The organism is Paracoccus chinensis (genome assembly GCF_900102885.1).
Taxonomy (GTDB): Bacteria; Pseudomonadota; Alphaproteobacteria; order Rhodobacterales; family Rhodobacteraceae; genus Paracoccus; species Paracoccus chinensis.
Genome location: NZ_FNGE01000013.1, coordinates 1 through 54,588, shown reverse-complemented (window position 1 = coordinate 54,588; position 54,588 = coordinate 1). Strand labels below are relative to the sequence as shown.

The following is a 54,588-nucleotide window of genomic DNA, read 5'->3' as shown; positions in this document are numbered from 1 at the left end:
CCGCAATGGTGCGTCAACGATCTTGAGGTAACTCACCCGCCGGGTTGCTGGCGTTCAAGAATAAATAGTTGATGATGAGTGATAATTTTGTCTGATTCGAACAACTTGACATTCCGCTGCTGCGCGTAAAGTATGAACCAATCACAGGATTGGTTCAAAGATGCAGCCGCTTCATGCTTCCCCTCTGGATAAACTGCGGGCCTATCTCGAGACCGCCGATCTCGGCGACGACGGCCGCCTTCCGTCCGAACGGGAACTTGCCGAAACGCTCGACATGGGCCGCACGGTGCTGCGCAAGGCGCTTGCCGCCCTGCAGGGCGAGGGGGTCGTGTGGCGCCATGTCGGCAAGGGCACCTTCATGGGCGAGCGGCCCATCAACAGCATGAGCGAGATCAACGCGCTGGTCCTGCGGACGAACCCGACCGAGGTCATGGCGGCCCGCCTTGCCTTTGAACCCGAGATCGCGCGCCTCGCGGCCGCGAATGCCACGGGGGCGCAGATCAACGACCTGCGCGCCTGCGCCCAGAAATGCCGCGGGGCGCCCACCTGGCGCCAGTACGAGCATCACGACAACCGCCTGCACCGCGCCCTGGGCGAGGCGACCCAGAACTCGCTGCTGCTGGGCCTGCTCGACACGATGACGACGGTCCGCCGCGCCGTGACCTGGGGCCGCCGCCGCGACAACCCCGGCCGCCCTCCGCGCGACCACCACAGCTTCGAGCAGCACGACCGCATCGTGGAAGCCGTCGCCGCGCGCGACGGCCAGGCGGCGGCGGACGCGATGCGCACGCATCTGCGGACGGTCGAGCAGAACCTGCGGGACAGCCTGGGGTATTGAAGGCCTCGCCCTGCAGGGCAGGGCCGGATCGCGCGCCGGCATGATCGGGCTTCCCCATAGGGCCTTGCAAGAACAGCCCGAACGACAGTGGACGCTCGCGGGCCCGCGGTTTATCTATAAAAGATGGAAAACCAGCCCAGACATACCCTGGCCATGCAGATTGCTGCAACCCTGGCCGACCGCATCATCACCGGCGCCCTGCGGCCGGGCGCGCGCCTGCGGCAGGATCATGTCGCGCAGGAGTTCGGCGCCAGCCATGTCCCGGTCCGCGAAGCCTTCCGGCAGCTCGAGGCGCAGGGCCTCGCCGTCAGCGAGCCGCGCCGGGGTGTCCGCGTCACCTCCTTCGATGTCGAGGAGCTGCACGAGGTCGCGGCCATGCGTGCCTCGCTCGAGGCGCTGGCTCTTCGCCACGCGGCGCCGAACATGGGCGCGGACGTGCTGTCGGCGGCCGAAGAGGCGGCGGAAGCTGCTGATTCCGCGCAGGATGTCCGCGAATGGGAAGCCGCCAACCGGCGTTTCCACCGCCTGATCCTGACCCCCTGTGCCATGCCCCGACTGCTGTCCACGATCGACGGCTTGTACATGGCCAGCGCGCGCTTCCTGTTCGCGGCCTGGCGCAGCGACTGGGAAGCCTCGACCGATCACGAGCACCGCGCCATTCTGGCCGCCTTGCGCCGGCGGCAGACGGATGTCGCCTGCATGATCCTGTCCAAGCATGTCGGCCGCATCGGCGGACGCAGCGCGCGCCGCGGGATCGTGAGGCCCGCAATTGTCGGCTGATTATCTATAATCCTACTTGGACGGCAGGAGGCGTTGTTCCTAGTCATAGATAAACCAATCGGGAGATCCATGATGACGACTGACGCACTGTCTGCCAGCCACGGCCGGCGCAGCATTTTCCTGCAGGGCGCGACGATGCTGGGCCTTGCCGCACTCATCACCCTCGCGGCCAAGGTGCAGGTGCCCTTCTGGCCGGTGCCGATGACCCTGCATACGCTTGCGGTGATGATGATCGCCCTTATCGGCGGCCCCCGCGTCGCCATGGGCGCAATGGCCACCTACCTGGCCGCCGGTGCGGCCGGGCTGCCCGTGTTCTCGGGCTCGCCCGAGCGCGGGATCGGGCTGGCCTACATGGCCGGACCCACCGGCGGCTATCTGCTGGGCTTCCTGGTTGCGGCGGGGGTGACCGGGTGGCTCGCGGCGGGCGGCGGAACCCTGCGGCGCCTGCTGGCCATGCTGGCGGGGCTTGCGGTCACCTATGCCGCCGGGGCCGCATGGCTGGCCGCCTTCCTGCCGGCGGACAAGGTGCTGGCCGCAGGTGTCCTGCCCTTCGTCACGGGGGATCTTCTGAAGCTCGGCGTGGCGGCGCTGCTTGCCGGTGGCTGGGACCGCCTGCGCAAGGGCCGTTCCGCATGATCCGCACCGACTGGACGCTCGAGGAAGCGCGCGCCATCCATGCCCTGCCCTTCGCCGACCTCATGCACCGGGCGCAGACCGTCCACCGGGCGCATTTCGATCCGACCGTGGTGGAACAGGCCAGCCTGCTGAGCATCAAGACCGGCGGCTGCCCCGAGGACTGCGGCTATTGCTCGCAAAGCGCCCATCACGACACGGGCGTCAAGGCGACCAGGCTGATGGATGTCGAGGCCGTCCTTGCCGCGGCCCGCAAGGCCCGGCTGGCCGGTGCGCAGCGCTTCTGCATGGGGGCGGCATGGCGCAGCCCGAAGAATCGCGACCTCGACGCCCTTTGCGCCATGGTCCGGGGCGTCCGCGCCCTGGGGATGGAGACCTGCATGACTCTGGGCATGCTGTCGCCCCCGCAGGTGGCGCGGCTGAAGGAAGCGGGGCTCGACTTCTACAACCACAACATCGACACCTCGCCCGGCCACTACGCCCGCATCGCCACCACCCGGACGATGGAGGACCGGCTGGAAACGCTGGACCACGTGCGCGAAGGCGGCATCCGGGTCTGCTGCGGCGGCATCCTCGGCATGGGCGAGGACGAGGAGGACCGCATCGCCATGCTGGTCACCCTGGCCACCCTGCCGCGCCATCCCGAAAGCGTGCCGATCAACCTGTGGCAGCCCATCGAGGGCACGCCGGTCGAGGCGGTGGCGCGGCCGGTGGACCCCTTTTCCCTGGTCCGCGCCGTGGCGCTGGCGCGCATCCTGATGCCGGAAAGCGTGGTGCGGCTGTCGGCGGGGCGTACGGGGATGAGCGACGAGCTTCAGGCCCTGTGCTTCCTTGCCGGCGCCAACTCGATCTTCGTGGGGGACGTGCTGCTGACCACGGACAACCCGGCCTCGTGGCAGGACGCGGACCTGTTCGCACGCCTGGGAATGCGCAACGCCCCTGTCCAGGTGGCCGGGGCCAGGGCCTGAGCGGGACCTGAACCTTGGACCGCTCGTGGCGCTTTCGCCGCGAGGGTCCTGTTCCGGCTTCAAGCCTGATGAGTTTGGAGCCGGATTCTTTCGGCAGGCACGTGTCCTGCCTGTCAGGCAAGGGCATAAGCAAGCGGTGAAGAGTTACTGGCAGAAAACCCGATGTCGGTAATTTCCATTGGAAACATTCCGCATGCGGAACCCTGCCACGGGATCAACGCCATCAGCCGACGACCGAGGCCGAACTGCCTGAATGCGCTGCAATAATTTGCCTGCCAGCGGGTGGCAGGCCGCCCGGACCGGAATGCATTTGGGGGTATAAACGAGGGATGGTTCGGTCCCTCGTTGGTACTTTGAAAACTGCCCGAACCGGCGAACTCTTTAACTGAAGACAACATAGCCCGAGGCGAGCGGGCGAAACAGTTGCCAAAATAGTCAGGTCCAATTCGCGCCATTGCACCCCTGCCGGATAGGGGAATCGCTCGGCACGAATCCCGGTGATCCGGTCAGGGTCGCGCGCCGGACGTCGGCGTTCCTGCCGCCCCGAGGCGTCACCCTGCGGGCCGCCCCAGGGCGCGGCGCGGGCGTTCAGCCGTTGTCCTGGTCCTCGGGCTGGCCGCTGCGCTTGTTGTGCTGGCTTTCCTGGTTCTCGCCGCGCAGCATCGGGTTGCCGTCGTCGCTGGCCAGCGGCGTCGGGTTCCGAGGCAGGTCGGTTTCCACGATCCGGTCGCGCACCTCTTTCGAGGCGTTCAGGTAGGGCCGCGGGTCGAAGTCCTTGTCCGCGTTGCTGGTGTCCACGCGCCCTTCGATGATCTGGCGCTGCTGCTGGTGGGTCTTGTCGCCGCTCATGCGGGTCTCCTTTCCCAAGGGGCCGCCGCGCCCGGAAAGGGGCGCGGGACCGGGTGTCACTTGTTCTCGCGGCCGCGCTGGTTCGGGTCGATGCCGCCTTCGGGGGTGGTGTCGTTCATCACGTCCCCTTCAAAGGTGTTCTCGCCCTCCAGCTCGGGGTCCGAGCCGGTCGCGCCCTTCGAGCTGCCGATGCCGGGATCGCGCCGCAGGTCGGCGTCCGAGGGGCTGTCGGTCTTCGGGTGCTTGCTGCTGGTCATTGCCCCTGCTCCGTGCGGCTTTCGGGACGCTCGTCGGCCAGCTTCTCGCGGTCCACGTCGCCCGCTTCGCCCTGCCCCGGCGCGTGGCTGGCCACGCTGTCGTGGCCCTGCTCGCTCTGGACGTGACGGGAATCGAGCCCGCGCTGGTCCGAATGGCGCGAGGTGTCGCGGTTCGACAGGACCTCGGTCGGCAGCGGGGCATCGGGCTCAAGCGGGGCCATGCCCCCCGAACCGTCGCCCTTGCCCTGGTCCTGCTGCCCGGCGCCGAACTTCTTGCTGCTTGCATTTGCCATGAGCTTTCCCCTGCGTGGTGCCGCGCGACGGCGGCGGTTCAGGGTATCAACGGCCGGGCGCGCGCCATGTTCCCCCGAAAGGACCGGCGGGGGCAGAAAGCGTCCCCCCGCTCAGCCCGCGCCCGGTCCCTGCAGGCCGGGGGGCGGGATGTCCTCGGCATCGGGATCGCGGCCGTGGCGGCGGTCGAGCAGGCGCATGATCGGCGTGACCGTCAGCCCGTGCAGAAGGATCGAGACCAGGATCACCAGCCCCGCGATCGCCCAAAGCCGCTCGGCGCCCTCGGCCTCCATGTGGTTCAGCCCGTAGGCCAGGTAGTAGATCGAGCCCACGCCGCGGATGCCGAAGAAGGCGATGGTCAGCTTCTCGCTGGCCGATGCCCGCAGCCCCAGAAGGCCCAGCAGGCCCGTCGCGGGGCGGATCACCAGCAGGATGACCAGCGCCGCCGCCACGTCCCCCGGCGCGAGCCCCGACAGCAGCCCCTTGGCCAGCGCGCCGCCGAACAGCAGCAGCAGCACCATCATCGCCAGCCGCTCGACCTGCTCGGTCACGTCATGCATCTCGCGGTGGAAGTCGTGGCTGCGGTGGGCGGCGCGGAAGGTCAGCGCGGTCACGAAGACCGACAGGAAGCCGTAGGAATGGATGATCTCGGTCAGGCCGTAGGACACGAAGGTCGCCGACAGCGCGATCAGCCCGTCGCCGGTCTGCGCCAGCTTGGTCTCGGCCGGGATGCGGAAGGTGACCCAGCCGAAGGCGCGGCCGATCAGCCAGCCGCCCGCGACGCCCGCGCCGATTTCCCACAGGACGTTGTAGGTCAGCCATTTCGCGGCCCAGGGCTCTCCGGTCGAGGCGGCCAGCGACAGGGCGATGGCCAGGTGGACAAAGGGAAAGGCCGCGCCGTCATTCATCCCCGCTTCCGAGGTCAGGCCGAAGCGGACCTCGTCCTCCTCGCCGGTCCGGGGCGGGCCGACCTGCACGTCGGCGGCCAGCACCGGGTCGGTCGGGGCCAGCGAGGCGGCCAGAAGCAGCGCGACCGGCCAGGCCAGCCCCATCCATGTCCCGGCCAGCAGGGTAATGGCCGCGATACTGAGGGGGAGGGTCACCAGGATCAGCCGCCAGCTGACCTCCCACCGGCGCCAGCCGAAGGGGCGGTCGAGCTTCAGCCCCGCCCCCATCAGCGCGATGATGACGACGAACTCGGCGAAGCGTTCGGTGAACTCGGGGTGGTCCAGCGGCGAGGGCACCAGCCGCGCACCGGGCAGCGAGAAGACCGCCGCCCCCAGGGCGATGCAGACGATGGGCAGCGACAGCGGCAGCCGCCGCAGCGCCAGCGGCAGCCAGGCCACCAGCGCGATCAGGAAGCCCACGCCGGTCAGGACAAGGATGTAGGGATCGGGGTCGAGCAGCGGGACCATGGCACCCAGGGGGTCAGGGGTTCAGTCAGGCCGACAGCAGGTCTGTCCGGATGCGCGCGCGCGCCCCGTGCCTGTGTCCCTCGGATGCCGGTCCCCGGGGGATCGGCCATGGCCGCCGCCCCTTGCGCGGGGCGGCGGCCGGTGGCGGGGCTTACTCCCGCAGGGGGCCGCTTCCGCCGATGCGGCCGGCGTCGGGGTGGCGCTCGGTGACGCGCAGGTTGTTCTGGACGTGCCGCACGCCCGAGCAGCCTTCGGCCAGATCCTCGGCATGACGCTTGGCGAAGCGGCTGTCCACCGTGCCGCTCAGCGTGATCTCGCCGCCGCTGACCGAAACCTCGATGTCGGTGGCATCCAGCTGGGGGTCGTCGGTCAGCCGCTCGCTCACGTCCTCGCGGATGCGGTCGTCCGAGCGGCTGTAGTTGCGCGGGCCGCGGCCGCGATGGCCCGCGTCCATCTCGCGCCGGCGGCTGGCCTCCTCGTCGCCGAACCAGGACGCGATCTCGTCGCCCGCGCGCTCGAAGAACCCGCGCTCGTCCGAGCCGCCGCGCCAGCCGTCCCCGCCCTGGCTGCGCCGCTCGTGCTCCATCCCGAAGGACGGGGGATAGCTGGACATACCCATGCCCAGCCCCGTCATGCCGGGATCGGGGGCGCCGTAGTTGCGCCCGTAGCCCGGATCATAGCCCGGCCCGTCGGGGAAACGGCCGCCATAGGGGCCGCGGTCATCGCCGCGAGAGCGGGCGTCGCGCTGTTCAAAGCCCATCATGCCGTAGCCGCGCGCCTCGTCCATGTGGCGGCGGCGTTCCGCGTCCCGGTCGCCGGACCAGGACCGGACCTCGTCCCCTGCCCTGTCCATCCAGTCGCGGGACCGGTCCCGGCCGCCCCGGCCCCAGTCGTCGCGGTCATAGCGGTCCTGTGCCATCTGCGTCCTCCTCCAGAAGCGGGATGCGAAGGGGCATCCCCCTGTTCTTCAACCCCCGCCCCCCGCCTGCCGTTCCCGGGGCAGCGGCTCAGCGCAGGGTGCCGTCGGGGTTCACCTCGACCCATTCGCCCCGCTCGGCCGAGACATAGATCGCTTCCAGCAGGTGCATGTCGCGCAAGCCCATCTCGGCCGGGGTCAGGATGGGGACCCCGTCGCGGACCGCCTGGCTGAAATGGTCGATCTCGCCCGTGAACTGCTGCTCGCTGGGTTTCGAGGGGGTGGGCATCTCGTCCCCCTCGGCGGTGCTCAGCGTCAGGCGGTTGCCGAAATATTCGGTCGCGGGGTCCAGAACGGCCACGGCCTCTGACCCCCAGAGGTCGATCCGCTTCTTGTTGGCGACATAGCCCGACGAGATGCTGGCCCGCCGCCCCGAGGGAAAGACCAGCTGCACCTGCCCGATGGCCTCGATCTCGCCGAAGCGGCCGTCGGGGGTTTCAGGCGAGAAGGTGGTGGCGACCAGCCGCTCGGGGACCTCGTCCAGCAGCCAGATCAGGCCGTTCAGCGAATAGATCCCGATGTCCATCAGCGAGCCGCCGCCCGCGAGGTCGCGCACCATCCGCCACTGGTCGCGCTCGACCGCAGGGTCCAGCGGGCGGTGGTGGTCCGAGGTCGCATACCAGATGTCGCCCAGCTCGCCCTTCTGCACCATCTCCTTCAGGGCGGTGTTGTTCGGCTCGAAATGGGCGCGATAGGCGATCATGATCCTGCGGTCGGCGGCCCGGGCCGCGTCCATCATCCGCTGCGCCGAGGCCGAGTTATGGGCGAAGGGCTTTTCGCAGAAGACGTGCTTGCCCGCTTCCAGCGCGGCGATCACGTTCTCCTCGTGGATGGCGTTGGGGGTGATGACATAGACCACGTCCACCGCGTCGTTGTCGGCCAGCCCCTGCATCCCGTAGTCGTAAACGGATGTCTCGGGCACGCCCCAGGCCCCGGCCACCGCCAGCGCCTTGTCGCGGCTGCCCGAGATCAGCCCCGTCAGCTTGGCCTCGGCCGAGCGCCCGATCGCGGGAATGGCGTAGTTCTGAGCGAAATGGCCCAGGCCGCAGACGGCCCAGCCCACGCGCCGTTCCGGGGGCGAGGGGCGCGGGGTCGCGTCCAGTTCGGGCTCGGGGCGCCCGGCGGCCTGCCGCTCCAGCGGATCGGCGGGCGGGGTCTGGCCGCTGCCGATGGCGCGGCCGGCGGTCTGGGCCATGGCCTCGAGCCCGCCGAGGCCCAGCCCCATCCCGGCCCCGAGGCCGAGGGCGGATGTCCGCATGAAGCCGCGGCGCGAGAAATCAGGCAGGTCGTTCATGGGGAGATCCACTTCCGCTGAGGGACCGAGAGGCAACTCGCCCTGCCCCGGAATGTTCCCCGCGCGGTTCAGCCCGCCGACAGGTCCTGCGGCCGGTCCACGTCCACCAGCTCGGCCAGGGCGGCGGGGATCGTCACGGCATTCCCCAGAAGGACGCCCGCGCCCTGATCGCCGCGCAGCTTCGACAGCGCGGCAAAGGCGGACGCCGGGACGCAGGCGGGGGCGCCGGGGCGGCCGTCCGGATGCAGGACGGCCGAGGGGCGGTCAGCGGTGCAGCCCTCGACCAGCGCGGCAACCGTGGCGTCGGACAGGGCGGGCATGTCGCCCAGTAGGACCAGCAGCCGCGCGGCGCCCTGCCCCTGCGCCCAGGCCACCGCCGCGCGCAGGCTGGCCGACTGGTCCTCGTCCTCCGGCGCCAGCGGCTCCAGTCCCGGCAGCAGCGCCGCGATCCGCTTGTCGCGCAGGACAACCGCGCGTAGGTCCACCGGTGCGCGGGCCAGCAGCGCCCCGGCGCGGACCACCAGCGCCTGCCCGTTCCAGGGGGCCAGCAGCTTGTTGTCCGGCCCCCAGCGGCGGGAATGGCCCGCGGCCAGCAGCACGCCGACAGTCGGTCCCCCGGTCATTGCGCGCGCTCGGCCAGGATCTCGGCCAGCACGGACACCGCCAGCACGCGGGGGTCGCGGGCCGAGGGGATCAGCCCGATGGGCCCACGCAGGCGGGCGATGGCGTCCTCGGGGACGCCCATGCCGCGCAGCGCCTCGACGCGGGCGCGGTGGCTGCGCAGGCTGCCCTGCGCGCCCACGTAGAAGGCGGGGGTGGCCAGCGCCTCGGCCAGAACGGGCGGTTCGCGGTCGTGATCGTGGTAGAACAGCGTCACGGCCGTCCAGGGGTCGGCGTCCCCCGGCCCGCCCGCGCGCAGCACCACGCCCTGCGCGGCGGCGGTCGCGGCGGTCGCCTCGTCATGGGTCGCGAGTTCCGCGGGATAGCCCGCCGCATGGGCCAGCGCCGCAAAGGTCACCGCCTCGATCCCTGCCCCCCAGGTCAGGAAGCGCGTGGACGGCAGGATGCGCAGCACGAAGCCGGGTCCGTCCAGCGCCACCGTTCCCCGGTCGAGGTCGATCCCCAGAAGGCTGTCGCGCCGTGCCGTCCGCGCGGCCAGCGCCTGCCGCACCGGCGCGGGATCCTCGACCGGCACCAGCGCCACGTCCAGCCCGCCCCCGCAGGGCAGCACGAGGTCGCGGAAGGGCGAGCCCTTGCCATAGCGCAGCCGCCGCACGCGGCCTTGCGCCGCCACCTCGCGGGCGTGCAGCGCAAGGTCGGCCTCGATGCAGCCGGAACTGAGCTGGCCGACGCTGCCGCCGGTCGCCGGGAAGGCCATGATCGTGCCGGGGTTGCGGTAATGCGGGCCTTCCACCCCGGTGATGACGGCCAGCACGCCGCCGCCGGCCAGCGCGGACAGCGGATCGCCCATCGGGTCGGCCCCGGCAGGCGTGGCGATCGGCAGGGCCTCGGCCATGCGGGGGGCAATCTTGTTCATGGGCACGGAACACGCGGCGCGCCACGGTTGTTCCCTGTCGCGCCCGCAGCCGAAGGAGAGCCACGGATGGATGTCACCCTGACCGTCAACGGGACCCCCCATGTCCTGGAAATCGACGACCCGAGGGTCTCGCTTCTGGATGCGCTGCGGCAGCGGCTGGACCTGACGGGAACCAAGAAGGGCTGCGACCACGGCCAGTGCGGGGCCTGCACGGTGATCGTGAACGGGCGGCGGATCAATTCCTGCCTGACGCTGGCGGTCATGCACGAGGGCGACGAAATCACCACCATCGAGGGGATCGGCACGCCCGGGGACCTCGCGCCGCTGCAGCAGGCCTTCATCCGGCATGACGGCTTCCAGTGCGGCTATTGCACGCCCGGCCAGATCATGTCCGCCACCGCCATGCTGGAGGAGCTGCGCCAGGGCTGGCCCAGCCAGGTGACGGGCGACCTCGGGTCCCCGGCCCTCAGCGACGACGAGATCCGCGAGCGCATGTCGGGCAACCTTTGCCGCTGCTCGTGTTATCCCAACATCGTGGACGCGATCCGCGAAGTGGCGGGCAAGGCGGCGGAGGGCGCGGCATGAAGGCCTTCGACTATGCCCGCGCGGCAACGCCCGCCGACGCGATCGGGACCGACGCGCGCATTATCGCGGGCGGCACGAACCTGCTGGACCTGATGAAGCTGCAGGTCGAGACGCCTGCGCGGCTGATCGACATCAACCACGTCGGGCTGGACGGGGTCGAGCGCGACGGCGAGGGGCTGCGGATCGGGGCGCTGGTGCGGAACTCGGACCTCGCCGCCCATCCGGCGGTTCGGCAGGACTGGCCGCTTCTGTCCCGCGCGATCCTCGCGGGCGCCAGTCCCCAGCTTCGCAACCGCGCCACCACTGGCGGCAACCTGATGCAGCGGACGCGGTGCTATTACTTCTATGACGTGGACGCGCCCTGCAACAAGCGCGTGCCGGGCTCGGGCTGCGGGGCCATCGGCGGGGTGAACCGCATCCACGCGATCCTTGGCGCGTCGGACCACTGCATCGCCACCTATCCCGGCGACATGGCCGTCGCGCTGAGCGCGCTGGACGCGGTGGTCGAGGTCGAGGGCCCCGGCGGCCGGCGCGAGATCGCGGCCACCGACTTTCACCGCCTGCCGGGCGACCGCCCCGACCTCGACACCGAACTGCAACCGGGCGAGATGATCCTGTCCGTGCGCCTGCCCGCGCCACTGGGCGGGCGGCAGATCTATCGCAAGGTGCGCGACCGGCGGTCCTATGCCTTCGCGCTGGTATCCGTCGCCGCCGTCGTGACCATGCGCGCCGGCCGGATGGACAGGGTGCGGCTGGCCTTCGGCAATGTCGCCCACAAGCCCTGGCGCGCGCCCGCGGCCGAGCGGATGCTGACGGGCCAGGCCCCTTCGCCCGAGCTGTTCGCCCGCGCGGCCGAGGCCGTGCTGGAAGGCGCGCGCGGCCAGGGCCACAACGATTTCAAGATCCCGCTGCTGCGCCGCACGCTGGCGGCGGTGCTGGCCGAGGCCGTGCAGGAGACCGAGTGATGCCCGAACCGATCGAACTGAAGCTCGACCACCGGATGGATCTTCCCGACCAGGAGGACCTGCTGGACCGCATGGCGCAGGGCGTCATCAGCACGCCCATGGACCGACCCGAAGGGCCGCTGAAGGTCAGCGGCACCGCAAGCTATGCCGACGAGGACCATCCCCCCGGCACCGCCTATGGCTGGTTCGTGCGCGCCAACATCGCCAAGGGCTGGGTCACGGGGCTGAACACGAAGGAACTGCAGACCATGCCGGGCGTGCTGGCCGTGATCCGCGACGACCGCATGATCCGCAACCCGGCCCAGGGCGGGGACGCCAAGTCGCCCCATCAGGGCCCGGCCGAGATCTTCTACAAGGGCCAGCCCATCGCGCTGGTCGTGGCCGAGACCTTTGAACAGGCCCGCGACGCGGGTCTGGCCGCCCGCGCCGAATACAAGGACAGCAGCCACAAGGCCGTGATCCTTCCCGCGCAGGCGAAATACGAGGAGCCCCGCTCCAAGCAGTCCTCGCAGGGGAACCTGGACCGCGCCATGAAGAAGGCCGCCTTCTCGGTGGACGTGGAATACGACACGCCCTCGATGAGCCACGCCGCGATGGAGCCCCATGCCGCCGTCGCCTGGTGGGAGGACGGCCGCCTGACCCTGCGCGGCAGCTACCAGATGCTGAACAGCAACGCGCAGGAGCTGGCCGACGCGCTGGGGGTCAGTGTCAAGAAGGTCCGCATCCTGTCGCGCTACGTGGGCGGAGGCTTCGGCTCCAAGCTGGGGATCGGGCACGAGGGCGTGGGCGCCGCCATCGCCGCGCAGAAGCTGGGCCGCCCCGTCGCCATCGCGCTCCACCGCCGGCAGGTCTTCGAGGCCACCCACCGCCGCAGCGAGACGCGCCAGCGCGTGCGCCTGTGCTGCGACGCGGACGGCCATCTGACCGGCATCGGCCACGAGGCCTGGGTGTCGAACCTGCCCGGCGAGGACTTCAGCGAACCGGTGACGCAGGCGACCTCGTTCACCTGGGCGGGCGAGAACCGCGAGATCGGCCATTACATCGGGCGGCTGAACCTGACCGGCGCGGGGTCCATGCGCGCGCCGGGCGAGGCCGTGGGCGTGCCCGTCACCGACGCGGCCATGGACGAACTGTCCGAAGCCGCGGGCATCGACCCGGTCGAGTTCCGGCTGCGCAACATCCCCGAAACGGACCCCTCGACGGGCAAGCCTTTCAGCAGCAACCGGCTGGCCGACTGCATCCGGATCGGCGCGGAACGCTTCGGCTGGTCCGAACGGCCCAAGGTGCCCGGCAGCCGCCGCGAGGGCGAATGGCTGATCGGCTTCGGGATGAGCGCGATCATCCGCGTCAACATGCTGGGCGACTCGACCGCGCGGGTGACGCTGCGCCCGGACGGCACGGCGCTGGTGGAAACCGACATGACCGACATCGGCACCGGCAGCTATTCGGTGCTGACCCAGATCGCGGCCGAGATGCTGGGCCTGCCGCCCGAGCGGGTGACGACCGTCCTGGGCGACAGCGACCTGCCGCCCTCCATCGGCTCGGGCGGCTCGCGCGGGGCGGCGTCCTCGGGCAGCTCGGTCATGCTGGCCGCGCGCGCGCTGCGGGGCAAGCTGGCCGAGCGGATGGGCTGCGACGAGGAGGAGCTGACCCTGAAGGACGGCACCGTCATCGCCGGCAACCGCCAGCGCGACCTGGCCGACGTTCTGGCGGGCGACAGCCTGCAGGGCACCGGCACGATCCGCAAGGGCAAGGCCGAGGACGGGCACCGCCAGTCCTCCTGGGGGGCCGAGTTCTGCGAGGTCGCCGTCAGCAGCGTCACGGGCGAGGTCCATGTCCGCCGCCTGTCGGGCGTCTTCGCCGCCGGGCGTATCCTGAACGCCAAGACCGCGCGCTCGCAATGCATGGGCGGCATGATCTTCGGCATCGGCCAGGCCCTGCACGAAGAGGTCTTCCACGATGCCCGCGACGGCAGCTTCATGAACCGGGACCTGGCGGAATACCACGTGCCCGTGAACCTCGACGTGCCGCACATGGACATCGAGCTGCTGATGGACGACCGCGACCCCTTCGCCAATCCCATGCAGGCCAAGGGCATCGGCGAGCTTGCCCTGTGCGGCACGGCGGGCGCGATCGTGAACGCCATCGCCAACGCGACCGGGCACCGCTTCCGGTCCTTCCCGGTCACGCTGGACAAGGTGCTGGAAAAGCTCGGCTGACCCCCGTCAGCGGCGCAGGAAGCCCGCCACCGCGTTCAGTTCGGGCGCCGTGATCTCGTGCCCGCCGTCGCTCAGCACAAGCTCGAGCGCGGCGCCCTGCGCCCGCAGCCAGCCTGCCAGCGCCTTGGTCTGCGGCAGGGGGCAGATCGGGTCGCGGCGGCCGGCGGTCACCAGCACCTGCCGGCCCGCCAGCCCCGGCTGCTCCCTTGGTGTCCAGGGGATCAGCGGGTGCATCAGCACCACGCGGTCGAACAGGTCCGACGCCTCGAACATCACCGAGGCGAGGATGTTCGCCCCGTTCGAATAGCCCATGGCAAAGACGGGACGGCCAGGGTTCGCCTGCACATGGGCGCGCAGGAAGGCGGTCATCCGCCCGGTTCGGGCGCGCAGGTCCTCCATGTCATAGACGCCTTCCGCCCGGCGGCGGAAGAAGCGGCTCGCGCCACGTTCGGACACGTCCCCGCGCGGGGCGACGATCCCGGCGCCGGGCAGGATCTGCCCGATCAGGCCGGTGAACTGGTGTTCGTCCCCGCCGGTGCCGTGGAAGGCGAAGACCAGCGGCGCATCCGGCGCACCGGGCCGGGCAAGGTGATGGTAAAGATCAAGCGACATGGGTGTCAGTCCCTGATCTCGGGCAGCATCTGTTCCAGCCGGGGCCGCAGGTGGGCGTGCTGGCGGGGCAGCTTCAGCGCCTGGCCCAGGTGCGCGGTATCCTCGTCGCGGTCGAAGCCGGGCTCGTTGGTCGCGACCTCGAACAACACGCCGCCCGGGGTGCGGAAGTAGATCGCCCAGAAATAGTCGCGGTCGATCACCGGGGTCACGTTGTAGCCCGTGTCCATCAGGGCCTTGCGGACGCGCAGCTGCGCCTCGCGGTTCTCGACGGCGAAGGCGACATGGTGGACGGACCCCGCGCCCTGACGGGCAGGCTCGGCCTCGGCCAGCGTTTCCACGTCGATGACATCGGCACCGTTGCCGTTGATGGCGAAGCGGGTGATCCCGCCGTGCCGTTCCGCCTCCTGATAGCCCATGAAGCGCAGCAGCTCGGCCGTGGCGCCGGCGTCGCGCAGCCGCAGGCTGACGCCGCGGAAGCCGTGCACGCCCTCGGCGGCGGGCACCGGGCCGCCCGTCCAGGGGGCGCGGGGGTCGTCCGCGACCTCGACCAGCGCGAAGCCGTCACCGTCCGGACCCTGGAAGCGCAGGCGCCTTTCGCCGAAATGCTCCTCTTCCCCGAGAACACCCACGCCTTGCGCGGCGAAGCGGTCCTTCCAGTAGCCGAGCGAACCGCGCGGGACCGAGAACAGGGTTTCCGACACCTCGCCCGTGCCGGGGCGGCCACGGCGGATATGCGGAAAGGGGAAATAGGTCATGACCGTGCCGGCCGAGCCCGTCTCGTCCCCGTAATACAGGTGATACACGTGCGGCGCGTCGAAGTTCACGGTCTTCTTGACCCGGCGCAGGCCGAGCGTGTGCGTGAAGAAGTCGTTGTTCTGTTGCGCCTCCGCCGCCATCGAGGTGACGTGGTGCAGGCCCTTGATGTCGTTCAGCATGGCTGCCTCCGCAAGTGCATCGTTTCCTTGGTCCCAAGATAAGGGCGCGGCGGGACGGGCAGAACGGCCGGCAGCCGGCATTGATCATTGCGTTCTGCGCAATGATCCTGCGGTCAGAGGGGACAAGCCTCGCGGATATGGGCCTCGAAGACATCCGAGAAGGCGGCGACCTTCAGCGGCAGCCGTTCGTAGGGCGGGTAATAGAGCGTCAGCCAGATCTCGGGCGCGGACCAACCGGGCAGGACCTCGGCCAGACGGCCCGCAGCCAGGTCCTCCTCGACGATGAAGCGGGGCAGAAGGGCGATGCCCTCGCCGTTCAGGGCCAGCCGCGCCAGCACGTCGCCGTTGTTGGCGCCGAAGCGCCCGGCCGCGCGGTGGCTGCGGCGGGTGCTGCCCTTCGACAGCTCCCAGACCTCGTCGCGGGCATCGGCGCGATAGCCCAGGCAGGCGTGCCCGGCCAGGTCGGCGGGGTCCTGCGGAGTGCCCTGGACGCGCAGATAGCCGGGCGCTGCGACCAGCGCGCGCGGCACGGGACAGATCTTGCGCCAGATGGTGGACTTGTCGCCGGGCGGGCCCGAGATGCGGATGGCGAGGTCGTAATCCTCCTCGACGATGTCGACGAAGCTGTCCGACAGGTTCAGCGCCACATGCGTCTGCGGGTAAAGCCCGGCAAAGCGCGACAGCACGGCAGGCAGCACCCGCAGCCCCAGCGACATGGGCGCGCTGACGCGGACCAGTCCCGAGGCGATGCCCTGCGCCTCGCGCGTTTCCTGCGCGGCTCGGGTCAGCGCCTCGGCCAGCGGCGCCACGCGGGCGGCATAGACCGCCCCCGCCGAGGTCAGCGAGACCTGCCGCGTGGTCCGCACCAGAAGCTGCACGCCCAGCCGGTTCTCGAGCCCCGCGATGGTGCGCGTGACCGAGGCCGGCGTCAGGCCAAGCTGCCGCGCGGCGCCTGCGAAGCTCTGCTGCTCGACAACGGCCAGGAAGACGCGGATGGATTCCAGTTCACCCATGCGGGCAGCGTTGCATCAGCCGGAACGATGGGCAACAGCGCCCCCTTCCGGCGTCATGCGCCGAGCCCCTGCCCTGTCCCTCAACGAGGCACCGAACGCGGCGAAGGCCTTTCATGCAAGGCCCCCCGCCGAACGGCCCCTGCAAGGCAGCCGCACTGCGAGAAAGGCGCGCCGTCTTTCAGGCGGCCATCTCCTCCAGCGTCCGGCCCGCCTCCAGGGCGTCATGGACCCAGCGGGGTCGGCGTCCCCGGCCGCTCCAGGTCTGTTCGGGATTGTCGGGATTCACATAGGCCGGCGGCCCGCTTGATTCGGCCTCGCCCGCCTTGCTCTTCGACCTGCCCGACGGGCGATCGGATATCAGTTCCGACAGCTTGAACCCGTGGTCCCGGGCCGCCTGCTCCAGCGCCGAAAGCGCCTGCTGCCGCTTTCGCGTCTCGTAATTCGAGATGGCACGGTCCAGCTTCTTTCGCAGTTCCTTCAGCTCGCCGAGGCTCATTCTTTCCAGAACTTCAGACGAATTAGTCTTATCTTCCTTCCCATTCATCAGGTCAGTCTCCCCAGGTTTCTCCCGTCTCCTTTACGGGAGGATAATTCCGTGTCGTGGCCTCTATATTTGGCGATATCTTGCAAAATCAATATGAATGGCAATGCGGCTCTTGATAAAAATTAACGTGATTTGTTTCCGCTTCATGCCGGTGGTTCGCCGCTTGCCCCTGTCGCCGCGCACGGGCTTTCCCAAGCGCCGATCCGGCACCGGGGCAAAGGTCCTGCAGCGCGATCCCGTCGGGGCTCCGGCCTGCCTTTTCTCCTGAAAGACTGTTCACCCTCTTGCGGATACAGGCGTGATTGCCGACCGCTCGTGACTGCTGCTTAGCATGACTCGGGCGGGCTGAGGGTAGCCGGAATGTGACCCGGAACTTCACTCGGCAGGTTTCAGCGCAATTGTTGCTCTGGCGCCTCTATTAAGGAAGCTCCGGCGGGGTTCGATAATCATGCCCATGAAAAACGAACGCCCGTGAAATTCGACTTTTCCAGAGAATGACGGGTATCCTCTTCCACCGATGTCCCTGAAAAACCCGGAAAACCGCCCGCGCGTCCAGGGCATCCCGGAATTCGACCGTATCTCGCGGGCGACCTTCCCGCCCGGCGTCAGGAAACGGACGCGGCAGGGGCAATATGGCCGGCCGTCACTGCCCGGCGGCCAGCGTCACCGTGACCTCGGCCTCGCGGCCCTCGCGCAGAAGGCCGAGCGCGACCGTCTCGCCCGCCCGCCGCTGGTCGAGGGCCGAGCGCAGGTCCTCGGAATCCTCGATCGCCGCGCCGTCAAGGGACCGGATCACGTCCCCCAGCGCCAGCCGCCCGTCGGGGGTGATCCGCGCAGGCCGCAGCCCGGCCGCGGCGGCGGGGCTGTCGGGCGTGACCTCCAGCACCATCACCCCCTCGATCCCGGCGCGCCTGAGCAGGGCGTCGCCGCGCGGGTCATGCGCGACGCCCAGGGTGGGCGGCGCATAGCGGCCCGTCGCGATCAGCTGCGGCACCACGCGGTTCACCGTGTCCACGGGCACCGCGAAGCCGATCCCCGCGCTTGACCCCGAGGGGCTGTAGATCGCCGTGTTGACCCCGATCAGCCGCCCCCCGCTGTCCAGCAGAGGACCGCCCGAGTTTCCAGGGTTGATCGCCGCATCCGTCTGGATGAGCCCCCGGATCGCCCGGCCCCGCGCGCCCGGAAGTTCCCGGTCCAGGGCCGAGACGATGCCGGTCGTCAGCGTCCAGTCCAGCCCGAAGGGGTTGCCGATGGCAAAGACGCTCTGGCCCACGCGCAGGTCCTCGCTGACGCCCACGGACACGGGCAGCGGCGTCTCGGCGCCCGCGTCGATGCGCAGGACGGCCAGGTCGTGTTCAGGGGCCGCGCCCACCAGCCGGGCGGGATAGGCGCGGCCGTCGGCCAGCCGCACCAGCGCGCCGGTCGCGCCCTCGATGACGTGGTTGTTCGTCACCACATGGCCCTGCGCGTCCCAGATGAAGCCCGAGCCGCTGCCGCGCGGGACGTCATAGGCGTTCCGCGTCCAGAAATCGACGACGCGGCTTTCGGTGGTGATCGAGACGACGCTGTCGCGGGCATTCTCGAAGATGGCGATGGTGGTCTGCTCGACCCCCGCCAGATCCCCGCGGGGCGCGACGGCGCGGGGCTCGTCCACCGGTCCCTGAAGGGCCCGCTCCAGCAGGGGAAACCCGCGCCAGACCAGGATCACCAGGATCGCCGCAAGCGTCACCAGCGCGAGTCTCGGCAGAAAGCCGTCCTTGGTCATGCGTCGCATCCTTCGCCGGGGTCCGGGGCCGCCACGCGGATCAGACCCCGAAGCGCGGCCGGGATCAACGGGGACCGGGGTCCCTGGGCGGCGCTTCGGGCGCGTGCTCGGGCGCGCCGACCAGCAGGGCGGTCTCGGGCAGGCGGACAAGCTGCAGGTAGCGCTCGAACTGCACCAGCACGTCCGAGATGATCTGGTCGCGGGTCATGCCCATCAGGTCATAGCCCTGGCTGCCATCGCTGAAGAAGGTGCGCGCCTCGTGGCGCATCTCGGGGTCGGTGGCCTCGGGCAGGGTGAAGGCGGCGACCGCGCGGCTGGCCGGCTGCACGCCATAGACGAAGTCGCGGCTGTTGGGCGAGGGCACCTTCAGCACCGCCGTCTCCTCGCCATCCCCGAAGGCGACGCCCGCGTCGAGGCCCCGCCGCTTCAGCTCGGCCGCGACCTCGCGCAGGGCGGGCAGGATGGTGCGGTCGATATGCGTCCGGACCGCGGCCTGCGTGGGCGCGTCCAGCATCATGGCCAGCCGCCTTTCCCAGGACGGTCCCGCGGCAGGCTCGGCCCGCCGGGCAGTGAGGTCGCGGCCCATCTGGTATTGCGCCACGTCCGCCCGCATTCCCTTGGCCAAGGCCCAGATCAGCGCCAGCATGATCAGCGTGAAGGGCAGCGCCGTGGCGATCGTCGCCGATTGCAGCGCGCCAAGCCCGCCCGCCACCAGCAGGACGCCCGCGACCACGCCTTCCAGCGCGCACCAGAAGACCCTCTGCAGGGCCGAGGTGTCGGTGCGCCCGCCCGCCGCGATGGTGTCCACCACCAGCGAGCCCGAGTCGCAGGAGGTCACGAAGAACACCGAGATCAGCGCCACGGCGAGGGCCGAGGTGACGGCGGGCAGCGGCAGGTATTCGAAGAACTGGAACAGCGCGACCGACATGTCGGCGGCGACGGCGGCGGACAGCGCCCCATCCGCGACGGTCGTGTCCAGAAACAGCGCCGTGTTCCCGAAGACCGTCATCCAGATGAAGGTGAAGCCCACCGGGACGCAGAGCACGGCCACCACGAATTCCCGCACCGTCCGCCCGCGCGAGATGCGGGCGATGAACATCCCCACGAAGGGCGACCAGGAAATCCACCAGGACCAGTAGAACAGCGTCCAGGCGTCGATCCAGGGCCGCGGCTCATAGGCATAGATGTTGAAGGTCCGCAGCAGGAAGCTGTCGAGGTAGAAGCCGATGTTCTGCACGAAATCGCGCATCAGCAGCCCCGTCGGCCCCACCGCCAGCACGAAGAGCATCAGCAGGACCGCCATCACGAGGTTCAGCTCGCTGAGGATGCGGACGCCCTTGTCCACCCCCGTCACGACCGAGACCGTGGCCGCCGCGGTGACGATCGCGATCAGGGTCAGCTGCACCAGGACGTTGTTGGGAAGGCCGAAAAGATGCTCGAGCCCCGCGTTGATCTGCAGCACGCCGAAGCCCATCGAGGTCGCGACCCCGAACAGCGTCCCGCAGATGGCGAAGATGTCCACGGCATGCCCGATGGGGCCGTTGATGCGTTCCTTCAGCAGCGGATAAAGGCCGGACCGGATCGTCAGCGGCAGGTTGTAGCGGTGGCCGAAGTAGGCCAGCGACAGCCCGACCACGGCATAGATCGCCCAGGCGTGCAGCCCGTAGTGGAAGAAGGTCACGGTCATCGCCTGGCGCTGCGCGGCGACGGTCATGGGCTCGGCGTCGGGCGGGGCCGCGTAATGTGTCATCGGCTCGCCCACGCCAAAATACATCAGCCCGATGCCCATGCCGGCGGCGAACAGCATCGCGCACCAGGACAGATAGCGGAAATCCGGCGTGGATTCGTCCGGCCCCAGCTTGATGTTGCCGTACCGGCTGGCCGCGAAGAAGACGACCGCCCCCAGGAACACCGCCACGGCCAGCAGGTAGAGCCAGCCGAAGGAGGCCAGTGTCCAGCCCTGCACGGCGGCGAAGATGACCTCGGCCTGTCCCGGCAGGAAGGCGCCGACGGCCACGAACAGCCCCGTGAGCGCCACGGCGCCGATGAAGACGGGCGGGTTGATGATGAAGCGTTGCAAGAGTCCCTGGGCCTTCCCTGGCAGTCTGTCTTGCCCGTTACAACGGCAGGGAGAGGATATGGTTCACGCTCCCGCGGCATGGCCGGTGCCGGGGAAGCCGCGCCGCGACCGGACCCGGGCGGGTGCTGGCGGTGTGCGACCTGGGGGCTGCCCTCTCTGGTGAACACGTCCTGCGCCACGGCTTCCGCCCGGACGACCTGCGGAAGACGGGCGCCGATGTGCGGAGCCTTCGAGACGGTGGGCGCGAGCGTGCGGAACCCCTGACCGGGCATGGCGCGGGCCATTCTTTATCCGGCCACGCCCCGGCTTGCCGCCGTCAACGAAGGCGGCAGCATCAGCTCTTGCGGGCCGCGCCGCAGGGATGGGGTCAGCGGGGCGTCTCGATCCCCAGTTCGGCCGCCCTGGCCGCGTCGATCTGGCAGACGGCGGCCTTGGACAGGGCCGTGCCCTCGGCGGGGGCGGCGTCCCCTTCCAGCGCCTTCTGCGGGTTCTCGGCGGCGCTGGCGTCGGGCGCGGCGGCCTCGACCACCGGGGACAGGTCGCCGCTGGCGCCCGCCACCGCCGCGCTGGTCTGGTCGCCCGCCGAAGGCCCGGCCTGCGTTTCGGCCAGCGCCTGCGTTCCCGAGGGGTCCGCGCTCGGGACCGGCTGCTCGGTGGGACCCACGCCCGAGGCGCGCTGCGTGTCCTCGGGCGAGGCCACGGGCGCAAGGTCGGTGGCATCCGCCGCGACCGAGGTCGCCGCCATGGTCGCCATCTGCGTGTCGAGTTCCTCCCATTGCTGAAGCAGCGTCTCGGCGCTGACGCCGCAGGCGCGGGCGGCCAGATCGACGGGCACCTCGACCACGGTGCCCTCGACCCCGACCCCGACGGTCTGGGGCGCGCCCTGGGCCCAGGCGGTTCCGGCCAGCAGCGGCAGGGCAAGACAGGCGGCGACGGTCAGGCGATGTGACATGGCTGGAACTCCTCCCGGATGGATCTGCGCGAGACTGCGGACAGGGGCGCGACGAGGCGGACCCTGCCCGGCGACGGCGGTGCGAGGGCGTCCCCGCCTCCGGCCCCGGTCCCGGTTCCCGCCCCGTTCAGGCGCGTACCGGGACGGGCGGCTGTCACAGGCTGTTCCCGAAGGCCGCCCGCAGCGCGTTCAGCGCCAGGGCATCCGGGCCGCCCTCGCAGGAGGTCCGCATGGCGAGCAGCCGGCGGTCGCCGCCCTCGTCGGTGACGGATACCTCGGTCCCGTCGGGGGTGACCTTGCCGCTTTCGTTCTCGCCCGCGACGACCTCGGGGGCGCCGGTGCCGCCTTTGGTCCCGGTCTCGGGCGCCGCCTCGGCCGCCGCGGTTTCGGGCACGCCGGTCCGGTCCTCGACGACCTGGCGCCCGGCGCCCGGCGCGGGCAGGGGCGTGTCCGGTACGGAATCGCCCGAGGCATAGGCCAGCATCGCCGCCTTGACCGTGGCCTGGCCGTCCGCGTCAAGGGCCAGGAACTCGCGGCAGGTCATGGCCTCGAGCCGGGCCGCGACATCGGGCGCGGCCTCCTGCGCAAGGGCCGGGGCCGCGATGCTGGCCGCCGCGACGACCGGGAACAGAAACCTCATCCTGAAACCCCTTCGAAGGCTGGTGGAAAGGACGGGGGAACAGGCCCCCCGCCGCGCGTCACAGGTTGCCCGCGCCCATCTCGCGGGCGATGTGGTCGGCCTGGCGGATCGCCAGCGCCACGATGGTCAGGGTCGGGTTCTCGGCCGCCCCGGTCGTGAACTGCGAGCCGTCCGACACGAACAGGTTGGGGATGTCGTGGGACTGCCCCCAGCGGTTCACCACCCCGTCGCGCGGGTTGTCCGACATCCGGTTCGTGCCGATGTTGTGGGTGGACGGATAGGGCGGCGTCGGCAGCGACCGCACGGCCCCGGCGGCCCTGTGGATCGCGATGCCGCGCTCATAGGCGTGGTTGCGCATCGCCACGTCGTTCGGGTGGTCGTCGTAATGGACCACCGGCGTCGGCAGGCCGAACTGGTCCAGAACGGCCGTGTCCACCGTGATGCGGTTGGTTTCCTGGGGCATGTCCTCGCCCACGATCCACATGCCGGCCATGTTCTCGTAGCCGTCGAGCGCGCTCGTGAACTCGCGCCCCCAGGCGCCGGGATCGAGGAAGGCCGCCATGAAGGGCAGCCCCAGCGACAGCGTTTCCAGTTCATAGCCCGCGACGAAGCCGCGCGAGGGATCGTGGCGCGCCTCGTCCTGCATGATCCCGGCCATGGTGGTGCCGCGCCACATCCGCACGGGATGCTCGAAGATGCTGTAGACCGAGCCGGTGACATGGCGCATGTAGTTGCGCCCGACCTGCCCCGAGGAATTGGCCAGCCCGTCGGGGAACATCGACGAGGCCGAGTTCAGCAGCAGCCGCGGGCTTTCGATGGTGTTGCCCGCCACGCAGACGATCCGCGCCGCCTGCCGCTGTTCCACCCCGTCCTTGTCGAAATAAACGACGCCCGTGACCTTTCCGGTGTCGTCATGCTCGATCCGCGCCGCGTGGCAGCGTTCGCGCACTTCCAGGTTGCCGGTCTCCTCGCCCAAGGGGATCTCGGTATAGGCGGTGGACCACTTGGCGCCCCACTTGCAGCCCTGGAAGCAGAAGCCCGTCTGCTGGCAGGCCTGGCGGCCGCCGTATTCCAGCGAGTTGATCGCCATGCGGCCGGTGTGGACTTCCCTGTAGCCGACGTCCTTGGCGCCCTTTTCCATCACCAGGAAGTTGTTGTTGCCCGGCAGGCCCGGCAGGCCGTTGGTGCGGGTGACGCCCATCTTGGCCTCGGCCAGGGTGTACCAGGGATCCATCTCGGCCGCGTCGATCGGCCAGTCCAGAAGGCTCGCCCCGTCCACCCGGCCATAGGTCGTCAGCGCCTTCCATTCGTGCTCCTGGAAGCGCAGCGAGGCGCCCGCCCAGTGGGTCGTGGTGCCGCCCACCGCCTTGACGATCCAGGACGGCAGACCCGCGAAGTCCCGCGACAGCCGGAAGCTGCCGTCGGACCGCCGGGTGTCCAGCCAGGCCAGCTGCGCGAAGCTTGCCCATTCGTCGTTGATGTAATCCTCGGGCAGGTAGCGGCCGCCGGCCTCCAGCGCCACGACGGAGATGCCCTTCTGCGCAAGCTCGTTGGCAAGCGTGCCGCCGCCCGCGCCGGTGCCGATGATGACGACCACGCTGTCGTCGGTGTTGCTGAACGGAGCAGCCATGGTCCGGTCCCTCCCTTACAGCCAGGCGATGTCGTTGAAGCCGCGGTCGATATAGCCGCCGTGGCTGAAGCTTTCCCCTTCATAGCCGAAAAGGGGCCAGATTTCCTTCTGGTTATAGAGGTCGGTGACCAGGCCCGCGCGGATCGTGCGGAAGAACTCGCCCTTCTCGATGGTCCTCAGGACGGCCACGCGCTCGGCCTCCCACAGGGCGCCGAGGTAGCCCGGATGGCCCTGTCCCTGCGCGGCGGCGTCCAGCGCGGCGATGCCCGCCTCGACCATGGGGGCCTTTTCGGCGGTGTCATAGCCCTTGACGGCGACGGCATAGCGGTCGTCGGGGATGCGGTCGTGGGGATAGATGTCGCGCGCCATCTGCACCAGCGTCGCCATCGTTTCGGGCTTCAGCGCCGTCACCTCCAGCGCCCAGGCGGCCCCGCGTTCCGTGACCCAGCTTGCGCCGACAAGAAGGCTGCCCCCTGCCGCGACGCTGCGCGCCAGAAGCTCGCGCCGGGTCATCCCGGCGCGGTTGATCCTGTTCATGTTGTTCCTCCCTTGGGTCCGGCCGCCTCCCTGCGGCCTTGCCTTCAGCGATAGCGGCCTTGCCGCTGCAGCACCTCGATCTGATAGCCGTCCGGGTCGGCAATGAAGAAGAAGCGGGCGATCACCTCGCCCGCGGGGGCGAAGTCCACCAGCTTGCGCGGGGCATAGCCCAGTTCCGTCAGCCGCGCGTGTTCCGGTTCCAGCTCGTCCACCACGAAGGCCAGGTGCCCGTAGCCGTCGCCCAGGTCATAGGGCTCGGTCCGGTCCTTGTTGATCGTCAGCTCAAGCTCGAAATCGGCCTCCGGGTTGCGCAGGTAGACCAGCGTGAAAGCCGGGAAATCCAGCCGCGTCTCGACCTTCAGCCCGAAGGCCCGGTCGTAGAACTCGACCGAGCGCGCCTCGTCCAGCACCCGGATCATCGAATGGATCGCCTTGGCCATCGTGCCCTTCCCCTTCTTCCGTTTCCCCAAGACTACAGCCTGTCCGGCGGGGCGGGCAGTAGCAGGTTACTACAGGTTCACGTTTCGGCCTATTCGGCCGCGGTGGCGAACGGGGTGTTCCGCGCCTGCTGCGTCTCGATCAGGCAGGCGCAGCGCAGAAGCGAGGCGAAGTTGCGCGTTTCCCCCTGGATGTCCTGCACCTCGTCATGCAGGCGCGAGATGAAGGCGGGCGTCGTCATGCCCTCGCGTGCGGCCATGCTGTCGAGGATGCGCCAGAAGCTGCGTTCCAGCCGGATGCTGGTGGAATGGCCGCTGAGCCTCAGTCGCCGGGTGACGGGTTCATAGCTTTCGGGACACTGGCCTGCGTAGACCTGACACATGGGGTCCCCCCTTGTTGTGACGCCCGGGTCCGATTCCCTTGCGCCGGGGCCTGAGGCTGAACTTGGCGCGGCTTTCCCGGTGGAGCAAGCCCGACGGCACGGGGGGTGCCGCCCGGGGCCGTCACTGCGCCAGCTGGTCCATCCCGGCGGACAGGTGGACGATCAGCCCGCCCGGCTGCCAGTCGAACCCGATCCCGCCCCCAAGCTGGTCCGAGGCGGTTGCATGGGCAAGCTCGCTGCCGAAGCCCCGGCTGCTCGGCGGGGTGATGCCGGCGCCGCCAACCTCCTCGGCCCAGTCCAGCGACAGCTCGCCCTCCGACACCGTCCAGGTGACGGCGATGCGGCCCTCGGCGGTGGACAGCGCGCCATACTTGGCAGCGTTGGTCGCAAGCTCGTGGAAGATCAGCGCAAGGCCCACCGAGGCGCTTTCCCCCAGCGTGATGGCGGGGCCCTCGAAGGACATCCGCGGGTCGCCGGGCGCGCCGAGATGCGGCTGCACGATCTTCTCGATCAGCGCGCGCAGGGACGTGCTCTGCCCCTGCCCGACCTGGCCGCCCAGGGCCGAGCGGATGAGGTCATGCGCCCGCGCCAGCGCCGTCAGCCGGCCCCGCAGCGCCTCGGCCATCGCCGGGACCGAGGGCGCGCTGCGCGCCGTCATGGAAATCATCCCCAGCGCGATCGAGAACAGGTTCTTCACCCGGTGATCCATCTCGCGCAGCAGAAGCTGGCGCTTTCCTTCCGCTTCCTTCAGGTCGTGGATGTCGGTGCAGGTGCCGAACCAGCGCGTGATCGCCTCGTCCTCGCCGCGCACGCAATGCGCCCGCCCGACGACCCAGCGGTAGCGCCCCGAACGGTGCCGCAGCCGGTATTCGATGTGATAAGGCTCGCCCGTCGCGACGCTGTGCATCCAGGCCGCGCGGGCGCGTTCCTGGTCGTCGGGGTGGAACATGTCCTTCCAGCCGCCGCCATCGGTCGAGCCGGGCGCCGCGCCCGTGAAGTCATACCAGCGGTCGTTGAAGTAGTCGTGGTCGCCGTTGGGCAGGGCCGACCAGATCATCTGGTCGATCGAGTTCACGATCGCCTCGTATTTCGCCTCGCTTTCGCGCAGGGCGGCCTCGGCGCGCAGGACGTCGGTCACGTCCGTCGCCTGGACGAAGATCCCCTGCCCCAGGTCGCCGGGGTCCGCCAGCGGCTGGTAGACGAAGTCCACGATGCGTTCCTGCGGCGCCTCGCCCCCGAGGCCCTGGAAGGTCACGGGGATGGCGCGGCCGACATAAGGCACGCCCGTGGCATAGACGCGGTCGAGCAGGTCCAGGAAACCCTGCGGGACAAGCTCGGGCAAGGCGTCGGCGACCCGCTTTCCTTCGAGGTTCGTCTTGCCCACCAGCCGCTCGAAGGGGGCGTTGACGACCTCGAAGACATGCGACGGGCCGCGGAGAATGGCGTTCACGCTGGGGGCCTGGGCGAACAGCCGCCCCAGCCGCTCGATCTCGGCCTCGGCCTTGCGGCGGGCGACGATCCCCTCGGTCGTCTCGTGGCCCTGGTTGAAGACGCCGACGACGGTTCCGTCCTCGTCGCGGATGGGCGTGAAGCTGTAGTTCCAGTAGGTTTCCTGCTGCACGCCGCCGCGCATGATCGGCAGCATCTGGTCGAAGGCGGAAAAGCCCTCGCCGGTTTCCATCACCCGCGCCAGCTGCGGCCCCACGACGTCCCAGATGTCGGACCAGACCTCGGCCGCCGGCTGGCCGAGACAGGCCGGGTGACGCTCGCCCGGGATGGGCGACCAGGCGTCGTTGTAAAGCAGGCGAAGGTCGCGGCCCCAGTAGATCGCGGTCGGAAAGCTGGAATCCAGGCAGATCGACAGCGCCAGCCGCAGCACCTGCGGCCATTCGTCGATCGGACCCAGGGGCGTGCCGGACCAGTCGCGGGACCGGATGCGCCCGCCAAGCTCGCCGCCGCCCGAAAGGAAGCCCGGGGACCGGACGTCGTTATCTCGTTTCATCCAGTCCGCCATCACGGGGTTCCCCCTGCCCGAGCCCGGGCGATACGCGGGCGCGGGAATCTTGTCGATATCCGGGACCGTTCGCGCTTTTCCCTGGGTGGAAGATGAAGAACCCCGGCAATGAAATGAGCTCCGATCCAATCGCGCCTGTCCGCGGAAGCCCGCGCCGGAAAACCGCCCTGCTTTCCGGCGACTATGCCGCGCCGCAGCCGTAACCAGAATTCGGCAAAAGCGGAACCGATCAAATGTTATCCGGCAGGGAGGAAGGCGGAAGGCCGCCCGAAGCGGTTCAGCGGCGGCGGCGCATCCGGTGGGCGATGCTCAGCAGGTGGCCCTCCATCGCGCGGGCGGCGCCGGCGCTGTCATGGGCCGAGATGTGGTCCACCAAGGCCTGGTGCTGCTGGCCCAGTTCCCGGATGCGCTCGGCGTCCAGCCGGTCGCCGCGCCAGGCGGCCCAGTCCGACTGTTCGCGGATGGACCGGATCTGATCATAGACGCGCAGGAACAGGGGGTTCCGCGCCAGTTCGGCAATGCGGAAGTGGAAGATCGCGTCGGCGATCTCGTAGCCCTCGGGGCTGCGGGCGGTCAGGGTGTTGGCCATGAGGTCGCGCAGGGCGCGGGCGTCCTCGGCCGTGGCGCGCTCGGCAGCCAGCGCGGCCAGCGCCGGCTCGACCTCCATCCGCACCTCCATCACGTCGCCGGGGGTGACGCTGCGGGCAAGGCTTCTCAGCCCCGTCCCCGGCACCGGCGGCGGCACCGTGAAGGTGCCCAGGCCGTGGCGGCGGAACAGAAGCCCGTCGCCTTCCAGCGCCGCCAGCGCCCGGCGCAGCCGCGTGCGGCCCACGCCGAAGCGCGCGGCGAGGTCGCGCTCGGGCGGGATGCGGCCCTCCTCGTCGGCGATGCGGGGCAGTTCCGCCCGCAGCGCCGCCTCGAGCGGGAGCGTCTGGGTGTCAGGCGCCGGCAAGGTCGATCCACATCCTGATCGAGGTCAGCAGCAGGAAGATCCCGAAGGCCATCCGCAGCTTGCGCCGGTCGATGCTGTGGGCAAGCTTCACCCCGTAACCCGCAAGCCAGGTGGACAGCGGGATGATGACGGCCGCGAGATACAGGTTGACGTAACCCAGCGAGAGCGGCGGCAGACCTTCCTGCCCGAGACCCGTCATGGCATAGATCACCGCGCCCGGCAGGCCGATGACAAAGCCGATGGCGGCCGAGGTGCCGACCGCGCGGCGGATGTCGTAGCCCAGGAAGTTCAGCAGCGGCACGCAGACGGTGCCGCCCCCGATCCCCATCATGGCCGAGACCGCGCCCGCGAAGACGCCGAAGCTGGCCCAGGCGGCGGCGGGGAAGCTGCGAGGCTCGACATTGCCCGAGGGTTTCCGCAGGATCATGTCCAGCGCCACGAACAGCGCGATGGTGGCGAAGACCGCGACCAGCACCCAGCCCGAGACATAGCCGCCGACCAGCGAGCCCAGGATCACGCCGACGATGATCCAGGGCACCCAGCGCCGCAGCAGGCCCGTGTCGATGGCCCCACGCCGGTGATGGCCGATCCCCGAGGACAGCGAGGTGAAGACGATGGTGGAGAGCGACGTCCCTACCGCCACCTGCATCGTCAGCGCCGGATCCATCCCCGTCAGCGACAGCGCGAAATACAGCGCCGGGACGATCACGATCCCGCCGCCCACGCCCAGAAGCCCGGCGATCACGCCGCCGAAGGCCCCCGCCGCAAGCGCGATCAGCGTCAGTTCGATCAGCGCCTGCGTTTCCATGCCGCCCATCATGCCGCAGCCCTCCTGCCGGGGGCCTTGCCCCTGTTCCGCCTCATGTCAGCGCCCCACCGCATAGGCCTGCATCAGCCGCGGCGTGGCCGCCGCGCGCAGGATTCCCTCGGGTTCGCGCAGGGCGGCGGTCAGACGGCCGACGGCCCAAGGCTCGGTCACCTCGACGATGTGGCCGCGGGCGCGCAGTTCCTCGATCACGGCGGCGTCGAAGGCGGGCTCGATCAGCATCTTCGCCGGCTCCGCCTTGCGCGGGTAGAACGAGCCCTGGAAATGCACCGAGTGGAACAGCGGCCGGTCCATGTTGGCCTGCAGGTTGCCGCCGTGGTGGACGAAGCGCAGGAACCAGATCAGCTGCCACTGGTCCTGCTGGTCGCCGCCGGGCGTGCCGAAGGACAGCCAGCGGTCGCCGTTCCGCGCCATCGACGGCGTCAGCGTCGTGCGCGGGCGCGCGCCGGGGCGCAGGCCCGAGGGCACGCCCTCTTCCAGCCAGAACATCTGCGCGCGGCTGTTCAGCGGGAAGCCCAAGCCCGGCACGGCGGGCGAGCTTTGCAGCCAGCCGCCCGAGGGCGTGGCCGAGACCATGTTCCCCCAGCGGTCGATCACGTCCAGGTGGACCGTGTCGCCGCGCTTTTCGACCAGATGCGCCATGGTCGGCTCGACGCTGACGGCCACGCTTGCGCCGAAGTCCCGGGCGGCGCGGGCGATGGCGGCGTCGGCCAGATGCTCGAAGCCCGGCACCCGGCCGGGGCGCTGCTCGGTCGAGGCACTCGGGCCGATCAGCTTGCGGCGCTCGGCGGCGTAATCCTCGGACAGCAGGACGTCCATGGGGATGTCCGAGAAGTCGGGGTCGCCGTAATAGGCCTCGCGGTCGGCATAGGCGAGCTTCATCGCCTCGATCACGGTGTGGACGAACTCGGTCCCGCAGGGGTCCATCGAGGCGAGGTCGATGCCGCGCAGGATCGCCAGCGCCTGCAGCAGCACCGGCCCCTGCCCCCAGGGTCCGGTCTTGTAGACCGTCCAGCCGTGGTAATCGAGCGACAACGGCGCTTCGCTGCGCGCGCGCCAGCCCGACAGGTCCTCGCGCGCCAGAAGGGCGCGGTGGCGGTCGCCGCTGATATCGGCCAGCTCGGCCGTGTCCAGGAAGTCGCAGATGGCGTCCGCGACGAAGCCGTCCGACCAGATGGCGCGGGCAGCCTCGATCTGGCCCGCGCGGTCGCTGGACGCCGCCTCGGCCTCGTCCACGATCCGCTGGTAGGTGGCGGCAAGGTCGGGGTTGCGGAACAGCCCGTCCGGCTCGGGGCAGGTGTCGCCGGGCAGGCAGACCGCGGCCGAGCTGGGCCATTCCTTGCGCAGGAAGTCCGCGATGCCCTTGATGGTGTTGGCGACGCGCGGCAGGACGGGGTGGCCGTCGCGGGCGTAGAAGATCGCGGGCTCCATCACCTCGCGCAGGGTCAGGCTGCCCTTTTCGGCCAGAAGCTTCATCCAGCCGTCGAAGGCGCCGGGCACCACCGTCGCCAGCAGGCCCGAGCCGGGGATCAGCGTCAGGCCCAGGTCCTGCATCGCCTCGAGGGTCGCGGCCTTGGGCGCGGGCCCCTGGGCGCTGATCACCTGCGGCTCGCCCCCGGCCTCGCGCCAGATCACCGGCAGGTCGCCCGCCGGGCCGTTCAGGTGCGGCTCGACCACCTGCAGCACGAGGCCCGTGGCCACCGCCGCGTCAAAGGCGTTGCCGCCGCGTTCCAGCATGGCCATGCCCGCGGCCGAGGCGATCCAGTGGGTCGAGGTGACAACGCCGAAGGTGCCCCGGATCTCGGGACGGGTGGTGAAATCGCTCATCGTTCTTTCTTTCGATCGGGAAGTCATTCGCGGGGGTCGAGCGCGTCGCGCAACCCGTCGCCCAGAAGGTTGAAGCCCAGCACGACCAGGAAGATCGCGAGGCCCGGCCACATCGCCAGCCACGGCGCCTGCGCCATGAAGTTCTTGGCCGTGTTCAGCATCGACCCCCAGGAGGGCGCGGGCGGCTGCTGCCCGAGGCCGAGGAAGGACAGCGAGGCTTCGGCGATGATCGCGGCGGCGACGGTCAGCGTGGCCTGCACCAGCACGGGCGGCATGGCATTGGGCAGGATGTAGCGCGCGAGGATGCGCGGGGTGGAGAGACCGATGGCATGGGCGCCCTCGACGTAATCCTCGGCCCGGATGTTGATGACCTGCCCGCGCGTCAGGCGCACGAAGATGGGCGTGGCCGAGATGCCGATGGCGATCATGGCGTTGGTCAGGCTCGGCCCCAGGAAGGCCGCCAGCGCGATGGCGAGGATCAGGAAGGGCACGGCCAGCAGCGCCTCGGTGCAGCGCGAGATCACGATGTCGGTCCAGCCGCCGAAATAGCCCGCCAGCACTCCCAACGGCACGCCCAGAAGGATCGCGATCCCGACCGAGACGATGCCGGCGAGGACGGACGCCCGCGCGCCCCAGATCATGCGCGACAGCACGTCCCGCCCGATCTCGTCGGTGCCGAGCGGATGCGCCGCGCTCGGGGCCTGCCGCACGGCGGCCCAGTCGGTCGCGGCGGGGTCCAGCAGCGGCAGCACCGGCGCCAGCAGCGCGACCAGCAGGAAGGCGCCCACGATGATCGCGCCCAGGATCGCGCTGCGATGGGTGCGGAACTTGCGCCAGCTGCGGCGGGCGGGGGTGTCGATGACGGGCGCGACGGTGCGCGCGGCGATTGCCTCGTTCGCCATTACGCGGCCCTCAGGCGGGGGTTGAGAAGGATATACAGCATGTCGGCCACGAGGTTCATCAGGATGAAGCCCACCGCCGTCACCATCACCACGCCCTGCACGACGGCGTAGTCTCGGGTGAAGACGGCATCGACCACCAGCTTGCCGAAGCCGGGGATGGTGAAGATCTGTTCGGTCAGCACCGCGCCCGCGATCAGTTCGCCGAAGAGCAGCGCGGTCAGCGTGACGATGGGGGTCAGCGCGTTGCGGAAGGCGTGGCGCAGGACCACGCGGCGTTCGGGCACGCCCTTGGCGCGGGCGGTGCGGACATAGTCCTGTTTCAGCACGCCCAGCATGGACGAACGCGTGTGCCGCATCAGCGCGCCGGCAAGCCCCGTGCCCAGCACGAAGGCGGGCATGATCATGGTGCGCATGGACTGCACGAAATCCTCGCTCGGGGGCACGTAGCCCGAGGCGGGCAGAAGCTGCCAGCGCACCGACACCAGCATGATCAGCAAGATGCCCAGCCAGAAGTTCGGCACCGACATCCCCGAGAGCGCGACCAGGTTCGCCGTGTAGTCCGTCAGCGTGCCCTTGCGGACGGCCGACAGGATCCCCGCGGGAATGCCGATCACCAGCGCGATCAGGATCGCCATGACGCCAAGCTGCAGCGTCACCGGAAGCTTCTGCAGGATCAGTTCCGTCACGGGCTGGCCGGTCCGCAGCGAGGTGCCGAGATCGCCCTGCAGCGCCGCCAGCAGCCAGTTGAAATACTGCACCGGCAGCGGGTCGTTCAGGCCAAGCTGCTCGCGGATGGCGGCAAGGGCGACGGGGTCGCGTTCCTCGCCCGCCATCGCCAGCACCGGGTCGCCCGGCAGCAGCTTCTGCAGCGCGAAGACGAAGACCGAGATCAGAAGGATCGTCGGAATGGCGCCGACGATGCGCCGCAGGAAGAGGTTGAGCATGGGCCGAGGGCTCCGGCAATCGGTGGGCGGGCGCGGCCTGTCGGGGCCGCGCCCGGTTGGCGGATCAGTCCGCGTCGGACACGTTCTGCAGGCGGATCATCCCGTCGGGATAGGGCTTGAAGCCCTGGACGCCCGCGTCCACGCCATAAAGCCAGGCCTGGTAGTAGAGGTAGGTGACCGGCAGGTCCTGCTGCAGGATCGCCTGCGCCGCGTCATAGCGTTCCTTGCGCTGCGCCGGGTCGGTCAGGGTGCGCGCCTCGTTCAGCAGGCGGTCCACTTCCGGGTTGGAATAATGCCCGTCGTTGAAGCCCGCGCCGGTGGTGACGAACTGGTGCAGGTTCCCGTCCGGGTCGATCCGGCCCGACCAGCCCTTGGTGTGGGACTGGAAGCTGCCCTCGGCCCCGTCGGACACGAGCGTGGCGTATTCCTTGGTCACGATGTTGACGTTGAAGCCCGCCTCGGCCGCCATGGCCTGGATCATCTGGGCGGTCTGCTGGTTCTCGGGGCGGTTCGGCACCTGCAGCTCGATGTTGACGGGGGTGGCGACCCCGGCCTCGGCCAGCAGCGCCTTGGCCTTTTCCACGTCACGCTCGGGCGCGGCATAGGCCTCGTTGTAGTAAGGGCTGTCCGGCGGGAAGGGCTGACCCGCGGGCGGGAAGGCGCCCTGGAAGACCACCTGGTTGATCGCGTTGCGGTCGATCGACAGGTTCAGCGCCTGGCGGATGCGCGCGTCCTGACCCAGCGGGTTCTGGGACTGCGGCCCGTTGGCGAGGTTGAAGTAGATGCCCTGGTAGCCCAGGCCCGTGACCTGTTCCACCCGCAGGTTGCCGTTGCCCTGCACGGCCGGGATGTCGGTCGCCGCCAGCTGGTTGATCATGTCCAGGTCGCCCGACTGCAGGTTCGCCAGACGCACGGTGGTGTCGGGAATGGGCAGGTAGACCACGCGGTCCAGCTTGATCGCCTCGGCGTTCCAGTAGTCGGCAAAGCGTTCCAGCTCGATCCGGTCCTGCGCCACGCGGCTGACGAACTTGAAGGGGCCGGAACAGGCCGGCGCGCTGGCGAAGTCCTTGCCCTCGGCAAAGGCCGCCGGCGACATCATCATCCCCGCGCGGTCGGTCAGCTGCGCCATGACGGTCGCGTCCGGCGCCGACAGGTTCAGCCGCACCTCGGTGGGCGAGATCACCTCGACCGACTCGACCGAGGCCAGTTCCGACTTGCGGACGCTGTCCTCAAGGGTCTTCGACCGCTCGATGTTGGCCTTGACGGCCTCGGCGTTGAAGTCGGTGCCGTCGTGGAACTTGACGCCCTCGCGCAGGGTGAAGGTGATGGACCGGCCGTCCTCGGACTGGGTCCAGGCGGTGGCCAACTGCGGGACGATCTCGAGCTTCTCGTTCACGTCCACGAGCTTGTCGCACAGGGCGGTGAAGACGATGCGGCCCACGAACAGGCGCGAGCGGTCGGGGTCGAGCGTGTCGGGGTCGTTCTCAAGCCCGATGCGCAGTTCGGCGGCACTGGCGGCCGCCGCCGTGGACAGCAGAAGCGCCGCGATCAGCGAAAGTCTGGTGGTCATGCGTGTCATTTCCCTGTTGTCGGTGTCGGGGATTCGGCCTGCGCCACGGCGCGGCGGTAAAGGGCGATGCGGGCGGCGGCGGGGCCGTCCTCATCGCGGTGGGCGGGGGGCGCGAAGGGGTTTTCCGCCGCGATCTCGCGCCAGAAATGGCAGGCGACCGGATGGCCGTCGCCCGCGTCGTCCAGCAGTTCCGGCACGTCGATCCGGCAGCGTTCGCGCGCATAGGGGCAACGGGTGTGGAAGCGGCAGCCGGGCGGGGGCGCGGCGGGCGACGGGATCTCGCCTCCGATCGCCTCGGCCGGGCGGTCGAGGCCGGGGACGGGTTCGGGGATCGCGGCCAGCAGCGCGCGGGTATAGGGATGACGGGGGGTGGCGAAGATCTCGTCGGTGTCGCCAAGTTCCACCAGCGTGCCCAGGTACATCACCGCCACGCGGTTCGACATGTGCCGGATCACGGCCAGGTCATGGGCAATCACGATCAGCGTCAGCCCCAGGGCCTCGCGCAGGTCGGCAAGCAGGTTCACCACCTGCGCCTGGACCGACACGTCCAGCGCGCTGACCGGTTCGTCCCCGATCACCAGCGTCGGGCGCGAGGCCAAGGCGCGGGCGATCCCGATCCGCTGGCGCTGCCCGCCCGAGAATTCATGCGGATAGCGGCCCATGTGCTCGGGGCGCAGGCCGACCTGGGTCAGCAGTTCGGCCACGCGGTCGCGGCGCTCGGCGGCGGACATCTGCGGGAAATGGGTTTCCAGCGGCTCGCCGATCAGGGTGCCGACGCTGGCGCGGGGGTTCAGCGAGGAGAACGGGTCCTGGAAGATGAACTGCACGTCGCGGCGCAGTTCCTTCAGCGCCTTGCCGGACAGGCCCGCGATCTCGCGCCCCTCGAAGGCGACGCTGCCCGCGGTCGGCTCCAGAAGGCGCGCGAGAAGCCGCGCGAGGGTGGACTTGCCGGACCCGGATTCGCCCACGATGGCGAAGGTCTCGCCCCGGCGGATGTCCAGCGACACGCCGTCCACCGCGCGCACGGGCGGGGGCTTGCGGAAGGGCGCGCCCGCCCCCTGGAAATGCCGCGTCAGGCCGCGGGCCGACAGGATGGTGTCATCGCTCATGCGGCAGTCCCGAAGCTGAGTTCAAGGGGCGCGTAATGGCAGGCGGCGCGGTGCCCGGCCGCAAGCTCGCGCAGGCGGGGCTGCTCGGCGCATTTCGGCTGGGCGAAGGGGCAGCGGGTGGAAAAGCGGCAGCCCTTCGGCATCTCGGCCGGCGAGGGCACCGAGCCCGGCACCGTGGCCAGCCGCGTGCGCGGCCCCGTCAGCGAAGGGATCGAGCCCAGAAGCCCGATCGTGTAGGGATGCTGGGGGTCGTTGAAGACCTGCTCGACCGTGCCGGTTTCCGCGATGCGCCCCGCATACATGACGGCCACGCGGTGGGCGACCTGCGCCACGACGCCCAGGTCATGGGTGATGAAGACCACCGCCATGCCCCGGTCGCGCTGAAGCTGCGAGATCAGGTCGAGGATCTGCGCCTGGATGGTCACGTCCAGCGCCGTGGTGGGCTCGTCCGCGATCAGCAGCGCGGGCTCGTTCACCAGCGCCATGGCGATCATCACGCGCTGGCGCATGCCGCCCGACAGCTCGTGCGGATACTGGCGCATCCGGCGTTCGGGGGCCGAGATGCCCACCTTGCGCATGATGTCCAGCGCGCGGGCGCGGGCCTCGGCCTCGGTCACGTCGCGGTGGCAGCGCACGGCTTCCGCGATCTGGTCGCCGATGCGGAAGGCCGGGTTCAGCGAGGTCATCGGTTCCTGGAAGATCATCGCCATGCGGTCGCCGCGCAGCCCGGTCAGGCTGTCAGGATGCGCGAGGTTCAGCCGCTGGCCGTCGAACTCGGCCGCGCCCTCGATCCGCACGCCCTTGGCGCCCAGAAGGCCCATCACGGCCAGCGAGGTCACGCTCTTGCCGCTGCCGGATTCGCCGACGATGGCCAGCGTCTCGCCCGGCGTGACCGCCAGATCGACGCCCGAGATCACCTCGGCCGAGTTCCCGAAGGTGATCCGCAGATCGCGGACCTTCAGCAGCGCCTCGGCGGGGGTTCCTGTCACGTTCGTGGGGTGAGGGGTCAAACCAATATCCAAACCACATTGCCAGTGGTTCAGTTATGGAGAGTGCCTTTCCCTCGAGTCAACATCTTTTCGCAGCCTTGCGCGGCTTAGGCGCACGGCGTTTCGGGCCTGCCGCCCCGACAGGCAGCAGGCCCATCCGGGCGGCAGAGGTTTGCGCGTGGTTCGGGGGACCGCGCCCATTTCAGGCGGCGCGGCCGGGGATCGGGCGGCCGACGGTCAGACCCGCGACGCGCGCGGCGATGGTGTCGGCGTCGATGCCGAAATGGCGGTAAAGATCGCCAATGGTGCCGGTCTGGCCGAAATGCTCGACCCCCAGCGGGATCGTCCGGTGGCCCGCGACCGCCCCCAGCCAGGACAGCGTCGCGGGGTGGCCGTCGATCACCGTGACCAGCGTGCAGTCGCGCGGCAGCGGGTCCAGCAGCGCCTCGGCATGGGAGCGCGCGGATGCGTTCCCGCGCGCCCGCGCCCGCTGCGCGGCGGTCCAGCCCGCGTTCAGACGGTCGGCCGAGGTGACGGCCAGCACGCCCACGTCGCGCCGGCCCTCGGCAATCATGGCCGCGGCGCGAATCGCCTCGGGCGCGACGGCGCCCTGGTAGGCGATCACCACGTCGCTGTTCGGCCCTGGCGGACGCAGCCAGTAGGCGCCGTCGATGGCGCCCTGCCGGAAGGCGTCGTCGCGGCGGCGGCCCGGCTGCTCGACGGGGTTGGTGGACAGGCGCAGATAGACCGAGCCGCCGGTCTGGTCGCGCAGCCAGGTCCGCTCGTCGGGGTCGCCCTCGCCGTCGCGCTGCAGATAGTCGAAGGCCCATTCCATGATGACGGCCAGCTCGTCCGCGAAGGCCGGCTCGAAGGCCGCGAGCCCGTCCTGGCTCATCCCGATCAGGGGCGTGCCGACCGACTGGTGCGCCCCCCCTTCCGGCGCCAGCGTCACCCCCGAGGGCGTGCCCGCCACGATGAAGCGCGCGTCCTGGTAGCAGGCGTAGTTCAGCGCATCCAAGCCCCGGGCCACGAAGGGATCGTACAGCGTGCCGACCGGGATCAGCCGCCGCCCGAAGAGCGAATGCGACAGCCCCGCCGCGGCCAGCAGCAGGAACAGGTTCATCTCGGCGATGCCGAGTTCGATGTGCTGGCCTTCCGGCGCAAAGTCCCATTTCGCGGTGGAAGGGATGTTCTCGGCCCGGAAGGTGTCGGCCAAGGGGTTGCGGGCAAAGAGCTTGCGGCGGTTGACCCATGCCCCGAGGCCGGTCGTCCCCGTCACGTCGGGCGAGGTCGTCACCAGCCGCTCGGCCAGCGGGCTGTCGCCCCGCGCAAGCTGGTCGAGGATCTTGCCGAAGGCCGCCTGCGTGGAAATCTCGCGCTCGGAAGCAGGCTCCACGGCGGGAGTCGGGATCGCCGCGTCCGACAGCCGCCGCGTCCCCCTGGCGAAGAAGGGCACGGCATCGAGGAAGGCGCGGAAGCCCTGAACATCCTCGACGCCCGCGAAGCGGTCCCATTCCTGGCCCTCGGGCACGCCCATGTGGGCCTGCCATCCGGCCATCTGGGCCTTCGTCATCAGCCCGCCGTGGTTGTCCTTGTGCCCGGCGATGGGGGTGCCCCAGCCCTTGACGGTATAGGCGAGGAAACAGGTCGGGCGGTCGTGGTCGATCCCGGCGAAGACCTCGGCCATGGTCTGGACGCAGTTGCCGCCCAGGTTCTCCATCAGCGCGGCGAGTTCCGCGTCGCTGCGCCGGGCGATCAGGGCGGACACCTCGCCCTGGTCACCGAGGTCGTCCATCAGCCGCGCCCGCCAGACCGCGCCGCCCTGGAAGGTCAGCGCCGAATAAAGCTGGTTCGGGCAGGCGTCGATCCACTGGCGCAGCGCCTCGCCCCCCGGTTCGGCGAAGGCCGCGCGCTGCAGGGCGCCGTATTTCACGCGCACGACATCCCAGCCGAAGGCGCCGAAGATCGCCTCGATCCGGCTCCACAAGCCTTCGCGGACGACGCCGTCCAGCGACTGGCGGTTGTAGTCGATCACCCACCAGCAGTTGCGCAGGTCGTGCTTCCAGCCTTCCTGCAGGCATTCGTAGATGTTGCCCTCGTCCAGCTCGGCGTCGCCCATCAGCGCGATCATCCGCCCCATGGGCCGGTCCCCCGCCCAGGGCTTGGCCGCCACATAGTCCTGCACCAGCGAGGCGAAGGCCGTGACCGCCACCCCGAGGCCGACCGAGCCGGTCGAGAAATCCACGTCGTCCACGTCCTTGGTGCGCGAGGGATAGGACTGGACGCCGCCATAGCCGCGGAAGTTCTCCATCTTCTCGCGGCTGAGGTTTCCCATCAGGTACTGCATGGCGTGGAAGATCGGCGAGGCATGGGGCTTGACCGCCACCCGGTCCTGCGGCCGCAACGCGGTGAAATACAGCGCCGCCAGGATCGACACCATCGAGGCCGAGGAGGCCTGGTGCCCGCCGATCTTGATCCCGTCCACCTTGGGGCGGACGTGATTGGCGTTGTGGATCATCCAGTGCGACAGCCACAGCAGCCGCTGCTCGACGGTCTTCAGATGGGGGCTGGTCATGGCGTGTTCTCCCTGGCTTCGGGACAGGATAAGGCGGCTGCGCGAGGGGTTTCTTGCGGAAATCACCGTTTGCCGGAAAATCTGGCGCAAAGATGAAGGATATTGCCCCGATGCGAGTGGAATCCCCTCGGCTCGACCCGTTCGAGATCAGGATCCTGCGCCTGCTGCGGCAGGACGGGCGCATGTCGGTGCAGGACATCGCGGCCCAGGTGGGGCTGAGCGCCACACCCGTCGCCCGGCGCATCCGGGCGCTGGAAAGCCGGGGCATCATCACCGGCTACAGCGCCCTGATCGACGAACCGGCTTTGGGCTACGGCATCTCGGTCTTCGTGTCGGTGCAGCTCGACCGCCAGATCGACCGCGCGCTGGAGGAGTTCGAGGCTGCCGTGCGCAGCTTCCCCGAGGTGGTGGACTGCTGGCTGATGACGGGCAGCCGCGATTATCTGCTGCGGATCGTGACCGAAAGCCTTGGCAGCTACGAGACCTTCCTGACCGGCAAGCTGACAAGGGTTCCGGGGGTGTCGAACATCGAAAGCTCGATCCCGATCCGCCGCGTCAAGTCGGGGATCGCGCGGACGCCCTGAGGCTTGTGGCCTTGTCCCCCCCTCCCTCAGATCGCCGAGGACGGGGGCTGGCGGAAGCGCCGGAACCGGCCCCAGCGGAAGGGCGACAGGTCGTGCCGGGGGCGGCGGCCCATCGCCAGGTCCGCCAGCACGCCCGCGACGCCGGGACCGATGCCGAAGCCATGCCCGCTCATCCCCGTGGCGACCGTCAGGCCGGGAATGGGCGTGTGGTCGATCACCGGCAGCGAATCCGGGGTCACGTCGATCATGCCCGCCCATTGCCGGACGATCGGCGGCCGCCCGATCGCCGGAAAGGCGCGGGCGAAATGCTGCCGCACCGCCGCGAGGTCCCCTGCGGCAGGGCGGGGGTCGAGGATGCGGCAGGCCTCGAAGGGGCTTTCGCCGCCCGCGCGCCGGGGCCTGCGCCAGGCATCGGGGAAGCCTGCGGGTGCGGCCGGGCGGAAGCGGGTGCTGGCGGGGTCGGCCAGGAACTGCGGCAGGAAGGGCAGAAGGTGGCGGAAGGCGGCGGGGCCGATGAAGAACTCGTGCCGCGACCAGGGGGTCAGGGTATAGCCGCCGTCGGCCCGCCTACGGATGGCGAAGCGGTCGTCGGCCGCCGCCCCCGGCAGCAGTTCCGGCAGCGGCCCCGTGACGCTGACGCTGGAGGTGACGGACAACTGCGGCAGCGACAGGCCATGCGCGCGCAGGAACAGCGAGGACCAGGCCCCGCCCGCAAGGATCACGCGCTCGCAGCGGACCGGGCCCGCCTCGGTCTCGATCCCCGCCACCCGGCCCGCCGACAGGTGCAGGCCGCGCACGGCGCAGTTTTCCCGGATCGTGACGCCCTCCTCGGCGGCGGCGCGGGCCAGCGCGGGGACGGCCTGCAAGGGCTCGGCCTGCGCGTCCGAGGGCGTGTGCAGCGCACCGATCCAGCCGGCGGCGTTGGGCAGCATCGTCTCGGCCCCCTGTCGCGACAGAAGCTGGCTGTCGAGGCCGAAGGCCCGCGCGCCGTCGAGCCATTGCTCATAGGCGGCCAGATGCGCCTCGCTCCGCGCGAGATAGGTGATGCCGGTCTGGCGGAAGCCCACGGCACGGCGCAGGGGGTCGGGCAAGCCGCGCCAGATGCGCAGCGCCTCGATCATCAGGGGCATCTCGGCCAGGTCGCGTCCCTGCTGGCGCACCCAGCCCCAGTTGCGGCCCGACTGCTCGCCCGCCATGCGGCCCTTTTCGCAGACCAGCACCCGCTGGCCTTCGCGGGCCAGCGCCCAGGCCGCCATCAGCCCGACGATGCCGCCGCCGATCACGGCCAGGTCCACCGCCTCGGGCAGGGGTCCGACATGCTCGGTCGGGGTGGAAAGGGTGATGGGGAAGCCGTCCATGGTCAGAACCTGCCGATGCCGTAGGGGGTGGGGTCGATCCGCGGCGCCCGGCCCGCCACGGCGTCGGCCACCATCCGCGCGGTGATGGCCGAAAGCGTCAGTCCGAGATGGCCGTGGCCGAAGGCGTGGATCACCTGCGCCCCCTTGGGCGACGGCCCGATCACCGGCAGAGAATCCGGGGTCGAGGGGCGGAAGCCCATCCATTCCGTGGCGACCGGCCGGTCCGCCAGCCCCGGCAGCGCCCGGCGCGCGCCGGGCAGCAGCGACCGGATGCGGCGGAAATCGGGGGCTGCTGCCAGCCCTGCCAGTTCATCCCCGCTGACCAGCCGCAGCCCGCCCTGCATGGGCGACAGCACCATCCCCAGCGCGGGCAGCCCCACGGGACGGCGCAGAAGGCCCTCGCTCCCCGGACCGAAGCCCAGGTGATAGCCGCGTTCCGTGTCGAGGCTGACGCGGTCGCCCGCCTGCCGGGCGAGCGTGGCCGACCAGGCCCCCGCCGCGATCACCACGCGGGCGAAGTCCTGCGGTCCGGCCTCGGTCTGCAGCGTGACGCCATCGGAGCGGCGGGAGAGGTCCCGCACCCGCAGGCGCAGGTGGCGGGCGCCGCGTGACAGGGCGGCATCCGCATAGGCCTGCGCCAGCCCGCGCGGGTTCCGCACGAAGCCGCTTTCCGGCTGGTGCAGCCCGATCCGGGCGAAGTCGGGGTTGAGGCCCGGTTCCAGCGACAGGACCTCGGCCTGATCAAGGACCTGATAGCGGACGCCCGCGCGGTCCATCAGCGCACGGTCGGGGGCGGTGGCGGCGAACTCGGCGTCCGAGGCAAAGACCTTGAGCCAGCCCTCGTCGGTGATCAGGCCCCCTGCCCCGGCCAGCGCTGCCAGATGCCGGTGCGCGCGCAGGCTGCCCTCGACCAAGGGCTGCAGGGCGGCGGCGATGCGGGCGACCTCGGACGGGCGGCCCGCGCGGATGAAGCGCCACAGCCAGGGCAGCACACGCGGCGCGTGGCGCAGGCGCAGGACGGCGGGGCCATTGCGGTCCAGCACATAGCCGGGCAGCGCCCGCAGCACCTGCGGCGTCGCGGTCGGCACCACGGCCCCCGTCACGATCCCGCCCGCGTTCCCCGACGAGGTGCCCGCGCCCGGCGGGTCGGGGTCGAGGATCGTGACCCGATGGCCATCCGCCGCCAGCGCCAGCGCACAGGCCGAGCCGACCAGGCCCGCGCCGATCACGGCGATCTCCTGCGGCGCAGGGGTGGGGTTCGTCATGGGGATCAGTGGTGCAGGATCTTGCCCAGGAAGTCCCGGGTGCGGGCATGAAGGGGGGCGGTGAAGAAGGTTTCGGGCGGCGCGGTTTCCACGATGGCGCCGCGGTCCATGAAGATCACCCGGTCGGCGACCTTGCGGGCAAAGCCCATCTCATGCGTGACGACCATCATGGTCATGCCCTCGCGCGCGAGGCCCACCATCACGTCCAGCACCTCGTTGATCATCTCGGGATCGAGGGCCGAGGTCGGTTCGTCGAACAGCATCACCTTGGGCTGCATGCAGAGCGACCGCGCGATCGCCACCCGCTGCTGCTGGCCGCCCGAAAGCTGGTGGGGATAGTTCCCCATCTTGTCGCCCAGGCCCACCTTTTCCAGAAGCGCCCTGCCCCGCGCCTCGGCCTCGGTGCGGTTCAACCCGCGCACGTGGATGGGCGCGAGCGTGACATTCTCCAGCGCGGTCTTGTGGGGATAAAGGTTGAAGCTCTGGAAGACGAAGCCGACTTCCATGCGCAGCGCGCGCAGGGCGCGGCGGTTGGACAGGTCGGTGCCGTCCACGACCAGCCGCCCCTGCTGGAAGGGTTCCAGCCCGTTGACGCAGCGGATCAGCGTGCTTTTCCCCGACCCCGAGGGGCCGCAGACCACGACCACCTCGCCCTTGCCGACGGTCAGGCTGATGTCGTTCAGGACATGCAGGGGCCCGAACCACTTGTTGACGCCCGAGAACTCGATCATGCGCGCTTCTTTTCCCATGGGCTGATCCCCCGTCACAGCAGGGCGTCCTGCCCGCGCCGTTCCAGGCGCCGCGACAGGAGGATCAGCGGATAGCAGATGATGAAATAGCCCAAGCCTACGGTGCCGAAGACCATCAGTCCCTGCGGCACCGACTGCACGATCATCCAGCCCGAGCGCGTCAGGTCCAGAAGCCCGATGGCCGAGACGACCGAGGAGTCCTTAATCAGCAGCACGAACTGCCCGACCAGCGAGGGCGTGACGATCCTGACCGCCTGCGGCATCAGCACCAGCCGCATCTGCTGCGCGGGCGTCATGCCCGAGGCGAGCGCGGCTTCCCGCTGCCCCTGCGGGACGGCCTTGAGGCCCGCGGCTACGATCTCGCCGATGAAGCAGGCCGCGAGGTTCGACAGCGCGACGACGCCGGCCGCGAAGGCCGACAGCTCGATCCCCGCGGCGGGCAGGATGAAGAAGACGATGAAGACCTGCACCAGGAAGGGCGTGCCGCGGAACAGGTCGATGTAAAGCCCGAGCGCGCGCGACAGCCAGCGGTTGCCGCCCGCGCGGATGATGCCGAAGGCAAAGCCGATCGCGGCGCCGATCAGCAGCGACAGAAGCGACAGGCCAAGGGTCATGCCCAGTCCCTTCAGCAGGACCGGCCAGTAGCCGAGGATGCGTTCGGCGTAGAACCAGAACATGCGCCTACCCCCTGCCCGGAAGGGCGTTGCGGGCAGACCAGGCCCCCGCCGCCGACTTCAGCGCGTAATACAGCACCAGGTAGCCCAGGGCGGTCGCCACCAGCCCCTCGACCGGCATGAAGCGGTCGATGGCGATGCGCTGGCCCGCCCGCGTCAGTTCCACCACCGAGATCAGCGACAGAAGCGAGCTGTCCTTGACCAGCACGATGGTCTGCCCGATCACCGGCGAGACCGTGGCCCGCAGCGCCTGCGGCAGCACGATCAGCCGCATCCGCTGCATGTAGCCGAGCCCCGTGCTCATCCCCGCCTCGACCTGTCCGCGCGGGATCGACAGGATCCCCGAGCGGATGATCTCGGCCATGTAGGCGCCCGAGTTCAGCGACAGCGCGATGATGCCGATCAGCATCTCGGGCAGGACGATGCCGAGGCGCGGCAGGCCGAAATACAGGAAATAAAGCTGCGCCAGCAGCGGCGTCGCGCGGATCACGTCCACATAGGCCACGGCCGGCGCGCGCAGCCAGCGCAGGGGCTGGATCGCCAGCGCGCAGGCCAGCACCCCCAGGGCCATCGCCCCCAGGAAGCCCGCGGCCGAAAGCCACAGCGTCGAAAGGAAGCCCTGCCAGATCTCGGGCAGGTATTCCAGCATCACGCGCGTGTTCAGTCCGCCCAGCATCTCGCCCCAGGGGTTGCCGCAAAAACATGGCGCCGCGGGACACAGGCCCCGCGGCGCCGCACAAGGATCAGTGGTCGGCCTTCCAGGCGTCCGAGTTCACCCAGTAGTCCAGGTTCTTCTGCAGCCGCCCGTCCAGTTCGACCGTGTCGATGAACAGGTTGCCCCAGGTCAGCAGGTCCAGCGAGTCGTAGCGCACCGCATAGGCCAGCGGCTCTTTCGACAGCATCTGGTCGAAGATGGTGAAGGTGCCCTCGGGATAGGCCGCGGCCTGGGCCTTGACCGCCGAGTTGTCGTTCACCCCGCAATCGGCCTGCCCCGAGGCGACCGCGTCCAGCAGCAGCGTGCCGCCGCCCTTGAAGGACTTGATCTCGGCCTCGGGGAAGACGGTCGGGGCCAGCTTCTCGCCGGTCGAGCCGAGCAGGACGGCCACGGTCGCGCCGGGCTTCTTGCAGTCCTCGACCGAGGCGATCTCTCCGCCCTGCTTCGCGAAGGCCACCGCGCCCACATACATGAAGGGCTTGGTGAAGGCGACCTGCGTGGCGCGCGCCAGCGTCGGCGTCATGTCGGCGGCCAGCATGTCGGCCTTGCCCGACATCAGCGCAGGCAGAAGCCCGTCCCAGTCGAAGTCGAGATAGACGACCTTCACGCCCATCTCCTGGGCCATGAGGGTGGTCAGCTCGATGGCGCTGCCGGTGCGCTGGCCGTTCTTGTCCATGAACGAGAACGGAGGCCCCTGGGTCTGCACCGCCACGCGCAGTTCGCCCCGCGCGAGGATGTCCTCAAGCGTTCCCGCCTCGGCGGGGGTCGCGGCCGGAACCGCCGCCGCCGCCAGCCCCGCGAGCGCCACGACGCCGGCGATCGCATTCAGTCTGCCCATCTTGTGTCTCTCCCCTTTTGCCGGGGCGCTGCGGCCCCATTGTCGTGTCGCCGCGGCTCAGGCCTCGGCGCGCCTGCCGCGGGCCCGGGGGTCCGCGGCGTCATCCTCCCACACGCCTTTCGGCACGCTCAGCCACCTGTTGTGCGAGCGCATGACCACGAAGGTCTCGCTGCCCTGGATGCAGCCGGGCTCGGCCAGTCCCGGCAGCAGTTCGCTGGTGACGCGGTACAGGTCCGCCATGTCGCCCTCGATCAGCACCTCGGCGATGAGGTCGTAGCGCCCGGTGACGATGCTGACCGAGGTCACGAAGGGCAGTTCGGACATCCGCCGCGCGATCTCGTCGAGCTTCCCCCGCCCGTTGGCGTGGATGCCGATGATGGCGCTGATCAGCTCGGGCCGTTCCGAGACGTTCAGAACGCCCACGATCTTCAGCAGCCCCGCCCCCACCAGTGCCTTCAGCCGCGCGCGCACCGTGGGCGGACTGACCTCGAGCCGCGCGGCCAGGTCGTTGACCGAGGCCCCGCCGTTCTCGGCGAGAAGCCGCGACAACCTGCGGTCCACCCTGTCGAACACCTCCCGCACGCCGCCCTGCCCCGACCGTTCCACAGGCGCAAGCTTTCGGATCGGAAAACTTCCGTGTCAACGGGTTTTTATCAGGAAGATTTGAGGGCCTGTCATTTTCAACCCTCACGTGAGGACTGATCATGGAGGCTGCGGATTGCCAATTGGCAATTCAGAGGGGGTTGCCCTCGGCGTAGCGGCGGAAGAAGGCGAGGAAGGCGCGGTCCGGATCGTTGGGCGCATCCTTGCCCCTGGACCATGCGCGCCACTCGCCCTCGACGAAGTAGATGTCGTAGCCGGGATGGCGCAGGCGGGCGGTTTCATAGGTTTCCGTCAGCAGCGCAGGCCCGCGACTGTCGAGCCAGGCGGGGCGCCCGCGCAGGGGCGCGGCGCCCTGCCCCCCCGGTGCCGCTGCAGGCTCGACCTGCTCGGTCCGGCCCTCAGCCTTGGTGCGGCGGCCGACCTTGGAAAATTGCAGTGCCCTGTCCGCGGCGCCCGAGGCATCGCCGTCCTTGCGCCACCAGCGCAGCTCGACATGCGTGACCGCCCTGCCCGTCTTCAGCGGCACGACCTCGACCATGAAGTCCGACAGCGCATTCACCTCGGCCACCGCCGGGTCGATGGCCCGCAGCTTGAGGTTCGACCAAGACGACAGCTTGCCCTTGGGCACGCCGATGATCCCGCGGAAGCCGTCCAGCGCAAAGCGTTCCGAGGCCTTCCAGCGCAGGTTGCCGCGCTTCTGCACCATCTCGTAGAGCGTCAGCGCATATTTCGATGACAGCGCGAACATCACCTCGCGTTGAAGCCGTGCGAAGACCTGGCTGTTGCGGATGATCTTCCGCAGCCGCGCCGGGATCTCGTATTCCAGCAGCCCGTCCGCCCGCCCGCTTTCCAGGTTCCCGCCCAGAAGCTGAACCCGCTCGATCGCGGGCTCGCCATCCCAGACCACCGCCACCTTGACGATGGCCGACATCAGACGCTCCAGGCTGTCGCCCACGCGGTCGTTGGAATTGTGGCTGCCCCGCAGCGCCGCCTTGGCAATCACGTGGGTCACCGGCTTGTCGATGGCGTCCCAGGCGTTTTCCAGAAGCAGGTTGTAGATGCGGCGGTCGTTCAGCGTCAGCGGCGTGACCTCGACCAGGTCGACCAGCTCGCCCGGCTTGACCAAGCTGTCGGCCGTCGGACGCGCCTCCACCGTGCGTATCGCTGTTGCCGCCATAGGTTCCCCGATCCCTCCAATTCTTACGTGGGTAGCCGAGGCGCCGTAATTTTTCAACGGGGCTGCGGGCGTTGCACCCGAAAAGTAAGCAACGGGGTTGCCAAGAGACAAAAGGTGATTCGCAGCAGGCTGATTTCGTTGAGGGATTTTGGACGGATTACCAAGGTTGGTGCCCTCACCCCAAAGGTAAGCCATGGCACCCACCCGGAACGTAGGCCGAGCCGCCCCGATTCGTAGCGCCACACCTCCCCAAACGTAGTGGATGCCATCCCGAAAAGTAGGAAATGGCACAATTAATATATAAAAATCAGCAATTTGTACCTCATGAACTGTGAACAAGAAGAATCCTGAACCAGAAGAGAGTTTGTTATCCACAAGGGATTGGGAAAGCCGCCCCAAGCTCTGCCTGATCCCTTACGAATTGGGACGACATGCCTGCTTGAAAGTGCGGTTTCGAATGATGGATGACGGCCAAAATCGCTCGTACGCGGCTTGACCGCCAGCTTTCCGTTTCTGGCCTCTGCCCGTCAAAGAACCGAACTTTACCGCACAGCTTCGAAGGTGCATGGTTCCGGCAAACAAGGGAACCGGATCATGGACAGCGTTCTTCCGCCCGTCACGCTTGACGAGCTTTCCGTCCTCAGCCGCCGCGCCGCCACGGTGATCGAGCGGCTGCGCGAGCGGGTGTTTGCCCCCGGCACGCAGAAGCAGCTGGACCTGCGCTTCAACGTGCGCACCGCGGCCGAGATGGTCGGCCGTTCCGAAAAGGCGATCCGCGACGCCGAGGGCGATGGCCGCCTTCCCTCCCCTGACAAGGACGAGGACACCGGCCGCAGACGGGGCTATTCGCTCGCCGACATCGCCCGGATGCGCGAGGTCTTCGGCACACTGCCGCATCGCGCCGAGGGCGATCCGCCGCTGGTCCTAGCCGTGCAGAACTTCAAGGGCGGCGTCGGCAAGTCCACCATTGTCACGCATCTGGCGCAGTATTTCGCGCTCAAGGGCTATCGCGTCTGCATCATCGACTGCGACAGCCAGGCCTCCAGCACCGCGGTCTTCGGCCTGAACCCCGACGTGGATGTGGATGAGGAGGAGGATACGCTTTACCCCTTCTTGCGCCACGGCGGCCCCAAGACGCTGCACTACGCTTTGCGGGCGACCTATTGGCCCGGCATTGCGATCATCCCGGCGAACCTCGGCCTTTACGACGCCGAATACGAGTTCGCGGCCCGGATGGCGCGCGACCCGGCCTTCATCCTCGACCGGCTGCGCGAAGGGGTCGAGAGCATCGCGGACCAGTTCGACATCATCCTGCTGGATCCGCCGCCCGCCTTGGGAATGCTGTCTCTGTCAGTGCTGCGCGCGGCCAATGCGCTGCTGGTCCCCGCGCCGCCCAACAACATCGACTTCGCTTCGACGGCTCATTTCCTCAAGATGCTGGAGGCGACGCTGGCCGAACTCGCACGCCACGGGGGCGAGCGGCAGTACAGCTTCGTCAAGATCCTGACTTCGAAGATGAACGAGCAGAAGTCGGCCCACCAGGCAATCAAGCGGATGATGGACGCGGTCTTTCCGCAGGACATGCTGATGGCCGTGCTGAAGGACAGTGCCGAGATCGACAATGCCAGCGCCAACCTGATGACGGTCTATGAGATGACCGGCGCCGCCACGCGGACCGAGACGCACAAGCGCTGCCGTGCTTATCTGGACGCTGTGGGGCGCGAGGTCGAACTGCTGGCCCGCAAGACCTGGCCCAGCCACCACCGCGATCTGCGCAAGGAGGGACTGCTGTGAGCAAGCGCCACAACGCTATTTTCGACGACGTCCTGCGCGACATGGACGAGCCCGCGCCTGCGGCCGAAAAGGGCGGTGCGCGGTTCCTCAAGCGCTCGAACGCGCTGGCCGACAGCGGCACGCGCGAGGAGAAGGTGCTGCGCTGGGTCGATCCCGCCACCTGTGTCATGTGGGAACGCCACAACCGCGCCTATGAGCTGCTGACCGAGGCGAACTGCCGCGACCTGATCGACAGCATCCGCGCCCAGGGCCAGCAGGAGTTTCCGGCCATCGTCCGCCGCCGCCAGGGCGAGGGCGCGGAATACGAGGTGATCTGCGGTGCGCGCCGCCACTTCGCCATCTCGTGGCTGCGGGCGAACAACTACCCGCAGTTCCGCTATCTGGTCGAGGTCCGCGACCTGACGGACGAGGAGGCCTTCCGGCTCGCCGATATCGAGAACCGCGACCGGGCCGACCTGTCGGATTACGAACGCGCGCGGGACTATGCCAGGGCGCTGGATCTCTATTACGGCGGCAAGCAGAAGGCGATGGCTGCGCGTCTGGAAGTCTCCGAGGCCTGGCTGTCGCGCTATCTTTATCTTGCGCGGCTGCCCGAGGCGGTGGTCCGTGCCTGGCCGCAGATCACCGACCTGAAGGAGCTGCACGCCCGTATCCTGCGGCCCTTGCTGTCGGATGCGGGCGACAAGGTGCTGGCGGAAGCCGAGGCAATCGCCGCCGAGCAGGACCATGCGCGGGCGGGGCAGGGCGCCTTTGTCCCGGTCCCGCAAGTGCTGGCGCGGCTGAAGACGGCGACGCTGCCGCCTGCGAAACAGGCGGCGCCTTCGGGCAAGCTGCGCGTCCGCGAGCGGGGACGCGAGGTCACGCTGCAGTTCGACCGCGACCTCGACGAGCCGACGCTGCGGGCGGAACTGGACCGGTTCCTTGCCGAGCGCTTCGGGTGAGGACCGGAAATTGCCAACTGGCAATTTCCTGCAGACAAGGATGGAAATTGCCAGTTGGCAAGAGGCTCAAGCGACTGAGACATTGAACAAATCCCGTCCCCTTGCTTTGGGGCAAGAGGCGCATTACCTTGGGTAATACCAACTGAGGACATCCATGCGCATCACCATCAAGGGGCAGGTCACGATTCCCCAGACCATCCGCGACGCGGCCGGGTTCCATCCGGGGACCGAGGTGGATTTCGTCCTGGGCGACGACGGGCTGGTGCGGGTGATCCCCTCGGACCAGTTGCGGGCGGAACGTACGCAGGCTCTGGATCGGGCCATCACGCGGCTGAGGGGCAGCGCCGACACGGGGATGACCACGGACGAGATCATGGCGCTGACGCGCGGATGACGCCGGTCCTGGTCGATTCCAACATCCTGATCGACATCGCCACCGACGATCCGCAATGGGCCGCATGGTCGGCCGAGGCGCTGGCGCGGGAAGGGCAGGGCGCGCGGCTGGTCATCAACCCGCTGATCTATGCCGAAGTCTCGGTCGCCCATGCGCGGATCGAGACGCTGGACGCCCTTCTGCCCGAGGAGGTCTTTGCCCGCGAGCCCCTGCCATGGGCGGCAGGCTTCCTTGCCGGCAAGGTCTTCGTGACCTACCGCCGGCGCGGGGGCGCCCGCCGCTCGCCCTTGCCGGATTTCTACATCGGCGCCCATGCGGCGGTCCGCGGCTATCGCCTGCTGACCCGCGACCGTGCCCGTTACGCGACCTACTTTCCCAGGCTCGACCTGATCACGCCCGCCGGGTCCTGAAACCACGGGGTGCAGGGCAACCGCGCCCTGATCATCGCTTTGCGTGACTACCACGCCGGCGGGCGAACGGTCCGGGAAGAAGGCGGCGGATGTCAGTACCAGTCGCTCCGCAACCGGGCGCATTCTTCCACGAGGCCCCAGACACTGACGCAGCGCGACCGGGGAAGCGCGTCCGGATCGTCGGAGAAGAGATCGGGGTTCCCGTCGGTCTGCGCATCCGCAACGTGAGGCTGAGGGGGCTGGACCGCGGGGACGGAGTGGAAGGGCCTGAGCGGGTCGAGAGCCCTCAGCAGGGAATGCCGGTGAGGGTGAAAGACTGCGGGCATCGGATCTCTCCCAACAGGGATGCGCTCTGGCGCATCGGGAACGAGGGTGCGAGGCGGCCTTGCGTCTCGCAGAGCGGGGCATGGCGTCGAGGCCCGGCGGGGGAGGGCTGGCACTGCCGGGGGCGGGGGCGTTCGAACGGCTCACAGCGCGACCTCGCGCCGTTCGGGGTGGCTGCAGGTCCAGCCGGCGACCTGCCAGTCCGGATGGCCCTCCTGCCAGCGCGCGATGACCGCCTGCCCGTGCAGCACGCAGGTCATCAGTGAAACCTCGCGCGCGTCGAAGTGAAGCGCGAAGTCGCGGCAGTCGTCGCCGGTGATCAGACAGGCGGAGATCAGCAACTCGATCATGATGGCGATCCTCGGCAACGGCCCCGCTCCATGCGGCAGGCCGGTCATTCCCCTCGCGGGTCAGGGCTTGATGGTCGGACAGATCGGCCGCCCGCACATCCACCATGTGATGGAGGCCGCGGCGTTTCCGTGCCCAATTCTTACATTCCGGGAAGGCCGGGCCGGGGCGGAAGGCCGGGCGCGGGGGCGCAGGCGGCCTCGATCAGGTCAAGGACCTCGCGCCAGCGGACATGGGCCACGAACTCGCCCTCGTCCGGCCAGGCCACATAGCGCCAGCCGGGATACAGGGCGCAGTATTCCAGAGCCGTCTCGAAGGGCGCATTGCCGTCCTGCTCGCCGTGGATCAGCGTGACCGGGCAGGACACGCGGCCCAGGTCCTCGGGCCAGTCCTCGTGGAACAGCGCGAACTCGGCGGCGGCAACGGTTTCGGAAAAGGTCTCGCCGAAGAACATCCGCCCGGCGCCCTCGCAGAAGGCCGAGGCGATCTCGGGGTCGGCAAAGGCGCGGGCGTCCGCCGGGACGCGCGCCAGCGTGCCGCGCATGTAGTTTTCCAGCCCGTGGCGCGAGATGCTGGCGCAGATCCCGCGGATCATGAAGGGCAGCACCCTGGGGCTGTAGCGGGCGCAGGCGCGCACGAAGCGGGCGACGGGGATCAGGCGGCGATACTGGGCGTCGGTGCGGATCGGAAAGCCGCAGCCGATCCCGAAGATGGCGCGCAGGCGCCCCGGCTCGGTTTTCGCCAGCATCAGGGCGATGCGGATGTCGTCGGCGGGCGCGACCACGACGGCGGACCCGATGCGCAACTGGTCCATCAGGCAGCGCAGGTCGGCGACGGCAAGCTCTAAGGGATTGCTTGCCTGCGGGGGCGGGTCGCTGTTGCACCAGCCCGCGCGGAAAGGCACCAGCACCCGCAGGCGGCGGCGGGAAAACTCGGCCTGCGCCGCGCGGGGCAGACGCCAGAGGCCATAGGGCGATTGCATCCAGATCACGGGCCGTCCGGCCGGGTCGCCGAAGCCCAGCAGCTCGACACGCCGGCCGTCGGGCATCCGCAGGAAGCGCTGGTGCGGCGCGGGGGCGGGCAGGGCCCTGAGCGGCGCGGCCGCCGCCGGCACCGACTGCATCAGCAGGACCGCGAGGCGCACCAGTTCGGCCTGGGTGCCGGTGCCCGTCTTCTGCAGCACCGCGTGCAGTTGCGAGCGCACCGTGCCCGGACTGCGCCCCGTCGTGGCGGCGATCCCCGCCACGGTGCCCCCCGTGGCCAGAAGCCGCATCACCTCGATCTCGGCCGGGGTCAGCAGGAAGACCCGCGCCAGGAACCGGGGGATGGCCTCGGACCAGGCAAGCTCGCTGGTCACCGCCAGCACATGCCTGCAGCTGCCGCCCTCCATCGCCTTCAGGTGGACCAGCACCGCGTGGTCCGACCCGGCGGTGCGAAGCCGCAGGATGCCGTCGCGTTCGCCGTTCGACCCCGCCGCGATCTCGGCCAGCCGCGCGGCAAGGGCCGGCAGGTCGGCCGGGGCCAGCGGCATCTGGCGGATCGAGCCGCCCGGCCGCAGCCCGAACAGCCGCCCGGCGGCCTCGTTGGCCGCGACAACCGATCCGTCCTGCGTCAGCACCATCGCCGCGCCCAGCATGGAGGACAGCAGGTCGTTGGCCCGCCGCAACTCGGCCGCCTGCAGCTGTTCAAGGACCTGCAGCACCCCGGCGATCTGGCGGGCAAAGCCGGGGCCCGCGAATTCGGACAAGGGCTGGCTGTCCAGCCCCGCCTGCACGGCCTGCGCGTCCCAGGCCGCGATCAGTTCGTCCAGGCGCTCGGGGCTGACCGAGGCATCGAAGAGATGCTCGACCAGTTCCCAGGATCGGACCTTGCCTGCCATGCGGCCTCGCAGGATCGGAAGTCCCTGAAGGTCCAGCCTACTCACGAAGGCGTGTGCCGGGCAACAGCGCCGTGCGACCTTGGTCGCAGTTGCCGTCCGGGATGCGCCCTCGGGGGCGGGGCCGGGGAGAAGGCTGCCGGAAACCACCCTCATCCTCCACGCCCTCTTTCTTGAACCCCTGTCCGTCCTCACAGCTGGCCCGTTTTCCTTCTGGGAAGATCGGAAATCGGGTATCATCCGGCCAACGCGCCTGTTCCCGACTCATTGCGGCTTCGGCCCCACATCTTCGGAGGATGCGCCATGGTTGACCTGCTTGGCCGGCTCGGACTTGACGATTTCCTGTTCGGCAGAAGGGGAGAGCCGAACGCTCTCACGGGCGATGCGGAGGCGATGGACGGAAACGATCGCGGCGGCGACGACTGGCTTTTCGGCGGGGGCGGTTCCGGCAGTTCGAATGCCCTCATGGGTGACGCCGACGAGATGGACGGAAACAGCCGCGGCGGCGATGACGTGCTTGTCGGCGGAAGGAACAGCGGCAGGAACGACCTGCGGGGTGATGCCGCCGAGATGAGCGGAAATGCCGTGGGCGGGGATGACCGGATCTTCGGCGGCGACAGGGCAGAGTTCAACTTCCTGACCGGCGACGGCGAGCAGATGAGCGGCCGGAGCGTTGGCGGCGACGACTACATCACCGGCGGCGACCGTGCGGAAAACCGGCTTCACGGCGACGGCGTGTCCGTGGAAGGGCCCGTGCGCACCGGCTCGGACACGCTGGTGGGGGGCGACAATGCCGACAATGCCATCTGGGGCGACGGCTGGGAGATGGGGGGCAGCCTCGGCACCGGCCATGACCTGCTGATCGGCGGCCGGAACTCGATCAACTTCCTCAGCGGGGACGGCAACTGGCTTGGCGGGCAGGGCGGGAATGACCGGCTCATCGGCGGCGCCCAGAGCGACAACGAGCTCATGGGCGACGCGCGCTACATGTTCTCGCGCGGCGGCAATGACACGCTTTTCGCCAGCAACAGCGGCAGCAACCTTCTTTACGGCGACGCCTACCAGATGCTCGGCACAAGCATCGGGGGCAACGACCGGCTGGTCAGCGGCCGGGGCGACGACGACATGTGGGGGGATGCCAAGTTCCGGAGCGGCATCTACCTGGGCGAGGCGAGCGAGGACGAATGGTACGAAAACCCGCCGGAGGTCGATGAAACCAGGGGCGGGTCCGATGTCTTCGTGTTCCGTCCCGGCAATGGCGACGACACCATCCACGACTTCGAACCGGGCAAGGACGTGATCGAGTTCCGGAACTTCGGGCTGCCTTGGGATCCTCTGGACTTCGACGACCTGACGATTGTCAGCACGGCGGAGGGCTGCGTGATCGCGCTGGGGGGTGGCAACTCCGTCACGGTTCTGGGCGTCGAGGAACTGACGGGCGACGATGTCCGCTTCCGGTCCGACCTTTCCTGGAGCAACGTCCTGACGGGCTGAGCCCGGGCACCATCAGCCGCAGGCGCCGAGTTCGGCCACCAGCACCCGCAGGCTCTGCCGGTTGATCTGGCCATAGGCGCCCCTCAGCGCCTCGGCCGGGCATTCCCCCGCGATCAGGCGCTGCCGCAACTCGGCGCGCTGCGGCCCCGAGCCGAGCGCCGGAGCCCGCGCCAGCGCCGCATCGACCGTGGCGGCCGGGCG

General features: G+C 69.6%; 53 protein-coding genes and 1 pseudogene. 13 read left to right on the top strand and 41 right to left on the bottom strand.

Features of this window, described 5'->3' with window-relative positions; translation table 11 throughout:
- Positions 1 to 160 precede the first annotated feature (160 nt).
- The 4 genes from BLQ03_RS13245 to bioB all read left to right on the top strand — a co-directional run bounded on the left by BLQ03_RS13245 (position 161) and on the right by bioB (position 3,219).
- Positions 161 to 838 carry a FadR/GntR family transcriptional regulator gene (locus BLQ03_RS13245; RefSeq protein ID WP_090756804.1) on the top strand — a complete coding sequence of 226 codons (678 nt, stop codon included), beginning with the start codon at positions 161 to 163 and terminating at the stop codon, positions 836 to 838.
- A 123-nt stretch (positions 839 to 961) separates the two neighbouring features.
- Complete coding sequence (locus BLQ03_RS13240) at positions 962 to 1,618, top strand: GntR family transcriptional regulator (protein ID WP_090756803.1); 657 nt, start codon at positions 962 to 964, stop codon at positions 1,616 to 1,618.
- Between the two features lie 69 nt (positions 1,619 to 1,687).
- Positions 1,688 to 2,254 carry a biotin transporter BioY gene (locus tag BLQ03_RS13235; RefSeq protein ID WP_245688906.1) on the top strand — a complete coding sequence of 189 codons (567 nt, stop codon included), beginning with the start codon at positions 1,688 to 1,690 and terminating at the stop codon, positions 2,252 to 2,254.
- Positions 2,251 to 3,219 carry a biotin synthase BioB gene (gene bioB, locus BLQ03_RS13230; RefSeq protein ID WP_090756802.1) on the top strand — a complete coding sequence of 323 codons (969 nt, stop codon included), beginning with the start codon at positions 2,251 to 2,253 and terminating at the stop codon, positions 3,217 to 3,219. The genes BLQ03_RS13235 and bioB overlap by 4 nt, the downstream gene beginning before the upstream one ends.
- Positions 3,220 to 3,807: 588 nt before the next feature.
- On the opposite strand, the gene BLQ03_RS13225 is transcribed toward bioB, so the two are convergent.
- The 8 genes from BLQ03_RS13225 to BLQ03_RS13190 all read right to left on the bottom strand — a co-directional run bounded on the left by BLQ03_RS13225 (position 3,808) and on the right by BLQ03_RS13190 (position 9,838).
- Complete coding sequence (locus BLQ03_RS13225; protein ID WP_090756801.1) at positions 3,808 to 4,068, bottom strand: hypothetical protein; 261 nt, start codon at positions 4,066 to 4,068, stop codon at positions 3,808 to 3,810.
- 56 nt (positions 4,069 to 4,124) lie between these two features.
- Positions 4,125 to 4,325: a hypothetical protein gene (locus tag BLQ03_RS13220; protein WP_090756800.1), complete on the bottom strand. Its 201-nt coding sequence runs from the start codon at positions 4,323 to 4,325 to the stop codon at positions 4,125 to 4,127.
- The gene (locus BLQ03_RS13215) at positions 4,322 to 4,618 is read right to left on the bottom strand and encodes a hypothetical protein (RefSeq protein ID WP_217629750.1); all 297 of its coding nucleotides are present in this window, start codon (positions 4,616 to 4,618) and stop codon (positions 4,322 to 4,324) included. The genes BLQ03_RS13220 and BLQ03_RS13215 overlap by 4 nt, the downstream gene beginning before the upstream one ends.
- A gap of 111 nt (positions 4,619 to 4,729) precedes the next feature.
- The gene (locus BLQ03_RS13210; protein ID WP_090756799.1) at positions 4,730 to 6,031 is read right to left on the bottom strand and encodes a cation:proton antiporter; all 1,302 of its coding nucleotides are present in this window, start codon (positions 6,029 to 6,031) and stop codon (positions 4,730 to 4,732) included.
- Positions 6,032 to 6,182: 151 nt separating this feature from the next.
- Entirely contained in the window at positions 6,183 to 6,950 is a 768-nt protein-coding gene (locus BLQ03_RS13205) for a BON domain-containing protein (RefSeq protein ID WP_090756798.1), read from the bottom strand.
- Between the two features lie 88 nt (positions 6,951 to 7,038).
- Positions 7,039 to 8,301, bottom strand: coding sequence for a Gfo/Idh/MocA family protein (locus BLQ03_RS13200; RefSeq protein WP_090756797.1), 1,263 nt, complete (start codon positions 8,299 to 8,301; stop codon positions 7,039 to 7,041).
- A gap of 68 nt (positions 8,302 to 8,369) precedes the next feature.
- Positions 8,370 to 8,924, bottom strand: a complete 555-nt coding sequence (locus tag BLQ03_RS13195) for a nucleotidyltransferase family protein (protein ID WP_090756796.1) — start codon at positions 8,922 to 8,924, stop codon at positions 8,370 to 8,372.
- Positions 8,921 to 9,838, bottom strand: coding sequence for an XdhC family protein (locus tag BLQ03_RS13190; protein WP_245688904.1), 918 nt, complete (start codon positions 9,836 to 9,838; stop codon positions 8,921 to 8,923). Before BLQ03_RS13190 ends, BLQ03_RS13195 begins: the two co-directional genes overlap by 4 nt.
- A 66-nt stretch (positions 9,839 to 9,904) precedes the next feature.
- Here BLQ03_RS13190 and BLQ03_RS13185 point away from each other — a divergent pair, with 66 nt between their 5' ends.
- Genes BLQ03_RS13185 through BLQ03_RS13175 form a run of 3 tightly spaced genes read left to right on the top strand, consistent with a single transcriptional unit; the run spans position 9,905 to position 13,607 of the window.
- The gene (locus BLQ03_RS13185) at positions 9,905 to 10,423 is read left to right on the top strand and encodes a 2Fe-2S iron-sulfur cluster-binding protein (protein ID WP_090756795.1); all 519 of its coding nucleotides are present in this window, start codon (positions 9,905 to 9,907) and stop codon (positions 10,421 to 10,423) included.
- Entirely contained in the window at positions 10,420 to 11,388 is a 969-nt protein-coding gene (locus BLQ03_RS13180) for an FAD binding domain-containing protein (protein ID WP_090756794.1), read from the top strand. Before BLQ03_RS13185 ends, BLQ03_RS13180 begins: the two co-directional genes overlap by 4 nt.
- Entirely contained in the window at positions 11,388 to 13,607 is a 2,220-nt protein-coding gene (locus tag BLQ03_RS13175; RefSeq protein WP_090756793.1) for a xanthine dehydrogenase family protein molybdopterin-binding subunit, read from the top strand. The genes BLQ03_RS13180 and BLQ03_RS13175 overlap by 1 nt, the downstream gene beginning before the upstream one ends.
- Positions 13,608 to 13,613: 6 nt before the next feature.
- On the opposite strand, the gene BLQ03_RS13170 is transcribed toward BLQ03_RS13175, so the two are convergent.
- The 22 genes from BLQ03_RS13170 to BLQ03_RS13065 form a co-directional block, all read right to left on the bottom strand.
- A complete protein-coding gene (locus BLQ03_RS13170) occupies positions 13,614 to 14,219 on the bottom strand; it encodes an alpha/beta hydrolase (protein ID WP_090756792.1) in 606 nt (201 codons plus the stop codon).
- Positions 14,220 to 14,224: 5 nt separating this feature from the next.
- Complete coding sequence (locus tag BLQ03_RS13165; protein WP_090756791.1) at positions 14,225 to 15,154, bottom strand: VOC family protein; 930 nt, start codon at positions 15,152 to 15,154, stop codon at positions 14,225 to 14,227.
- A gap of 113 nt (positions 15,155 to 15,267) precedes the next feature.
- The gene (locus tag BLQ03_RS13160) at positions 15,268 to 16,167 is read right to left on the bottom strand and encodes a LysR family transcriptional regulator (RefSeq protein WP_090756790.1); all 900 of its coding nucleotides are present in this window, start codon (positions 16,165 to 16,167) and stop codon (positions 15,268 to 15,270) included.
- A 178-nt stretch (positions 16,168 to 16,345) separates the two neighbouring features.
- On the bottom strand, positions 16,346 to 16,711 hold the full coding sequence (locus BLQ03_RS13155; protein WP_090756789.1) for an H-NS histone family protein: 366 nt from the start codon (positions 16,709 to 16,711) through the stop codon (positions 16,346 to 16,348).
- Between the two features lie 643 nt (positions 16,712 to 17,354).
- A complete protein-coding gene (locus BLQ03_RS13150) occupies positions 17,355 to 18,476 on the bottom strand; it encodes a S1C family serine protease (RefSeq protein ID WP_090756788.1) in 1,122 nt (373 codons plus the stop codon).
- A gap of 64 nt (positions 18,477 to 18,540) precedes the next feature.
- On the bottom strand, positions 18,541 to 20,556 hold the full coding sequence (locus BLQ03_RS13145) for a BCCT family transporter (RefSeq protein ID WP_090756787.1): 2,016 nt from the start codon (positions 20,554 to 20,556) through the stop codon (positions 18,541 to 18,543).
- A 367-nt stretch (positions 20,557 to 20,923) separates the two neighbouring features.
- Positions 20,924 to 21,508, bottom strand: a complete 585-nt coding sequence (locus BLQ03_RS13140; RefSeq protein ID WP_090756786.1) for a hypothetical protein — start codon at positions 21,506 to 21,508, stop codon at positions 20,924 to 20,926.
- 154 nt (positions 21,509 to 21,662) lie between these two features.
- On the bottom strand, positions 21,663 to 22,148 hold the full coding sequence (locus BLQ03_RS13135; protein ID WP_090756785.1) for an HdeA/HdeB family chaperone: 486 nt from the start codon (positions 22,146 to 22,148) through the stop codon (positions 21,663 to 21,665).
- Positions 22,149 to 22,206: 58 nt separating this feature from the next.
- A complete protein-coding gene (locus tag BLQ03_RS13130) occupies positions 22,207 to 23,778 on the bottom strand; it encodes a GMC family oxidoreductase (protein WP_090756784.1) in 1,572 nt (523 codons plus the stop codon).
- A gap of 15 nt (positions 23,779 to 23,793) precedes the next feature.
- Positions 23,794 to 24,315: a Twin-arginine translocation pathway signal gene (locus BLQ03_RS13125; RefSeq protein ID WP_090756783.1), complete on the bottom strand. Its 522-nt coding sequence runs from the start codon at positions 24,313 to 24,315 to the stop codon at positions 23,794 to 23,796.
- A gap of 44 nt (positions 24,316 to 24,359) precedes the next feature.
- A complete protein-coding gene (locus tag BLQ03_RS13120; RefSeq protein ID WP_090756782.1) occupies positions 24,360 to 24,755 on the bottom strand; it encodes a VOC family protein in 396 nt (131 codons plus the stop codon).
- Between the two features lie 89 nt (positions 24,756 to 24,844).
- The gene (locus BLQ03_RS13115; RefSeq protein WP_090756781.1) at positions 24,845 to 25,135 is read right to left on the bottom strand and encodes a ribbon-helix-helix domain-containing protein; all 291 of its coding nucleotides are present in this window, start codon (positions 25,133 to 25,135) and stop codon (positions 24,845 to 24,847) included.
- Positions 25,136 to 25,256: 121 nt separating this feature from the next.
- A complete protein-coding gene (locus tag BLQ03_RS13110; protein ID WP_245688903.1) occupies positions 25,257 to 27,149 on the bottom strand; it encodes a PAS domain-containing sensor histidine kinase in 1,893 nt (630 codons plus the stop codon).
- A 277-nt stretch (positions 27,150 to 27,426) separates the two neighbouring features.
- Complete coding sequence (locus tag BLQ03_RS13105; protein WP_090756780.1) at positions 27,427 to 28,101, bottom strand: FadR/GntR family transcriptional regulator; 675 nt, start codon at positions 28,099 to 28,101, stop codon at positions 27,427 to 27,429.
- Positions 28,088 to 28,918 (bottom strand): sulfite exporter TauE/SafE family protein, encoded by an 831-nt coding sequence (locus tag BLQ03_RS13100; RefSeq protein WP_090756833.1) that lies wholly within the window; start codon positions 28,916 to 28,918, stop codon positions 28,088 to 28,090. Before BLQ03_RS13100 ends, BLQ03_RS13105 begins: the two co-directional genes overlap by 14 nt.
- 48 nt (positions 28,919 to 28,966) lie before the next feature.
- Positions 28,967 to 30,754, bottom strand: a complete 1,788-nt coding sequence (locus tag BLQ03_RS13095) for a gamma-glutamyltransferase family protein (protein WP_090756779.1) — start codon at positions 30,752 to 30,754, stop codon at positions 28,967 to 28,969.
- 23 nt (positions 30,755 to 30,777) lie between these two features.
- Positions 30,778 to 31,656 (bottom strand): ABC transporter permease, encoded by an 879-nt coding sequence (locus BLQ03_RS13090; RefSeq protein WP_090756778.1) that lies wholly within the window; start codon positions 31,654 to 31,656, stop codon positions 30,778 to 30,780.
- Positions 31,656 to 32,600, bottom strand: a complete 945-nt coding sequence (locus tag BLQ03_RS13085; RefSeq protein ID WP_090756777.1) for an ABC transporter permease — start codon at positions 32,598 to 32,600, stop codon at positions 31,656 to 31,658. Before BLQ03_RS13085 ends, BLQ03_RS13090 begins: the two co-directional genes overlap by 1 nt.
- A gap of 64 nt (positions 32,601 to 32,664) precedes the next feature.
- Positions 32,665 to 34,170 (bottom strand): ABC transporter substrate-binding protein, encoded by a 1,506-nt coding sequence (locus BLQ03_RS13080; RefSeq protein ID WP_090756776.1) that lies wholly within the window; start codon positions 34,168 to 34,170, stop codon positions 32,665 to 32,667.
- A gap of 5 nt (positions 34,171 to 34,175) precedes the next feature.
- Positions 34,176 to 35,279 (bottom strand): ABC transporter ATP-binding protein, encoded by a 1,104-nt coding sequence (locus BLQ03_RS13075; RefSeq protein WP_090756775.1) that lies wholly within the window; start codon positions 35,277 to 35,279, stop codon positions 34,176 to 34,178.
- On the bottom strand, positions 35,276 to 36,268 hold the full coding sequence (locus BLQ03_RS13070; RefSeq protein WP_090756832.1) for an ABC transporter ATP-binding protein: 993 nt from the start codon (positions 36,266 to 36,268) through the stop codon (positions 35,276 to 35,278). The genes BLQ03_RS13075 and BLQ03_RS13070 overlap by 4 nt, the downstream gene beginning before the upstream one ends.
- Before the next feature lie 202 nt (positions 36,269 to 36,470).
- The gene (locus BLQ03_RS13065) at positions 36,471 to 38,843 is read right to left on the bottom strand and encodes a transketolase-like TK C-terminal-containing protein (RefSeq protein WP_090756774.1); all 2,373 of its coding nucleotides are present in this window, start codon (positions 38,841 to 38,843) and stop codon (positions 36,471 to 36,473) included.
- Positions 38,844 to 38,953: 110 nt separating this feature from the next.
- Here BLQ03_RS13065 and BLQ03_RS13060 point away from each other — a divergent pair, with 110 nt between their 5' ends.
- Positions 38,954 to 39,427, top strand: coding sequence for an Lrp/AsnC family transcriptional regulator (locus BLQ03_RS13060; RefSeq protein WP_090756773.1), 474 nt, complete (start codon positions 38,954 to 38,956; stop codon positions 39,425 to 39,427).
- 26 nt (positions 39,428 to 39,453) lie between these two features.
- On the opposite strand, the gene BLQ03_RS13055 is transcribed toward BLQ03_RS13060, so the two are convergent.
- The 8 genes from BLQ03_RS13055 to BLQ03_RS13020 form a co-directional block, all read right to left on the bottom strand.
- Positions 39,454 to 40,785: an NAD(P)/FAD-dependent oxidoreductase gene (locus BLQ03_RS13055; RefSeq protein WP_090756772.1), complete on the bottom strand. Its 1,332-nt coding sequence runs from the start codon at positions 40,783 to 40,785 to the stop codon at positions 39,454 to 39,456.
- Positions 40,786 to 40,787: 2 nt separating this feature from the next.
- Positions 40,788 to 42,050: an NAD(P)/FAD-dependent oxidoreductase gene (locus tag BLQ03_RS13050; RefSeq protein ID WP_090756771.1), complete on the bottom strand. Its 1,263-nt coding sequence runs from the start codon at positions 42,048 to 42,050 to the stop codon at positions 40,788 to 40,790.
- A 5-nt stretch (positions 42,051 to 42,055) separates the two neighbouring features.
- Positions 42,056 to 42,799, bottom strand: coding sequence for an amino acid ABC transporter ATP-binding protein (locus tag BLQ03_RS13045; RefSeq protein WP_281201009.1), 744 nt, complete (start codon positions 42,797 to 42,799; stop codon positions 42,056 to 42,058).
- A gap of 14 nt (positions 42,800 to 42,813) precedes the next feature.
- Positions 42,814 to 43,476, bottom strand: a complete 663-nt coding sequence (locus BLQ03_RS13040) for an amino acid ABC transporter permease (RefSeq protein ID WP_090756769.1) — start codon at positions 43,474 to 43,476, stop codon at positions 42,814 to 42,816.
- A 4-nt stretch (positions 43,477 to 43,480) separates the two neighbouring features.
- Positions 43,481 to 44,149: an amino acid ABC transporter permease gene (locus BLQ03_RS13035; RefSeq protein WP_090756768.1), complete on the bottom strand. Its 669-nt coding sequence runs from the start codon at positions 44,147 to 44,149 to the stop codon at positions 43,481 to 43,483.
- A gap of 67 nt (positions 44,150 to 44,216) precedes the next feature.
- A complete protein-coding gene (locus BLQ03_RS13030; RefSeq protein WP_090756767.1) occupies positions 44,217 to 45,026 on the bottom strand; it encodes an ABC transporter substrate-binding protein in 810 nt (269 codons plus the stop codon).
- Between the two features lie 57 nt (positions 45,027 to 45,083).
- Positions 45,084 to 45,599, bottom strand: coding sequence for an Lrp/AsnC family transcriptional regulator (locus tag BLQ03_RS13025; protein ID WP_217629748.1), 516 nt, complete (start codon positions 45,597 to 45,599; stop codon positions 45,084 to 45,086).
- A 160-nt stretch (positions 45,600 to 45,759) separates the two neighbouring features.
- Complete coding sequence (locus BLQ03_RS13020) at positions 45,760 to 46,782, bottom strand: replication initiation protein (protein ID WP_245688901.1); 1,023 nt, start codon at positions 46,780 to 46,782, stop codon at positions 45,760 to 45,762.
- Positions 46,783 to 47,400: 618 nt separating this feature from the next.
- Here BLQ03_RS13020 and BLQ03_RS13015 point away from each other — a divergent pair.
- The 4 genes from BLQ03_RS13015 to BLQ03_RS13000 all read left to right on the top strand — a co-directional run bounded on the left by BLQ03_RS13015 (position 47,401) and on the right by BLQ03_RS13000 (position 50,345).
- The gene (locus BLQ03_RS13015; RefSeq protein WP_090756765.1) at positions 47,401 to 48,600 is read left to right on the top strand and encodes an AAA family ATPase; all 1,200 of its coding nucleotides are present in this window, start codon (positions 47,401 to 47,403) and stop codon (positions 48,598 to 48,600) included.
- Complete coding sequence (locus BLQ03_RS13010) at positions 48,597 to 49,541, top strand: ParB/RepB/Spo0J family partition protein (protein ID WP_217629747.1); 945 nt, start codon at positions 48,597 to 48,599, stop codon at positions 49,539 to 49,541. The genes BLQ03_RS13015 and BLQ03_RS13010 overlap by 4 nt, the downstream gene beginning before the upstream one ends.
- 154 nt (positions 49,542 to 49,695) lie before the next feature.
- A complete protein-coding gene (locus BLQ03_RS13005) occupies positions 49,696 to 49,935 on the top strand; it encodes an AbrB/MazE/SpoVT family DNA-binding domain-containing protein (protein ID WP_090756764.1) in 240 nt (79 codons plus the stop codon).
- Positions 49,932 to 50,345, top strand: coding sequence for a type II toxin-antitoxin system VapC family toxin (locus tag BLQ03_RS13000; RefSeq protein WP_090756763.1), 414 nt, complete (start codon positions 49,932 to 49,934; stop codon positions 50,343 to 50,345). Before BLQ03_RS13005 ends, BLQ03_RS13000 begins: the two co-directional genes overlap by 4 nt.
- Before the next feature lie 467 nt (positions 50,346 to 50,812).
- Here BLQ03_RS13000 and BLQ03_RS12990 read toward each other — a convergent pair whose 3' ends face one another.
- Positions 50,813 to 51,019, bottom strand: coding sequence for a hypothetical protein (locus BLQ03_RS12990; protein WP_090756761.1), 207 nt, complete (start codon positions 51,017 to 51,019; stop codon positions 50,813 to 50,815).
- A 140-nt stretch (positions 51,020 to 51,159) separates the two neighbouring features.
- Entirely contained in the window at positions 51,160 to 52,896 is a 1,737-nt protein-coding gene (locus BLQ03_RS12985; RefSeq protein WP_175558871.1) for a LuxR C-terminal-related transcriptional regulator, read from the bottom strand.
- 300 nt (positions 52,897 to 53,196) lie between these two features.
- On the opposite strand from BLQ03_RS12985, the gene BLQ03_RS12980 reads away from it, so the two are divergent.
- Positions 53,197 to 54,387, top strand: coding sequence for a hypothetical protein (locus tag BLQ03_RS12980; protein WP_090756759.1), 1,191 nt, complete (start codon positions 53,197 to 53,199; stop codon positions 54,385 to 54,387).
- Between the two features lie 12 nt (positions 54,388 to 54,399).
- Here the strand turns inward: BLQ03_RS12980 and BLQ03_RS18370 are convergent.
- Positions 54,400 to 54,588: pseudogene (locus BLQ03_RS18370) on the bottom strand (hypothetical protein); the annotation flags it as partial.

What these genes read in the sequence shown, in the direction of transcription:
- BLQ03_RS13245 (WP_090756804.1), top strand. Translation starts at nt 161, where the DNA reads ATGCAGCCGCTTCATGCTTCCCCTCTGGATAAACTGCGGGCCTATCTC.
- BLQ03_RS13240 (WP_090756803.1), top strand. Translation starts at nt 962, where the DNA reads ATGGAAAACCAGCCCAGACATACCCTGGCCATGCAGATTGCTGCAACC.
- BLQ03_RS13235 (WP_245688906.1), top strand. Translation starts at nt 1,688, where the DNA reads ATGATGACGACTGACGCACTGTCTGCCAGCCACGGCCGGCGCAGCATT.
- bioB (WP_090756802.1), top strand. Translation starts at nt 2,251, where the DNA reads ATGATCCGCACCGACTGGACGCTCGAGGAAGCGCGCGCCATCCATGCC.
- BLQ03_RS13225 (WP_090756801.1), bottom strand. Translation starts at nt 4,068, where the DNA reads ATGAGCGGCGACAAGACCCACCAGCAGCAGCGCCAGATCATCGAAGGG.
- BLQ03_RS13220 (WP_090756800.1), bottom strand. Translation starts at nt 4,325, where the DNA reads ATGACCAGCAGCAAGCACCCGAAGACCGACAGCCCCTCGGACGCCGAC.
- BLQ03_RS13215 (WP_217629750.1), bottom strand. Translation starts at nt 4,618, where the DNA reads ATGGCAAATGCAAGCAGCAAGAAGTTCGGCGCCGGGCAGCAGGACCAG.
- BLQ03_RS13210 (WP_090756799.1), bottom strand. Translation starts at nt 6,031, where the DNA reads ATGGTCCCGCTGCTCGACCCCGATCCCTACATCCTTGTCCTGACCGGC.
- BLQ03_RS13205 (WP_090756798.1), bottom strand. Translation starts at nt 6,950, where the DNA reads ATGGCACAGGACCGCTATGACCGCGACGACTGGGGCCGGGGCGGCCGG.
- BLQ03_RS13200 (WP_090756797.1), bottom strand. Translation starts at nt 8,301, where the DNA reads ATGAACGACCTGCCTGATTTCTCGCGCCGCGGCTTCATGCGGACATCC.
- BLQ03_RS13195 (WP_090756796.1), bottom strand. Translation starts at nt 8,924, where the DNA reads ATGACCGGGGGACCGACTGTCGGCGTGCTGCTGGCCGCGGGCCATTCC.
- BLQ03_RS13190 (WP_245688904.1), bottom strand. Translation starts at nt 9,838, where the DNA reads ATGAACAAGATTGCCCCCCGCATGGCCGAGGCCCTGCCGATCGCCACG.
- BLQ03_RS13185 (WP_090756795.1), top strand. Translation starts at nt 9,905, where the DNA reads ATGGATGTCACCCTGACCGTCAACGGGACCCCCCATGTCCTGGAAATC.
- BLQ03_RS13180 (WP_090756794.1), top strand. Translation starts at nt 10,420, where the DNA reads ATGAAGGCCTTCGACTATGCCCGCGCGGCAACGCCCGCCGACGCGATC.
- BLQ03_RS13175 (WP_090756793.1), top strand. Translation starts at nt 11,388, where the DNA reads ATGCCCGAACCGATCGAACTGAAGCTCGACCACCGGATGGATCTTCCC.
- BLQ03_RS13170 (WP_090756792.1), bottom strand. Translation starts at nt 14,219, where the DNA reads ATGTCGCTTGATCTTTACCATCACCTTGCCCGGCCCGGTGCGCCGGAT.
- BLQ03_RS13165 (WP_090756791.1), bottom strand. Translation starts at nt 15,154, where the DNA reads ATGCTGAACGACATCAAGGGCCTGCACCACGTCACCTCGATGGCGGCG.
- BLQ03_RS13160 (WP_090756790.1), bottom strand. Translation starts at nt 16,167, where the DNA reads ATGGGTGAACTGGAATCCATCCGCGTCTTCCTGGCCGTTGTCGAGCAG.
- BLQ03_RS13155 (WP_090756789.1), bottom strand. Translation starts at nt 16,711, where the DNA reads ATGAATGGGAAGGAAGATAAGACTAATTCGTCTGAAGTTCTGGAAAGA.
- BLQ03_RS13150 (WP_090756788.1), bottom strand. Translation starts at nt 18,476, where the DNA reads ATGACCAAGGACGGCTTTCTGCCGAGACTCGCGCTGGTGACGCTTGCG.
- BLQ03_RS13140 (WP_090756786.1), bottom strand. Translation starts at nt 21,508, where the DNA reads ATGTCACATCGCCTGACCGTCGCCGCCTGTCTTGCCCTGCCGCTGCTG.
- BLQ03_RS13135 (WP_090756785.1), bottom strand. Translation starts at nt 22,148, where the DNA reads ATGAGGTTTCTGTTCCCGGTCGTCGCGGCGGCCAGCATCGCGGCCCCG.
- BLQ03_RS13130 (WP_090756784.1), bottom strand. Translation starts at nt 23,778, where the DNA reads ATGGCTGCTCCGTTCAGCAACACCGACGACAGCGTGGTCGTCATCATC.
- BLQ03_RS13125 (WP_090756783.1), bottom strand. Translation starts at nt 24,315, where the DNA reads ATGAACAGGATCAACCGCGCCGGGATGACCCGGCGCGAGCTTCTGGCG.
- BLQ03_RS13120 (WP_090756782.1), bottom strand. Translation starts at nt 24,755, where the DNA reads ATGGCCAAGGCGATCCATTCGATGATCCGGGTGCTGGACGAGGCGCGC.
- BLQ03_RS13115 (WP_090756781.1), bottom strand. Translation starts at nt 25,135, where the DNA reads ATGTGTCAGGTCTACGCAGGCCAGTGTCCCGAAAGCTATGAACCCGTC.
- BLQ03_RS13110 (WP_245688903.1), bottom strand. Translation starts at nt 27,149, where the DNA reads ATGGCGGACTGGATGAAACGAGATAACGACGTCCGGTCCCCGGGCTTC.
- BLQ03_RS13100 (WP_090756833.1), bottom strand. Translation starts at nt 28,918, where the DNA reads ATGGGCGGCATGGAAACGCAGGCGCTGATCGAACTGACGCTGATCGCG.
- BLQ03_RS13095 (WP_090756779.1), bottom strand. Translation starts at nt 30,754, where the DNA reads ATGAGCGATTTCACCACCCGTCCCGAGATCCGGGGCACCTTCGGCGTT.
- BLQ03_RS13090 (WP_090756778.1), bottom strand. Translation starts at nt 31,656, where the DNA reads ATGGCGAACGAGGCAATCGCCGCGCGCACCGTCGCGCCCGTCATCGAC.
- BLQ03_RS13085 (WP_090756777.1), bottom strand. Translation starts at nt 32,600, where the DNA reads ATGCTCAACCTCTTCCTGCGGCGCATCGTCGGCGCCATTCCGACGATC.
- BLQ03_RS13080 (WP_090756776.1), bottom strand. Translation starts at nt 34,170, where the DNA reads ATGACCACCAGACTTTCGCTGATCGCGGCGCTTCTGCTGTCCACGGCG.
- BLQ03_RS13075 (WP_090756775.1), bottom strand. Translation starts at nt 35,279, where the DNA reads ATGAGCGATGACACCATCCTGTCGGCCCGCGGCCTGACGCGGCATTTC.
- BLQ03_RS13065 (WP_090756774.1), bottom strand. Translation starts at nt 38,843, where the DNA reads ATGACCAGCCCCCATCTGAAGACCGTCGAGCAGCGGCTGCTGTGGCTG.
- BLQ03_RS13060 (WP_090756773.1), top strand. Translation starts at nt 38,954, where the DNA reads ATGCGAGTGGAATCCCCTCGGCTCGACCCGTTCGAGATCAGGATCCTG.
- BLQ03_RS13055 (WP_090756772.1), bottom strand. Translation starts at nt 40,785, where the DNA reads ATGGACGGCTTCCCCATCACCCTTTCCACCCCGACCGAGCATGTCGGA.
- BLQ03_RS13050 (WP_090756771.1), bottom strand. Translation starts at nt 42,050, where the DNA reads ATGACGAACCCCACCCCTGCGCCGCAGGAGATCGCCGTGATCGGCGCG.
- BLQ03_RS13045 (WP_281201009.1), bottom strand. Translation starts at nt 42,799, where the DNA reads ATGGGAAAAGAAGCGCGCATGATCGAGTTCTCGGGCGTCAACAAGTGG.
- BLQ03_RS13040 (WP_090756769.1), bottom strand. Translation starts at nt 43,476, where the DNA reads ATGTTCTGGTTCTACGCCGAACGCATCCTCGGCTACTGGCCGGTCCTG.
- BLQ03_RS13035 (WP_090756768.1), bottom strand. Translation starts at nt 44,149, where the DNA reads ATGCTGGGCGGACTGAACACGCGCGTGATGCTGGAATACCTGCCCGAG.
- BLQ03_RS13030 (WP_090756767.1), bottom strand. Translation starts at nt 45,026, where the DNA reads ATGGGCAGACTGAATGCGATCGCCGGCGTCGTGGCGCTCGCGGGGCTG.
- BLQ03_RS13015 (WP_090756765.1), top strand. Translation starts at nt 47,401, where the DNA reads ATGGACAGCGTTCTTCCGCCCGTCACGCTTGACGAGCTTTCCGTCCTC.
- BLQ03_RS13005 (WP_090756764.1), top strand. Translation starts at nt 49,696, where the DNA reads ATGCGCATCACCATCAAGGGGCAGGTCACGATTCCCCAGACCATCCGC.
- BLQ03_RS13000 (WP_090756763.1), top strand. Translation starts at nt 49,932, where the DNA reads ATGACGCCGGTCCTGGTCGATTCCAACATCCTGATCGACATCGCCACC.
- BLQ03_RS12990 (WP_090756761.1), bottom strand. Translation starts at nt 51,019, where the DNA reads ATGATCGAGTTGCTGATCTCCGCCTGTCTGATCACCGGCGACGACTGC.
- BLQ03_RS12985 (WP_175558871.1), bottom strand. Translation starts at nt 52,896, where the DNA reads ATGGCAGGCAAGGTCCGATCCTGGGAACTGGTCGAGCATCTCTTCGAT.
- BLQ03_RS12980 (WP_090756759.1), top strand. Translation starts at nt 53,197, where the DNA reads ATGGTTGACCTGCTTGGCCGGCTCGGACTTGACGATTTCCTGTTCGGC.